The sequence below is a fragment of the Paenibacillus beijingensis genome, from assembly GCF_000961095.1.
GTDB classification, from domain to species: Bacteria; Bacillota; Bacilli; order Paenibacillales; family Paenibacillaceae; genus Paenibacillus_O; species Paenibacillus_O beijingensis.
Window position 1 is genome coordinate 2442501 of the sequence record NZ_CP011058.1, and the last position, 57292, is coordinate 2499792.

The following is a 57292-nucleotide window of genomic DNA, read 5'->3' on the forward strand; positions in this document are numbered from 1 at the left end:
GCAACGGAGACGTCATCGAATCAACCGGAAAGCTTATGCTTTCGAAGCGACGTTGCGTTGCAACGTTTTAGGTTAAGCTAGTAAGAGCGCACGGAGGATGCCTAGGCGCCAGGAGCCGAAGAAGGACGTGGCGAACGACGAAATGCCTCGGGGAGCCGTAAGCAGGCTTTGATCCGGGGATGTCCGAATGGGGAAACCCGGCTGCGGTAATGCGCAGTCACTCCTGACTGAATCCATAGGTCAGGTTGAGGCATACCAGGGGAACTGAAACATCTAAGTACCCTGAGGAAGAGAAAACAAAAGTGATTCCGTCAGTAGCGGCGAGCGAACGCGGATTAGCCCAAACCAAGGGGCTTGCCCCTTGGGGTTGTGGGACGTCTCACATGGAGTTACAAAGGTGTTGGTTAGGCGAAGAGGTCTGGAAAGGCCCGCTAGAAGAGGTAAAAGCCCTGTAACCAAAAGCCAGCACCCTCCGAGACGGATCCCGAGTACCGCGAGACACGTGAAACCTCGTGGGAATCCGGCAGGACCATCTGCCAAGGCTAAATACTCCCTGGCGACCGATAGTGAAGCAGTACCGTGAGGGAAAGGTGAAAAGCACCCCGGAAGGGGAGTGAAACAGATCCTGAAACCGTGCGCTTACAAGAAGTCAGAGCCCGTTATAGGGGTGATGGCGTGCCTTTTGTAGAATGAACCGGCGAGTTACGTTCACGTGCAAGGTTAAGGTGGGAAGCCGTAGCCGCAGCGAAAGCGAGTCTGAATAGGGCGAATGAGTACGTGGATGTAGACCCGAAACCGGGTGATCTACCCCTGTCCAGGGTGAAGGTGCGGTAACACGCACTGGAGGCCCGAACCCACGAATGTTGAAAAATTCGGGGATGAGGTGGGGGTAGCGGAGAAATTCCAATCGAACCCGGAGATAGCTGGTTCTCCCCGAAATAGCTTTAGGGCTAGCCTCGGTTGTAATGCGTCGTGGAGGTAGAGCACTGATTGGGTGCGGGGCCCGCCAAGGGTTACCAAGTCCAGTCAAACTCCGAATGCCATAGACGTAAGACCGGGAGTCAGACGGTGAGTGCTAAGATCCATCGTCAAGAGGGAAACAGCCCAGATCATCAGCTAAGGTCCCCAAGTGTGTGTTAAGTGGGAAAGGATGTGGAGTTGCCCAGACAACCAGGATGTTGGCTTAGAAGCAGCCACCATTGAAAGAGTGCGTAATAGCTCACTGGTCGAGTGACTCTGCGCCGAAAATGTAACGGGGCTAAACACACCACCGAAGCTATGGCAACGCGTATCCTTCGGGATACCGCTTGGGTAGGGGAGCGTCGTGTATAGGTTGAAGTCAGACCGTAAGGACTGGTGGACGGTACACGAGTGAGAATGCCGGTATGAGTAACGAAAAGATGGGTGAGAATCCCATCCGCCGAAAGCCTAAGGGTTCCTGAGGAAGGCTCGTCCTCTCAGGGTAAGTCGGGACCTAAGGCGAGGCCGAAAGGCGTAGTCGAAGGACAACAGGTTGATATTCCTGTACCACCGTAATCCGCTATGAGCGATGGGGTGACGCAGAAGGGTAGTGACGCGAGCTGATGGAATAGCTCGTCCAAGCAGTGAGGCTGGTTGATAGGTAAATCCGTCAACCGTTAAGGCTGGGCTGTGATGGGGAGGGAAAATTACAGTACCGAAGGTCATGTGCTCCGGCTGCCGAGAAAAGCCTCTAGCCAGGAGAAGGTGCCCGTACCGCAAACCGACACAGGTAGGCGAGCAGAGCATGCTAAGGCGCGCGGAGTAACTCTCGTTAAGGAACTCGGCAAAATGACCCCGTAACTTCGGGAGAAGGGGTGCCTCGGTAGGGTGAATAGCCCGAGGGGGCCGCAGTGAAAAGGCCCAAGCGACTGTTTAGCAAAAACACAGGTCTGTGCGAAGCCGTAAGGCGAAGTATACGGGCTGACGCCTGCCCGGTGCTGGAAGGTTAAGGGGAGCGGTTAGGAGCAATCCGAAGCTGTGAACCGAAGCCCCAGTAAACGGCGGCCGTAACTATAACGGTCCTAAGGTAGCGAAATTCCTTGTCAGGTAAATTCTGACCCGCACGAATGGCGTAACGACTTGGGCGCTGTCTCAACGAGAGATCCGGTGAAATTTTAATACCTGTGAAGATGCAGGTTACCCGCGACAAGACGGAAAGACCCCATGGAGCTTTACTGCAGCTTGATATTGGACTTGGGTACGATCTGTACAGGATAGGTGGGAGCCTAAGAAGCCGGAGCGCCAGCTTCGGTGGAGGCGCCGTTGGGATACCACCCTGATCGTACTTGAGTTCTAACCCGCTACCGTGAAACCGGTAGGGGGACCGTGTCAGGCGGGCAGTTTGACTGGGGCGGTCGCCTCCTAAAATGTAACGGAGGCGCCCCAAGGTTCCCTCAGAATGGTTGGAAATCATTCGCAGAGTGCAAAGGCATAAGGGAGCTTGACTGCGAGACCTACAAGTCGAGCAGGGACGAAAGTCGGGCTTAGTGATCCGGTGGTACCGAATGGAAGGGCCATCGCTCAACGGATAAAAGCTACCCTGGGGATAACAGGCTTATCTCCCCCAAGAGTCCACATCGACGGGGAGGTTTGGCACCTCGATGTCGGCTCATCGCATCCTGGGGCTGAAGTAGGTCCCAAGGGTTGGGCTGTTCGCCCATTAAAGCGGTACGCGAGCTGGGTTCAGAACGTCGTGAGACAGTTCGGTCCCTATCTGTCGTGGGCGTAGGAAATTTGAGAGGAGCTGTCCTTAGTACGAGAGGACCGGGATGGACGTACCGCTGGTGTACCAGTTGTTCCGCCAGGAGCACCGCTGGGTAGCCAAGTACGGACGGGATAAGCGCTGAAAGCATCTAAGCGTGAAGCCCCCCTCAAGATGAGATTTCCCAGTTAAGTAAGACCCCTGGAAGACGACCAGGTTGATAGGTTCGAGGTGGAAGCGCGGCAACGTGTGCAGCTGACGAATACTAATCGGTCGAGGGCTTATCCTAATGGGTTTTCCAAGTGAGGAAAACCGCAAGGCATATGATTCAGCTAAGGAAGCACAAGCAATCTTTCGCATCTAGTTTTCAGGGTGTAATCAAATGAACCGTCGGTAGCGAGTATACTCATCGTTCATTTGTTACAGATGACATTTGGCGATGTCATTTCCTGATTTTGCACAGTTCCTCCTGCTGGCAAAACTGCTATACTAATAGGGGACAAGCATGGCGGCGTAGCTCAGCTGGCTAGAGCGTACGGTTCATACCCGTGAGGTCGGGGGTTCGATCCCCTCCGCCGCTACCAATTTAATAAGGACGCTTAGCTCAGCTGGGAGAGCATCTGCCTTACAAGCAGAGGGTCGGCGGTTCGATCCCGTCAGCGTCCACCATGTTTTATACGGAGCTGTGGTGTAGAGGCCTAACATGCCTGCCTGTCACGCAGGAGACCGCGGGTTCGAATCCCGTCAGCTCCGCCATTTTTTTCATAGGTGTGGCTCGGTAGCTCAGTTGGTAGAGCAGAGGACTGAAAATCCTCGTGTCGGCGGTTCGATTCCGTCCCGAGCCACCATTTATTTTCTAAGAGCAAATGGCGCTGCTTAGAATCATATTGTGGAGGATTAGCGAAGTGGCCAAACGCAGCAGACTGTAAATCTGTTCTCTGACGAGTTCGGTGGTTCGAATCCATCATCCTCCACCATTTCATCTTCAAGAGCCATTAGCTCAGTTGGTAGAGCACCTGACTTTTAATCAGGGTGTCGAAGGTTCGAGTCCTTCATGGCTCACCATTTCATATGGAAACAATCGAAACTTGCAGAAATGCAAGTTTTTTTGTCGTTCACAGTAGAGAGAAAGTGTCTAAATGGAAACGACTCCGCCGCAGATGGTACAATAATGAAGAAAAGAACGCCATCATTTGGCTTAATAAGAATAGGGGACTGGCTATGAGCATGACAGATTGGATCGGTCAACTGCAGCAAGTACTGGATAGTCCCATTTATCTTCGCCGATATCCGCTGTCGGAATGGCGCGACAAGGTCGGATCGACGTTCGGCGCGCAGCATGTCAAGCCGGGAAGCGAGCTGGAAACGAGCAGTACGGTCAGGTTTGTCGTGCATGCGAACGAGAACAGCGTCGAAGTGCTCGAAGTGAGCCGCAAGGGCGGAATAACGGATAAAGAAAAATCGCTTGTCCGATTAATGGTACAGATGCTGCGCAATGACTACAGCTATGAAGGAAAGACGGTTTCGGGTTCGGAAGCCCAGGCACAGGAATTGGGACGGTGGATTGCGGACCAGCTGGAAGCCGAAAAACCGGAAATGCTGCCGGATCGGCTGACGATGGATGGCCGGCTGTTTACCGAAATGCTTCCGTTTCTGGTCGTTAACGATTATTCCGGTACCCAATCGGCTTCATACGCCGAGCTGGAAAAGCTGCTGCGGTCTTTTTTAACCGATGAAGTGCTGCTTATTCCGCTCAAAAAAAATGAATGGCTTATCCTCGGGCCTAAAACGCTGCTGCGCGAGACGCAAACGGAGGAGAGAGGCGGCGATGAAGAAGAGAGCGAAGAGGACAGTCTGCGGCTGATCGGCTTCGGCCTGCACGAAATGCTGGCCAGCGAATGGGTCGGCGACTGCCATCTTGCCGTCTCGCATCCGGTTTCGCCGGCCAAATCGCTCGTGGAAACGGTAGCGCTGCTGCGCGAAACGGTTTATTTGGGCCGGAAATTTCATGTCGGCACGAACATCCACCTGCCCTGGCTGCTGCACTTGGAGCGGCTGCTCAGCAGTATCCCGGAAGCGAGCAGAGTCCGGTTTGTCGAGCAGGCGCTGAACCGGACCGATTTTTTTGTCGAGCCGGAAACGGTAAGCACGCTGGAAACGTTTTTTTCGCTGGACTGCAACGTGAGCGAGACGGCGAAGAAGCTGTACATTCACCGGAATACGCTGCTCTACCGGCTTGACAAGCTGAAGCAGGAAAGCGGACTCGATGTAAGGTTATTCCGCGATGCAGTGCTCGTCAAATTGATTTTGCTTTTGTACAAAGTCACGAAAAGAAATTGAATTTTTTGTAGAGATTGTGCATAGTCGCCTGCATTGTTCTCCGGTACAATAAAACTATCAACCGGCAGTCAGATGCCGAACGAACTTATAACGTTTAGGGGGAAATGTACATGGCAGGCGTACGTTTAGAGCATGTTTTCAAAAAATATCCCGGTACCGATAAAGCTTCCGTTAAAGACATCAACCTCGATATTAAGGACAAAGAGTTTCTCGTGCTGGTCGGACCGTCCGGCTGCGGCAAATCGACGACGCTGCGGATGATTGCAGGACTCGAAGAAATTTCCGAAGGCAAGCTGTTCATCGGCGATCGCCTCGTAAATGACGTTGCTCCAAAAGACCGCGACATTGCGATGGTATTCCAATCGTACGCGCTCTACCCGCACATGAACGTATACCAAAACATGGCATTCGGTCTTAAACTGCGTAAGTTCAAAAAAGCCGATATCGACAAACGCGTGCGTGAAGCCGCGAAAATTCTCGATATCGAGCATCTGCTCGAACGGAAACCGAAAGCTCTCTCCGGCGGTCAGCGCCAGCGTGTTGCCCTGGGCCGCGCGATCGTCCGCGAACCGCAAGTGTTCCTGATGGACGAACCGCTTTCCAACCTTGACGCCAAGCTGCGCGGTCAAATGCGCGCTGAAATCAGCAAACTGGCCAAACGTCTGGAAACGACCGTTATTTACGTAACGCATGACCAGATCGAAGCGATGACGATGGGCGACCGTATCGTCGTTATGAAGGACGGCATCATTCAGCAAGCTGCTTCTCCTGACGAGCTGTACAACCATCCGGTGAACATTTTCGTTGCCGGCTTCATCGGAGCCCCTTCGATGAATTTTATTACAGGTACGCTGAGCGAGCTGGCCGGAGCGCTGCACTTCAAGGCGTCTAATGTCGACATCGTCGTTCCGGAAGGCAGAGCGAAAATTTTGCGCGCTGGCGGATATGTCGGCAAAGAAGTGGTACTGGGCATTCGTCCGGAAGACCTGCACGAAGAGCCGGTATTCATCGAAGCTTCGCCGAACACCGTCGTAAATGCAACCATTGAAGTGGCGGAGAACCTTGGTCACGAAATGTACCTGTACCTGAAAGGCATCGGCAGTGACACGGTTATTGCCCGCGTAGACGGACGTTCCGCGAATCGTGAAGGAAACAACATCAAAATGGGCTTCGATATGAATAAAGTCCATATTTTCGATAAAGAAACCGAAGAAAACATTTTTGAGAAATAATTCGAATATTCCATTATAGCTCGCCAGGCGGCGGTCCGATCTAAGCTCGGGCCGCCGTTTTCGTATTTCCTGCAGCAGTGACACACCGGGATTTCGGGCGCCGTCAGACCGCAAATGCGAGGAACAATGTTTCGACGGGCAAGGCAGGCCGGGAAAGCGCAGCGGCCTAACGTTGCGCTCGGCGTCTTTTTCCATTACGATGAAGACATTGATTGTTAGAAAAGCGACACCGATACCGGGCACCATGCACGGGATATACTTAGTTAGGGAGGCAGCGGCACACTATGCCCAAGAAGGTGAAAGTATCCGAAATCGTCCATCAGTTTCAGCTTGAAATTTTGACGGGCGAGGATGGATTGCGAAGAGAAATTACAACCGATGATTTGTACCGACCTGCGCTGGAGATGGCGGGTTATTTCCACTACCATCCGAAAGAACGGGCTCAAATATTGGGCAAAACGGAGCTGGCTTTCATTCAGACGCTCGACGCCAAGGAGCGCCGCGACCGGCTCGACCGGCTGTGCGACGATGAAACGCCGTGCATCTTAATTACCCGCGGGCTTGAACCGCCGCTCGAGCTGATCGAGCAGGCAACGAAGCATCGCATTCCCGTACTTCGCAGCCAAGTGGCGACGACGATTTTTACGAGCCGGCTGACGAACTTCCTGGAGCGGAAGCTGGCGCCGACCACGACCATCCACGGCGTGCTTGTGGATGTATACGGCATGGGCATGCTCATTACCGGAGGCAGCGGGATCGGTAAAAGCGAAACGGCGCTGGAGCTTGTGAAGCGGGGCCACCGTCTCGTCGCGGACGATGCGGTCGAAATCCGCCAAACGTCGGACAATCAGCTGCACGGCACGGCTCCGGAGCTCATTCGTCATTTGCTGGAAATCCGCGGCTTGGGCATTATTAACGTGATGACGCTGTTCGGGGCGGGCGCGGTCCGCAACAACAAGCGGATCAGCGTTGTCGTCAAGCTGGAAAACTGGCAGCAGGAGAAGCAGTACGACCGTCTCGGACTGGATGAAGAGACGACGTCCATCATCGATACCGAAATTCCGCTTATCACCGTTCCGGTCCGTCCGGGCCGTAACCTGGCAGTCATTATTGAGGTGGCGGCGATGAATTACCGTCTAAAGCGGATGGGCTACAACGCGGCGCTCCAGTTCACGAACAAGCTGACGGAGACGATTAGCGACGATATGGACGATTATGAATAATATTATTTTTTCGGTCAAAGGAGACTAATCTTATTATGGATGTGCTTCGTATCAATCCGATCGCTTTCTCTCTCGGTGCGCTGGAAGTGCACTGGTACGGTATTATTCTCGGAATGGGAGCGCTCGTCGGACTGCTTCTTGCTGTCCGGGAAGGGAAGCGGTTCGGGATATCGTCGGACTTCTTCATGGACCTGCTGCTGCTCGGCGTACCGTCGGCCATTATCGGCGCAAGGGCCTACTTTGTTTTGTTCAAATGGGACTATTATAAGGACCATCCGGGAGAAATCATCCAAATTTGGAACGGCGGCATTGCCATTTACGGTGCGCTTATCGGCGCCGTTGTATGCGGATTTTTCTATTCGAGATCTAAAGGGTTCCGGTTTTGGCGGATCGTGGACATTTGCGCGCCGTCGCTTATCGCCGGCCAGCTGATCGGACGCTGGGGTAACTTTGTGAACCAGGAAGCGTACGGAGGACCGGTGGAGGAGTCGTTCCTGCTTCATACGCTCCATCTTCCGGCCTGGATCGTCAACCAGATGAATGTGGAAGGCACGTTTCATCATCCGACATTCCTGTACGAATCGCTGTGGAACTTGGCCGGCATTATCATTTTGTTCATTTTGCGCCGTCAGCGCTTTATGCGGGCGGGAGAGCTCTTTTTTTCCTATTTAATCTGGTATTCTATCGGCCGATTCTTTATCGAAGGGCTGCGTACCGATAGTTTGGCGTTCAAAGGGCCGGATTCGCTCGCTTCGATCGTCGATTGGCTCTGGTCCCCGATGACGGTCGTCTTCCAGCCTGGCTTTCTCGATCCGGCATACGGCAATGTGCGGATTTCGCAGCTGCTCGCGATCGTACTTGTCATCGCCTGTGCGGCAGCGATCGCGGTCCGGCGCACGCTCGGATTGGCAACGGAGCGTTATGTGGACCCGATTATCAACTATAAAACAGGCCTTCCGGCCGGTGCGAAATCTGGCGGTCCAGCCGGTTCGGCTCAAGAAAAGGCTGCGGGCATCGAAGGACGGGACCTCAAAGAGGACAGCTAGGCCAATGCTTACGAAGTGTTTTTGCTAACGCAAAAACTTAAGGAGAATGACAATGAAAAACCAAATCACAACCCTTCTGTTTGATCTGGACGGTACGATTCTCGATACGAACGAGCTCATTATCCGTTCGTTCCTGCATGCATTGGACGGAATCGTGCCCGCAGGGTTCGGAGCGGAGCAAATGATTCCGATTATGGGGCAGCCGCTGGTGACGCAGCTGCAGAAGTTCTCCGGTCTTACGGAAGTATCCCATCTCGTTCCCGTTTACCGCGAATATAATTTGCGGATGCATGACGAGATGGTCAAAGCATTCCCTCATGTGGACGATGTGCTGGGCAATTTGAAACGCAGCGGCTTCAAGCTGGGCGTTGTCACGACCAAGATGCGGCTGACGACCGACAGGGGGCTTAATTTGACCGGTCTGGAGCGGTATATGGACTCCGTTGTAACGCTTGATGACGTGACGGAAGCGAAGCCGCATCCGGAGCCGGTGCTGAAGGCGATGGCGGAGCTTAAGGCCGATCCGGCTTCGACGCTGATGATCGGGGACAGCCCGGCCGATATCGGTGCCGCAAAGGCTGCGGGGGCAATTGCAGTCGGCGTCGCATGGTCGCTCAAGGGCGGTCAGGTGCTGCGGGAATACGGCGCCGATCATATTATTGATGATATGCGCGATTTGTACGCCCTTGTCGGATTGGAGCGGGAGGCCTTTGAGAAAGGTTGATCGTTTTCCCGTGGAAGGAGCGAATGCGCTGTGGCAGGTGTACCGCACGGTAAGCCGCATGAAGGCGGTGCGGAATTTTATCGCCATTCAGCTTGCCCGCTATTGTCCATCGCTGCCGGCGAAGAACTGGATTTACCGGCACGTGCTCGGGATGAAGGTGGGCAAAAATACAGCATTCGCGCTTATGGTCATGGTCGACGTTTTTTTCCCGGAACGGATCAAGGTGGGCGACAACAGCGTGATCGGTTACAATACGACGATTTTGACGCACGAGTATTTAATCAACGAATACCGGCTGGGCGACGTCGTCATCGGATCGGATGTGATGATCGGCGCGAACACGACCATTTTGCCGGGCGTTACGATCGGTGACGGGGCTGTTGTGGCCGCCGGTTCGGTCGTACATAAAGATGTGCAGCCGGGGACGTTCGTCGGGGGCAATCCGCTCCGCGAGCTGCAGCGGTAACAGGGTGTGACCGCAACTTTATTGACGTCCGAATCGTCTTAAAGGAGCCTATAAGCAGGATTTGCTTACAGGATTTCCCTATAAGAAAGGTCGTCAAGCAATGAAGCGCAAGTTTGCCAAAATAATGGTCGCCGCAATACTTATCGCTATTTTCGTCCAATTGGAACTGACATACATAACCGGCTCCAGCCAGGCATCGGCTTCGGGAATAAGCGGCGCCCAGACCGTCTCCGCAGCGGGGGCGGCCGGAAGTGTCTATTACCGGAACAAAGTTATTGTTCTGATGTACCACGATGTGTCCGATCATCACGATCCTAAATCGCTCTCTTTGGCCAAATTCAAAGAACAGCTGCGGTTGATGAAAGAAAACCACTTTCACTGGATTACGATGGAGCAGTACAAAGCGTTTATTTTGCGGGGGGCGGCCGTTCCGGATAATGCGGTGCTGCTGACTTTCGATGACGGTTACGAAACTTTCTATACCGATACATACCCGATACTTAAGCAGTTTCACGCGCCCGCGACCAACTTTCTCATCGTGAGCACGATCGGCAATCCCGCCCATAAAGGAGTTGCGAAGCTGAACTGGAACCAGGTGCGGGAGATGCGGCGCAGCGGATACGACTTTTATAGCCATACGTTCGATTCCCACGCTTACATGGCTGCAGACCTCTCCGGCAAAAAGCAGGTGCCGATGCTGATGAAGCGGATCTATTTGAAAGAGAAGCACCGCAGGGAGACGGAACATGAGTACGAACGGCGGATTACAAACGATCTGCGTCGTGCGAACGAGGTGCTCTATCGGGAGCTCGGCATCCGCAGCGACGTGCTCGCTTTCCCTTACGGCGCTTATTCCAAGCCGCTGCTCAAAGTATGCGACCGGCTCGGCATTACCGTCACACTGACGGTAAAGAGCGGGATCGACGAGGCGGGACAGCGGAACGGATTCCGGGTTAATGCCGGCGGAATGGACAACGATCCGAAAGCGCTGATCGCGGTAATGAAAAAGGGACCGGAAGCGCTGGGCAACAGCCGCTTCGGAATCGCCGCCAACCGGATGTTCTATTTGCAGCTGACGATGCTTGCATTTACGATCGCCCTGCTGCTGTTTGTTCGTTTCCGATTCTCTCTTGCTGCTCAGCGAGGAAAGCTCGGATGGATGAAGTGGAAACGTTGGAGTTCGGCATCGTAGGCGAAGGCGCTTGCCGGCGGCGCGGATGTGCGGCAGATGCGTTTAAAATGTAACATTGGAACCTCCGAGGCCGCCTGTAAAGCGGCTTCGGAGGTTTTTTGCATAAGCGCATCGGGTTAAGAAACGATAACGTTAGAAGCGGCGTTGAAAGCGGGTAAATAGTTGACGCACGGCGGGATTTCATGGTAACATTACGTCTGATCCTTTATTTTGGCAGTATGGTAACATGGTAACACATTAACACACTAAAGTGTCTGCGGGTGAAAATAGATGTCTAAACCGAAAGTGTTCGAAAAACCGACCGGCGTCAAAGATTACCTTCCCCACGCGGTGGCGAAGCTGCGCCATATCGAGCGGGAAGTGCTGCAGTGCATGAACCGCTGGGGCTACGAGCAAATCATGACGCCTACGATGGAATATTACGATACGGTTGGGGCGGCAAGCTCCACCTCCGACCAGAAGCTGTTCAAGCTGCTGAACAACCGCGGCACGACGCTCGTGCTGCGCTCGGAGATGACGTCTCCGATTGCGCGCGTCGTGTCTTCGCTGCTGAAGGAGCAGCCGTTTCCGCTGCGCCTCTCCTACCACGCCAATGTGTTCCGCGCGATCGAGGAAGAAGCGGGACGGGATGCGGAGTTTTTCCAAACCGGCGTGGAGCTGGTGGGCGACGCTTCGGCGGCAGCCGACGCTGAAGTGGTGGCGCTGGCGATTGCGTCGCTCAAGGCGGCAGGGGTGGAACGGTTTAAAATCGCCATGGGCCATGTCGGGTTCCTGAACGGCCTGTTCGAAGAGACGCTCAAAGGGCGGCAGGACGAGCAGGAGGATCTGAAAAAGTGTCTGCTCGGACGCGATTATGTCGGCTACCGCGAACGGCTGCGCGAGCTGGCGCTTGAGGAGCCGCTGCAGCGGGAGCTGGAAGGCATTCTGCGGCTGCGCGGCGGGTCGGAGATCTGCGAGCAGGCGCTGCAGCTGAGCGGCGATGCGACCGCCCAGGCGTCGATCCGGCATCTGTGCGAAATATGGGATGTGCTGAAGGCGTACGGCGTGTGCGAGCATGTGCTGATCGATTTGACGATGATCGGCGACTTTTCCTATTATACCGGCATGACGTTCGAAGGGTACGCCGCCGATTTGGGCTTCCCGGTCGTCAGCGGCGGACGGTACGACAATTTGCTGACCCAGTTCGGACGTCCGGCGCCGGCGACGGGCTTCGCGTTGAAAACGAACCGCATTCTGGAGCTGGTCGGGGGCGAAGCGGAAGGCGACGGGCGCCGGCTGCTGATCGGCTATGACCGGGCCGGCCGTGACCATGCGCTGGCGGAAGCGCAGCGGCTAAGAGAAAGCGGCGCTGTTGTCGTAACGGAGCCGATGGAGTCGGAGAGCGGGATCGAGCGGCTTCCGGACGGGGGAGCGGTCCGTTACGGAGGACGGACGTACGGCGTGTTTATGCCATTTTTCAAAACGGAAGGAGGCAGCGGCGCATGAGCGGCAATCGGGATATACTGAAGGTAGCGATGCCTAAAGGGCGTATATATAAGCAGGCTTCGCGCTTGTTCCGTGAAGCGGGCCTGCCGATTCCGAGCGATTTCGACGATACGCGCAAGCTTATTATCGAGGTGCCGGAGGCGGGCATGGAATTCATTATGGCTAAACCCGTCGATGTGCCGACCTATGTCGAATACGGCGTGGCCGACATCGGCGTCGTCGGCAAAGACGTGCTGATGGAAGAGAACAAGGATGTGTACGAGCTGCTCGATCTGGGCATCGCCAAATGCCGGATGTCGGTCATCGGACTGCCGGACTGGAAGCCGGTCATCAATCCGCGCGTGGCGACGAAGTATCCGAACGTGGCGTCGCAATATTTTCGCGAGCAGGGGCAGCAGGTGGAAGTGATCAAGCTGAACGGTTCCATCGAGCTGGCGCCGCTGATCGGCCTTGCCGACCGGATCGTCGATATGGTGGAAACGGGGCAGACGCTGCGCGAGAACGGCCTCGTCGAAATGGAATCGATCTTCGGCATTACGAGCCGGCTCATTGCGAACCGCGTAAGCTACCGGATGAAAAATGAAGCGATACAGAGCCTCTGCGACCGTTTGCAGGCATCGATATCGGCCCGCGTGTAAGGTGTGCGGTTAGGGAAAGGGGAGTATGAAGCATGAGAATCATGCGTGCGGAGCAGTTTGACCTCTCTCGCGAAGTGGAGTACGGAACGCCGGAGCAAAATGAAACGGTCAAAGCGGTTGTGGATGCCGTCCGCTCTGAAGGCGACGCGGCGCTGCTTGCGTATACGGAACGGTTCGACGGCGTGCGCCTGGATGCGGCGTCGCTGCGGGTAACGGACGCGGAAATCGCGGCTGCGTACGAGCGTGTCGAGGAGGATTTTCTGGAGGCGATCCGCGCCGCGGCCGCCAACATCCGCTCGTTCCACGAGAAGCAGATGCGCTCCTCGTGGATGGATTTGCAGCCGGACGGCACGGTGCTGGGCCAAATATTGCGGCCGCTGAAACGCGTCGGCGTTTATGTACCCGGCGGCAAGGCGGCTTATCCGTCGTCCGTGCTCATGAACGTCATCCCGGCGCAGGTGGCCGGCGTGCCGGAAATTGTGATGGTGACGCCGCCCGCAACCGGCGGCACGGAAGGCATCGACCCGTATATTCTCGTTGCCGCCGCGGAAGCGGGCGTCAAGGAGATGTACCGGGTCGGCGGGGCGCAGGCGGTGGCCGCGCTGGCATACGGCACGGCGAGCATTCCGCCGGTGGACAAAATTTGCGGCCCCGGCAACATCTATGTGGCGCTGGCGAAGCGCGCCGTGTTCGGCGTCGTCGACATCGACAGCATCGCCGGACCGAGCGAGATTGCAGTGCTGGCCGACGAGACGGCCGATCCAGCTTATGTCGCGGCCGATCTGCTGTCGCAGGCGGAGCATGACGAGATGGCGTCGGCCATTCTCGTCACGCCGTCGGCGGCGCTCGCCGAAGCGGTAGCGGCCGAGGTCGATCGGCAGCTGGCGGACCTGCCGCGCCGCGAGATTGCGCGCGCCTCGATCGACAGCTACGGCGCGGCGCTGCTCGTCGATTCGCTGGAAGCGGGCATCGACGTCATTAACGCGCTGGCGCCGGAACATCTGGAGGTGCTGACCGCCGACCCGATGAGCCTGCTCGGGCGGATCGAGAACGCGGGGGCTATTTTTCTCGGGCCGTACAGCTCGGAGCCGGTCGGGGATTACTTCGCAGGACCGAATCATATTCTGCCGACGAACGGCACGGCGCGGTTCTCGTCGCCGGTTAATGTGGACGACTTCCTGAAGAAGTCGAGCCTGATCTATTACAGCCGCGAGGCTCTGCTTGCAGGCGGCGACAAAATTATGACGCTCGCCCGCTACGAAGGGCTGGAAGGGCACGCCAGGGCCGTCGAGCTGCGGCTGCGGCGGGAACGCGGCGAAGGCTAGACCGAGGTGCTGGCGCGCTTGTTGAAATCAAGGCGACAATATCTGCGCGGACCGTGCTTGCCGTCGCATCAGCGGATGGGGGCTTTAGGCCGCGCTTAAAACCGATAGAACGATGCGAAAAGAGGGATTATTATGGCGGATAACGTCAACCGCTCGGCCGAGGTGGCCCGCAAGACGAACGAAACCGACATCAAGCTGGCTTTTGCCGTCGATGGCAGCGGCACGGCAAAGATTGAAACGGACGTTCCGTTTCTGAACCATATGCTGGACTTGTTCACGAAGCACGGCCAATTCGACCTTGAGGTGGAAGCGCGCGGCGATGTGGACATCGACGACCACCACACGGTGGAAGATATCGGCATCTGCCTCGGGCAGACGCTGCGCGAAGCGCTCGGCGACAAGCGCGGCATCAAGCGTTACGCGAGCGTATTCGTGCCGATGGACGAGGCGCTTGCCCAGGTCGTGATCGACCTGAGCAACCGGCCGCACTTCGAATACCGCGCGGAGTATCCTTCGCAGCAGGTCGGAAGCTTCTCAACGGAGCTGGTGCATGAATTTCTGTGGAAGCTGGCGCTCGAAGCGCGCATGACGCTGCACGTCATCGTCCATTACGGCGTCAACACGCATCACATGATCGAAGCGGTGTTCAAGGCGCTGGGCCGCGCTCTCGACGAGGCGACCAGCATTGATCCCCGCGTGCAAGGAGTGCCTTCGACGAAAGGGGTGCTCTAACATGATCGCGATTATCGATTACGGCATGGGCAATTTGCACAGCGTCAGCAAGGCGGTCGAGCGGCTCGGCTACGAAGCGGTCGTAACGGCCGATCCGGCCGTGATTATGGCTGCGGACGGCGCGATTTTGCCGGGCGTCGGCGCTTTTGGCGACGCGATGGAAAACTTGCGCGAAACCGGGCTGGACGCCGTGACGAAAGCGTACGCCGCCTCCGGCAAGCCGCTGCTCGGCATCTGTCTCGGCATGCAGCTGCTGTTTACCGAAGGGGAGGAGCACGGCGACCACAAGGGGCTCGATCTGCTGCCCGGCCGTGTCGTCCGGTTCCAAGGCGATTACAAAATTCCGCATATGGGCTGGAACAAGCTGCAATTCGGTCAGGAAAGCCCGCTGCTGCGCGGACTGGAGGAAGGGCACGTATACTTTGTCCATTCCTATCATGCGCTGCCTGAGGAAGCAAGCGATCTGCTGGCGACAACCGATTATTATCAGCAGGTTACAGCCGTCGTCGGACGCGGCAGCGTGTACGGCATGCAGTTCCATCCGGAAAAAAGCGGCGAGCTCGGCATGAGCCTGCTCGGCAACTTCCTGGCGCTCAGCGGCAGCCCCAAAGCGACGGGCGTTTAAGGTTCATCGGCGAGTGCGCTCACCGCATGATGGTCGTGCAGAAGCTGCGTAACGAACGGCATTGTTATATAGATTGGGATTACGATAAGCGGAGGAATTTTTGATGTCTACCTTTACGATATATCCGGCGATCGACATTCGCGGGGGCAAAGCCGTCCGTCTCGTGCAGGGCGATTACAACCAGGAGACGGTCTACAACGACAGCCCCGTCAGCGCGGCCACGGAATGGGAGGCGCAGGGCGCTTCTTGGATTCACCTGGTCGACTTGGACGGCGCCAAAGCCGGTAAACCCGTCAACGACGCCCTGATCGGCGACATTGCGCGCAGCGTGCAGGTGCCGGTGCAGATCGGCGGCGGCCTGCGCACGTTCGAAGATGTGGAGCGCCTGCTCGGTCTCGGCGTATCGCGCGTCATTCTCGGCACGGCTGCGATCGAAGACCGCGCGTTTGTCGAGCGCGTGCTCGGCACGTACGGCGATAAAGTTGCGATCGGCATCGACGCGCGCGGCGGCTTGGTGGCGACCCGCGGCTGGCTGGAAACGTCGGAGGTGAAAGCCGAGGATTTGGCCAAGGAGCTCGCGGCGAAGGGCGCTTCGACGTTCATCTTTACCGACATTTCGCGCGACGGCATGATGAAGGGCCCGAATGTGGAGGCGATTGTGTCGCTGGCGAAAGTTTCCGGCGCGAGCGTCATCGCTTCCGGCGGCGTCAGCGTTCTGGACGATTTGAAGCGGCTTGCGGCCCACACCGCAGAAGGCGTATCCGGCGCCATCGTCGGCAAAGCGCTCTATACGGGCAGCATCTCGCTGGCCGAAGCGGTCCGCGAAATCGGCTGAGGAAAAAGGGCTTCACTTACTTACTGCTTTGGAAAGGGGTCACCGATATGTTGGCCAAACGCATTATTCCCTGCCTGGACGTGAAGGACGGGCGGGTCGTGAAAGGCGTCAACTTCGTCAATCTGCGCGATGCGGGCGATCCGGTCGAGCTGGCGGCGACGTATGACCGCGAAGGCGCCGACGAGCTTGTATTTCTGGACATCTCGGCTTCGGTCGAAGGACGGGCGACGATGGTCGAGGTCGTAAAGCGGACCGCGGGTGAAATTACGATTCCGTTCACGGTCGGCGGCGGCATTTCCCATGTAGACGATATGAAGCGGCTGCTGCGCGCGGGCGCGGACAAGATCGGCATTAACACGGCAGCGGTGCGCAATCCCGCGCTCGTATCGGACGGGGCCCGCAAATTCGGCTCCCAGTGCATCGTCGTGGCGATCGACGCCAAGTTCAACCCGGAGTGGGGCGAGTGGGAGGTTTACACCCACGGCGGACGGAGCGCGACCGGCATCCGCACCCTTGAATGGGCCAAACGCGTGGAATCGCTCGGCGCGGGCGAAATTTTGCTGACGAGCATGGACGCCGACGGGACGAAGGACGGTTTCGACGTGAAGCTGACGCGCGCGGTTTCCGATTCGCTCGGCATCCCCGTAATCGCTTCGGGCGGCGCAGGCCGCGTGGAGCATTTCAGTGAAGTGTTTGAGGACGGCCATGCCGACGCCGGCCTGGCGGCAACGATTTTTCACTACAAGGAAATGACGATCGAGGACGTGAAGAGCGATTTGCGCAGGAAAGGAGTCGAGGTGCGATGAGCGGTATTGACAACGGAACGCAGCTAAAGCTTGAAGATATTTACGGCCAAATCAAATGGAATGAGGCGGGGCTCGTGCCTGCGGTCGTGCAGGATGCGGTGAGCAAGGAAGTGCTCATGCTGGCTTACATGAACCGCGAATCACTTGCCCGCTCCCTCGAAACCGGCGAGACGGTGTTCTGGAGCCGCTCTCGCGGCGAGCTGTGGCACAAAGGCGCGACGAGCGGCCATACGCAGCGCATTCGTTCGCTGCATTACGATTGCGACGGCGATACGCTGCTCGTGCGGGTGGAGCAGAACGGGGCAGCATGCCATACGGGGAAATACAGCTGCTTCTTCAATGAGATTCCCGTAGAAGGCGCGGCGGCGGCTTCTCACGGCAAGGACGGCGCGGCGGACCGGTTCGCGGCGCTCGGCAAGTTGGAGGCGACGATCGCGCAGCGCTACGCCGAACGTCCCGAGGGCACGTACACGACGTATTTGTTCGAGAAAGGCGTCGACAAGATTTTGAAGAAGGTTGGCGAAGAAACGTCGGAAGTTATTATCGCCGCCAAAAACAAAGACAACGATGAGCTGCGCAGCGAAGCGAGCGACCTTATTTTTCACCTGATGGTGCTGCTGCGCGAACGCGGCCTGTCGCTGGACGAGCTGCTGCGCGAGCTGTCGGAACGTCACGGAAAGCCGACCACGAACAAAATGCGCTAAGGCAGGCGGGCTGAGGATCGAACCCCGGGAACGGCGCGAGGAAAGCGGCCCGCAGACTTGGCCGAGAGCGGCGGTTCGGACAAAAGCCGGGCGGAAGACTCGGCTGAAGGCGGCGGGGCGGGTAAAGGGTGCTTCAATACTCAGCTGACGGCCGGCAGCGTTAATCCGGAGCTGCCGGTGCTTTTTGCCACCGCTGCCGGCAATCGGCCGGGTTGCCGCCTCAGCATGAACGTTGCGGTGAACAATGCGGGATTTTCAGAGGTACAGGTGTTAAAGCGGCTTAAGGGATTATGTGCTAAAGAGGATAGAGATCCGGCTCATGCAGAGCACTGTTTGACGATCCTATGCCCCTTCGGCACGTAATCCTCTGTTTTTGGGCCTCATCGGCCGATATCCGCCGGCTTAAGATCGGGCCAATATTTGCCTGCAGACGCGCCAATTGCCGAAAAAAGCCGGATTCATGCAGTTAGCGGCGTCATGCAGGCGAAAAACCATTAGGATTCATTTTTGAAAAATCAGGTTTTACATGTATAATGAAGATTGTTGAACAAGCTGGCGAAAGTTCGTTCAGGATAAATTATTGGTTCCAAGGCTTAGGAGGGTATCATGTTTAGCGATAAGGTGCGAATTTTTTCGGGTTCTTCCAACCCGGAATTGGCGGAGAAGATCAGTCATGAATTGGGGTTGCCGCTCGGCAGCGTGAAGCTGTCGCGTTTCAAGGGCGGAGAAATTTACGTTCACTACGAGGAGACGATCCGGAACTGTCACGTCTTTATCGTGCAGTCGTTCTCACATCCGATCAATGAGCATTTCGTCGAACTGCTCGTCATGATCGACGCGGCGAAACGGGCTTCCGCCAAGACGGTCAACATCATTATGCCGTACTACGGTTATGCGCGCCAGGAACGGAAAGCGGCGCCGCGCGAACCGATTTCGGCAAAAATGCTGGCCGATGTACTGACGACCGTCGGTGCAACCCGGGTGATGACAATCGATCTTCACGCTCCCGCAATTCAAGGGTTCTTCAATATTCCGGTGGATCACCTGACGGCGCTGGATTTGATCAGCGATTATCTGAAGGAGAAGAACATCAAAAATCCGGTTATCGTTTCCCCGGACGCCGGCCGTGCGACTACGGCGGAGAAGCTCGCGAACCAACTGGATTCGCCATTCGCAATCATGATCAAGAAGCGGCCCGCGCACAACGAATCGGTGATTACACACGTTATCGGCGACGTCGAAGGACAGACCCCGATCATTATCGAGGATCTGATCGATACGGGATCGACGATCGTTAACGTTGTGGAAAGCTTGAAGGAACGCGGCGCGGAAGACGTGTACGTCTGCGCGACGCACCCGCTTTTCTCCGGCAACGCCCTGCAGCGCTTGGACCATGAGTGTATTAAAGAAGTTGTCGTAACGGACTCGATTATGCTGCCAGCTAATCGCTCGGATCGTTTCAAAGTATTGTCGGTTGCACCGATGCTGGCCGACGCAACCAAAATCATTATTCAAGGCGGCTCGATCAGCACGCTGTTCAAGGACGCCGGCATTTAATTGAATCCGCCCGGGCAAGGCGGCTATAACAGGATGGGGAAATCGCGGATGTTCACGGAGCGTCCGCGATTTTTGCCACATTTTCTAGCGTGTGTGGATAGGCTTGAATATGGTATAATCGGGAAAAATCGTGCGCACGGAGGTGCTTTGGAGATGAAAGAGAAGAGAATAGCGGCCGCAGAACAGACCTCGAAAGTAATACCGATCCATTGGGATGCCACGTTCTTCTTCGAAAGAGCGGTCCGCTCGATGGATCGCTATCACTATGCCAAGGCACTGAAGTATTTCCGGCGCGCCGTCGAATATGAGCCGGATAACCCGGTGAACCACTGCAACATGGCCGGCATTTTATCGGAAATGGGAAATTACGCGGAGTCAAACGATATTTTGCGCTTTATTATCGACGATCTGGATCCGGACATGACGGAATGTCATTTTTATATGGCCAACAACTTCGCCAACCTGGAAATGTACGAGGAAGCCGAGCGCGCGCTCGTGCGTTACCTGGAAGAGGATGAGGAAGGCCAGTTTCTGACCGAAGCCGAAGAAATGATGGACCTGCTCCAGTTTGAGCTGGAGCGCCCGGCACCGGTGACGCGGATCAAGGCCAGAGAAGGCATGGTGGAGCACGATCAGGCGCGGACGCTGCTGGAAGAAGGGAAGTTCAACCAGGCGGTCCGGCTGCTGGAATCGATTGTGGAACAAAACCCCGATTTTCTTGCCGCCCGCAACAATCTGGCGCTTGCGTATTATTATATGGGATTATTCCCTAAGGCGATGGATACGATTCGCGACGTGCTGGAGCTGGATTCCGGCAACCTGCATGCGCTGTGCAATTTGGCTATTTTTTATCAGCATCTGGAGGATGAAGAGAACCTCGCTCCCATCGTCGGCCTGCTTAAAAAAACGGTTCCGTTTCATCAGGAGCATGTGTTTAAACTGGCTACCACAATGGGTATTCTAGGGGAGCACGAGTGCGCTTACTTTCATTTTGCGCGCCTGCTGCGCGATGCGTCGCTCAGTCAGGATCCATGTCTGTATCACTATGCCGCAGTGGCCGCCAGCAATATCGGGCGCTTGGACGAAGCGGAAAGGCTGTGGCGCCTGACGAGCAAGCGCGATCCCGGCTCGGATATTCCGCGGTATTACTTGAGCCAGCTTGCGCAGGTCAAAGCGGGGGAAGAGATGCCGCCGGCAAGCTACCACTATCATCTGCCCTTTGAAGAGCAGTTCAAGCTGTGGGAGAAAACGACCGAAGGCATTCCGGATCATATGAAAAGCGATCCGCTCGTCCGCTCGTCCTTCTTCTGGGCGCTCCGTCACGGCGACCGGCATACGAAGCTGCAGGTCATTCAGGCGCTCGGCATGATTGCCGACAACGAGGTGAAAGACGCGCTGCGCTCGTTCCTGCTGGAGTCCGGAGAAGACGACTATTTGAAACGGATTGCCATCTTCGTGCTGCGCACAATGGGTGTAGGCGAGCCGCTGCAGGTTTACTTGGAAGGCAAAAAAATAACCGTCGGCTCCGGGCGCATGCCGTCGCAGCTTCCGATCTGGGACGCCCAGTGGCAGGAAGTGCTGAATGCGGCGCTGAAGCGGATGAACAAGCAGTATGATCTGGTGCAGCAGCACGATCTGCTCACGTTGTGGGTGGAATTCCTCTCCCGCGTTTATCCGGACGTGCCGAAGCTGACCAAGGTCGAAGGATGGGCGGCCGCGCTGGAATATTTAACCGCCAAAATGCACCGCCGCGCCATCTCGTACCATGAAGTGGCGAAGCGTTACGGCACCTCCATCGCCACCGTCAGCAAAATCGTGAAACGGATCGATGAGGTGTGCGGTATTAAAGAAAAAATGAAGTCGGTCAATTCCGTCTTTAATATTTGAGGAGGGATATGTCATGTACAAATCGATCATTATCGGCACCGGCCCTTCCGGCTTGACCGCTGCAATCTATTTGGCCCGCGCCAATCTGAATCCGCTTGTTATTGAAGGTCCCGAGCCGGGCGGACAATTGACGACGACGACCGAGGTGGAAAATTTCCCCGGATTTCCGGAAGGGATTATGGGGCCGGAACTGATGGCCAACATGCGCAAGCAGGCCGAACGCTTCGGCGCCGAATTCAAAACGGGCTGGGTGAACAGCGTCGATTTGTCGCAGCGGCCGTTCAAAATCCAGGTTGAAGGCCAAGGAGAGCTCGTGTCCGAGACGCTCATTATCTCGACCGGCGCATCGGCCAAATATTTGGGCATTCCCGGGGAAAAAGAAAATGTCGGACGCGGCGTGAGCACGTGCGCGACTTGCGACGGTTTCTTCTTCCGCGGCAAAAAGATCGTTGTCGTCGGCGGCGGCGACTCCGCGATGGAGGAGGCGAACTTCCTCACCCGCTTTGCGACGAACGTCGATCTGGTTCACCGCCGCGAAGAGCTGCGCGCCTCCAAAATTATGCAGGACCGCGCCCGCGGTAATGAAAAAGTAACGTTCGCACTCAATAAAACGCCGCTTGAAGTGCTGGCCAATAATATGGGCGTTACCGGTCTAAAACTGCGCAACAACGCGACCGGCGATGAAGAAGTGATCGAAGCGCAAGGCATCTTCGTTGCGATCGGCCACACGCCGAACACGAAGTTTCTGGGCGGACAGATCGACACGGACGAAGCCGGCTATATTAAAGTGAAGCCCGGTACGACGGAAACGAACGTGCCCGGCGTATTTGCCTGCGGCGACGTGCAGGATTTGAAATACCGGCAGGCGATTACGGCGGCGGGTAGCGGCTGTATGGCGGCACTGGATTGCGAGAAATACCTTGAAGGCCATATGGTGCACGACTGGAGCCAAACGCTGTAGAATCGGCAATCGCTTCGCAGGCGAGCCGGTCGGACTTTCGAAGTCCGGCTGTACTTCATTAACGTCCCCGGGAGGAAGGGGCGGCTTATGCCGCTCTCATCCCGGGGACGTTTTTTTATAGCCTGGAAAATCGGAATGTTCTCAATCGCTTGGGGTACGCTACTGGTGGAGGTGTAAACAAGCAAAATGAGAAAAATCTTGGTACTTCTCTTGTTGTTCCCCCTGCTTTTTGGAATTTCAACGGGAGAAATTTACGGCGAATCTTATGAAAAGCCGGATCAAGCGGAACAAAAGGGGACGATTAAGCCTTATAAACGCGGCGCAATCCGTTCACCCAGACGAAGCTACAATCCCGGAATCGGCACCCCCGGCCGTACGACTCCGGCCAGAGGGGATAATGCGGTTCGAAATCCGGCTGCTCCGAGAACGACGCCGGCGCCGCGAACGGGGTTCGGCGGGTTTTTCGGCGGACTGTTCGGGGGGTTGGCATTGGGGACGATCCTGGGCTCGCTGTTCAATCCGTTCGCCGGTTTTACGCTCGGCTATCCGTTGCTGTCGCTGCTTAGTGCCGCTTTATGGATCGTCGGTATTTTCGTGGTCGTGCGAATGATTCGCAGGCGTAAAGGATATTAAGCGAAATCCTGTATTACACCGAATATCCTCCTCGAAATGCCGGTACATCGGCAGTCCGGTTAAACCCCCCTGAAATTCTAGTTGACCTTAACATTAGTGTCCTATTCTAGAATGGGTTTGACTCCTTTTCGAAGGGGGATATTTCTTATCCTCAATATCGCTTCACGGGCCTATTGATAAAACGGTCTCCCCTCCTCCCACCACTGTCGGTGAACGGTTTACGTTCCATTAATTTCTTCCCGGAACATGTTCACAAATGAAATCCGCTTTCTGCACGATTGAAAAGTTTGACAAAAGAGTCGCTCTGCTTTAGAATACCAATCGTTAATAACCGGTGGTTAATAAATCTGGAGGACTATTTTTCATGAAGTTAAGCCGATCCGAAGAAACGAAGAAAAACATTTTGGATGCCGCCGCTTCGCTGTTCAGCCAGCGCGGCTACAATGCGGTGACGATGCGCGAGATCGCCAAGGAAGCGGGATGCTCGCACACCTCCGTCCATGTTTACTTCACCGATAAAGAAACGCTGCTGCATACGCTCGCGCTTCCGCCGCTGGAGAGACTGGAAGCGGAGCTCTCCGCGCTGCTGGACAGCAAAGAGCTCCCGCAGGAAGACAAGCTGTTTGAATGGTCGTTACGGTTTGTAACCTTCAGTCTCGAGAATCGAAGTATGATCGGCATTATATTCGAAGCCGATCCGGAGCGCGTAGACGAAGAGAAACCGAAGCATCGTTTAACGGAAGTGCGCAATCGGCTGTTCCGGCAGCTGCGGACTGCTTTGACCCGATGCTTGAAGATCGGCCTTACCGAGGAGCAGCAGCTGGAGGGAGCCCGGATTTACTTTTTTGCCCTCTATGGGGTTGTCAATTCGTACCGTTACAGCAATGAAGACAAGGATCAGCTGCTGCAAAGGCTTGCGCCGACCTTCCGCAATACGTTCCGGGCGGTTCTGTTCGGATTAAAGGAAATCTATTAGACGCGCGGCGGCTTTCCGGCTTGCACGGCAACAGGACAGCGCTTCCTTTATCGGCGAGCGGCTTCTTGACCTGAGAGTTGCCTTCGCTTATAGTGGGAACAGTGGCAGTTAATTTTGCGATTGAGGTGGCTAAACAGATGTCTGAAACAATCTACGTTGGAGCAGATATAGGCGGTACAACCATTAAGATTGGTATTTGTAACGAGCAGGGCGAACTGCTCCATACGTTAGAGGGACCGACGGAAAGCGAGAAGGGCGCTGACGCCATAGTAAACAACCTTGTGAAATATGCGCGCGAGGTTGTCGAAGCATCTTCCTACGAGTGGGGACAGGTTGGCGGTGTCGGAGTCGGCACGGCCGGTTTTTTAGATATACCGAACGGTATCATTAAATTTTCGAACAATTTGAACGTGCGCGACGTTCCGCTCAAAAAGCTGCTGGAAGAGAAGCTTCAGACGATAGTCAAAGTCAATAACGACGCCAATGTGGCGGCGCTCGGCGAAGCATGGGCAGGGGCCGGACGCGGCATCGATAACTGCGTTTGCTACACGCTCGGAACGGGCGTCGGCGGAGGCATTATTATAAACGGTAAAATTTACGAAGGTTTCAGCGGCATGGCGGGAGAGCTCGGTCATATGGCCATCGTGCCGGATCTGGAAGCGATTCAGTGCTCCTGCGGCATGACCGGCTGCCTGGAGACCGTCTCGTCGGCAACCGGCATCATCCGGATGGCTAAGGACGCCGTGGAGCGCGGAGACCGGACGTCGCTGTCGCTTGTGCCGAACATTATGGCCAAGGAAGTCATCGACGCGGCGAAAGCCGGAGACGAGGTTGCGGTGCGCATCGTGAACCGTGCCGCCTTCTACCTCGGCAAATCGATGGCGGCCGTAGCGATCGTCGTGAATCCGCAGCGGTTCATTATCGGCGGCGGCGTGGCCAAGGCAGGCGATTTTCTGTTTGACCAAATTCGCGAAGTGTTCAAGAAATATACGCCGGAGCAAGCGAAGCAAGGCGTTGAGATCGTCGCTGCGACGCTCGGCAACAATGCCGGAGTCGTTGGCGCGGCGGGCCTGATTTTGCGTTCCAACTAGCAAAATAAGAGCGCCCTGATCGCATGCGCGCAAACAGGGAGGCGATAATCAATGGAAACAGCCGCGACAGCAAAGCTGGTTATTATTACCGGCATGTCCGGAGCGGGGAAAACGATCGCGGTGCAAAGTCTGGAAGACCTCGGATTTTTCTGCGTCGATAATTTGCCGCCGGTACTGATTCCGAAATTCGCGGAGCTGATCGTTCAGTCAAACGGAAAGATCGGCAAAGTTGCGCTTGTAATCGACTTGCGCGGACGCGAGTTTTTCACCGCTTTGTCGGAATCGCTCACGTACGTGAAAGAACATTATACGATTCATAATGAAATTTTGTTTCTTGATGCGACGGATGGGGTGCTGGTGCAGCGGTATAAGGAAAGCCGCCGCCGGCATCCGCTTGCTCCTGAAGGATTGCCGCTTGAAGGCATCCGTTTGGAGCGGCGGCTGCTGGAAGACCTGAAGGGCTGGGCGACGCAAATTATCGACACGAGCAATTTGAAGCCGGTTCAGCTCAAGGAGCGGATCGTTTCCCGCTTTACGAATTTGTCCCATAACAGCATCTCGGTTAATGTAACGTCATTCGGATTCAAATACGGAATTCCGATCGACGCGGACTTGATTTACGATGTGCGCTTTCTTCCCAATCCCCATTATGTGGAGGGGCTCCGGCCCCGCACCGGCCAAGATGCCGATGTGTACGACTACGTCATGAAATGGCCGGAAACGCAAGCGTTTCTGACAAAGCTTCTGGATATGCTGCAATTTCTTATTCCGTTATACCGCAAGGAAGGCAAAAGCCAGGTGGTCATCGGTATTGGCTGCACGGGCGGCAAGCACCGCTCGGTGGCCATAGCCGAATATTTGGGCCGCATGCTCGGCAGCAGCGACACGGAGACCGTGCGCGTCAGTCACCGCGACGCCGAGCGTGACCGGCCTTAGGCGAGGTGTACAGATGGCCAGGGGGCAACGAAACATTCATAATCCTAAGATCGTCGTCATCGGCGGCGGAACCGGATTGTCTGTCATGCTGCGGGGACTCAAAGAGAAGCCGCTCGATATTACCGCCATTGTGACAGTGGCCGATGACGGCGGAAGCTCCGGCGTTCTGCGCAGCGAACTGCAAATTCCTCCTCCGGGCGACATCCGCAACGTGCTTATGGCACTTGCGGATGTCGAACCGCTTTTGTCGGATATGCTTCAATACCGTTTCAGCAGCGGAACCGGACTCGCCGGTCACAGTCTCGGCAATTTGATGCTCGCTGCGATGACCGACATCTCGGGCGACTTTGTAACCGGAGTGAAGCAGTTAAGCCGAGTGCTCGCCGTGCGCGGTACGGTGCTGCCTGCATCCGGGCAGGCGATCGTACTCAAGGCGGAGATGGCCGACGGCTCGATCGTGGAAGGCGAATCCGCCATTCCGCTTGCCGGACAGCCGATCAAGCGGGTATTTATCGAGCCGAGGGACGTGCAGCCGCTGGAGGATGCCTGCAGGGCGATTCAGGAGGCCGATGCGATTCTGATCGGACCCGGAAGTTTATATACAAGCATTATGCCGAATTTGCTTGTGCCGAAGCTGGCCGAGTATATTGTGCAGTCGAATGCGGTCAAAATATTCGTATGCAATGTGATGACCCAACCCGGTGAAACCGACGACTATGCGGTAAGCGACCATTTGGCCGCGGTCGAGGCGCATATCGGGCATCCGTTGTTCGATTATGTCATCGTTAATAATGGCGAGATCCCGGAACAGGTTCAGCTTAAATATGCCGAGCTTGGCGCGAGGCCCGTCCGTCTTGATCTGGATGAAGTGAGAAGCCAGGGGTATCAGGTCATCGCCGACCGGCTCGTCATGTTCCGCACCTATTTGAGGCATGACGCCGCAAGGCTCAGTCATCATATTTATCAGTTGGTGGAAAGCTGGAAAGATCGAAAGGGTGAGTAGAGGTGTCTTTTGCGGCGCAAACGAAAAAAGAGCTGACGTTGATCGAATCCGATCCCTGCTGCGAGCGGGCGGAACTGTCCGCGCTGATCCGGATGAACGGGTCCGTACATCTTTCCAGCCGGAAGGTCATTCTCGACATCTCGACGGAAAATGCCGCAATCGCCCGACGGATCTACACCTTGATCAAGAAGCTTTTTGCTGTGCATACCGAGCTGCTCGTGCGCAAAAAAATGCGTTTGAAAAAAAATAACGTTTATATTGTGCGTATTCCCGCCAAAGTTCAGGAAATACTAAGCGACCTGAGCATTGTTTCCGAAGGATTCATGTTCAAGCAGGGAATCGACAAGGAAATTATCCGCAAATCGTGCTGCAAGCGGTCATATTTGCGCGGCGCGTTTCTGGCGGGGGGATCGGTGAACAATCCGGAAGGATCGTCTTACCACCTGGAAATTGCCTGCATGTACGAGGAGCACTGCGGGGCGCTCGTCGACCTGGCCAACAAGTTCGATTTGAACGCACGTTGTATCGAACGGAAGAAAGGTTTCATTTTTTATATCAAGGAAGGCGAGAAAATTATTGAGCTGCTGAACATTATCGGCGCTCATCAGGCGCTGTTCAAGTTTGAGGACGTGCGGATCATGCGCGATATGCGCAACTCCGTCAACCGGATCGTCAACTGCGAGACGGCGAACTTGAACAAGACGATCGGGGCGGCGGTCCGGCAGATCGATAACATCAAGCTGCTGCAGAAAGAAATCGGCCTCGAGAATTTGCCGGATAAGCTCCGTGAAGTGGCGGAAATCAGATTGATGCATCCGGATATCAATTTGAAGGAAGTCGGCGAGCTGCTTAAAGGAACCGTCAGCAAGTCCGGCGTCAACCACCGGCTGCGGAAAATTGATGAAATGGCGGAAAAATTACGGGGCGGATAACGCTTTTACGCTAGTGTATCGAATGTTATAATGCTATAATAAGGATTAAAAAGGTTTATAACTTTTATTTATTAATGAAGGTCTTGGGATAATGACATCAATATCCGCAGATCGAATTTCGTAATAGGGGGTATGGATTCCATGACGAGGCTTCCCGTTGTCGTGAAATTAAAGACGGGTCTGCATGCAAGACCGGCAGCTCTTTTCGTTCAAGAGGCGAACAAGTTTTCATCCGAAATTTTTGTGGAAAAGGACGATAAGAAAGTAAACGCCAAATCCATTATGGGTATTATGAGTCTGGCGATCAGCTCGGGTACCGAGGTATACATTAGTGCGGACGGTTCGGACGCTGAACAGGCTGTAACCGCTTTAGTCAATCTGGTCAGCAAGGAAGAATTGGAGAACCAATAAGTTCCCGATCCAGGCCGGCTTCAAAAGCTCCCATAGGGGGCTTTTTTCATTTTTTCGGACAAAACTTTTTTGGCGAACGCCGAGATTAGCTGCAACATCATCCCTGTTTGACTCGTTGAAAGGGCATACGAATGGAAAGGGGATACGAATCATGAGAGGGCACGATGTTCGGGCAGGTTTCGGTTTGAACAAAAAAGCGCTGCTGCTGGCGGCGGCAATTATGGCGGCTTCCGCGTTGTTATGGGCGGGAATCGGAGGCGGCAGTCCGAAGGAGGCTTACGCATTGGGAGCGGACACCGGGACGATGCAAAATACGATTACGGTTACGGGGCAAGGAAAGGTGAAGGTCGAGCCCGACGTGGCTTACGTGCGCGCGGCCGTGAGCGTTACCGCCAAAACGGCGAAAGAGGCGCAAGCCGGTAATGCGGCGCGTTTTGCGGCGGTAAAGAAAGTGCTGTCGGGAACGTACAAGGTGAGCGACAAAGATGTCAAGACGATCGGCTTCTATGTGCACCCGCAGTATAATTATACGGAAAAAGACGGACAGGTGCTCACAGGCTACACGTCCGTCCATGAAATTGAAATTACGTACCGGAACTTATCCGGTATCGGCAATCTGCTGGATGACCTGGCGACGGCAGGCGTCAATCAAATGAACGGCGTCACGTTCGATACGGAAAAGTCGGATCTATACGGGAACCAGGCACTCGAGAAGGCGGTAGCGAATGCGCGCAGCAAAGCCGAAACGATTGCGAAGGCTTCCGGGCGCCAGTTGAAAGAAACGGTGAGCATTTCCGAGAACGGGGCGGTCAGCACGCCGATTCCGGGGCGGATGTACAGCGAAGCGGCTGCGGACAGCGCCATGAGTAAAGCGGCAACGACGGTTGAAGCCGGAGAAATTTCGGTTGAAGCGCAGCTTACGGTTGTTTACTCCATGCAGTAACAGAGAAGAAGTCGGGTCTGGCATTCCAAACGGAAAGCCGGACCCGATTATTCGTTATGGGCGGTTGCCCGCTGCATATAAGCGCTTCTCAGGTTGCGCTGCTCCAGCGTTTGCTCGATGAGCTCAATGAACTCTTCGGACAGGCGGAGCTGCTTGGCCTCTTCATATACTTCTAGCAAATGCTCGTCGTTAAGCGGCTGCAGCAGCATCGTTTTGTCAGGCATAGGCGGCAGGTCAAAGGTGACGCTGCTCTTATCGACCGGCAATTCTTTCCGGAAGGAAGCTGATCTTCTGCGGGGACGGAGCAGTCTGAAGAGATGAACGACAGACAGGATCGGATTGTACAGTCTCGGCATAAAACAGCTCAATTCCTTTCAAAATCGGGAAGGTTATCCCGTGACATTATAAGTACTATACTACCATGATATGGATGGAAGGTAAGGGGTAATTCAAACGGTTGAATTTCTCTTGACAAATGCGGGGGGGTTATGATAATGAAAGAGCGCCGCTTCCTTGGCTAGGAAGCGGCGCTCTTTATTGAAGGCAATGAAGCCGGACGGCTTCTATATGAAATCATTTGCTGCGCTGCCGGAGCAGAGAACACAATTACAGCTTTTCGATGACTTTGTCTACCAAACCGTATGCGGTTGCTTCTTCCGCGCTCATGAAATAGTCGCGGTCGGTATCCTTTTCGATCCGGCTGAGCGGCTGTCCGGTACGTTCGGACAAAATGCCGTTCAGTTTGTCGCGCATTTTCAAAATGCGGCGGGCTCTGATCTCGATGTCGGTTGCTTGACCTTCCGCACCGCCGAGCGGCTGATGAATCATCACTTCGCTGTTTGGCAGCGCGTAACGCTTGCCTTTCGCCCCTGCGGCGAGAAGGAAGGCGCCCATAGAAGCCGCCATGCCGACGCAGATGGTGGATACGTCCGGTTTAATGAACTGCATCGTGTCGAAGATGGCCATGCCTGCCGTAATGGAGCCGCCAGGACTGTTAATATAAATGGAAATGTCCTTCTCGGGATCGTCGGCAGCCAGGAACAGCAGCTGAGCAATAATCGAGTTGGCGACGACATCGTTCACTCCGGTTCCGAGGAAAATAATCCGGTCTTTAAGCAGCCGGGAGTAAATATCATAGGCACGTTCACCCCGGTTGTTCTGTTCGATAACCATAGGTACAAAATTCATGTCCAAGTGAGTCCCTCCTTCAAACATTCATAAGTTCTAAACCGCTTATTAATCATACCCCATTGCCAATCAAAAGTCAAAGATAGTCAAACATCCGGTTTTCGTTCTCTTTTCCGGCTGATGAACGACCAAGTCCGGCGGTTCCAAATGCCTGCGGAAGCAGCGCCTTCCGTTGCAGCCGCGCTTGCGGGTAAAGAGCGAAGCAAATGCCCGTTAGAGGCGGCGCTCCCCCATATGGACGCAAAAAAAGCCGGCTGGGCAGCCGGCTGTTGATGTAGATGTTATATGAAAATCATAATTGAAAATAATGGCGCGCCCGCGAGGGATCGAACCTCGATCTCAGGCTCCGGAGGCCTACGTCATATCCATTGGACCACGGGCGCATGAAAAGCGTAACGAAATATATCTTATAACAATTGAGCGCGAAAAGCAAGAGACGATGCTAAAATAATTTTTCTTCTTTTTGGCATCCTAAACAACTGGCGAAAGCAACTCCGATTCGCTTTGGGCAACTGTGCATGCAAAGCGGCCGCAGGGCTGAACGTCCTGAAGATCCGGTAAATGGAAAGCGGAAACTAGGTCCTACGTACGACTTGAAACCGGTTTCATTCGGGCTTCTCACATTTTATTGTAAAAAGTGTTTGAAAAAAGAAGATTGGGGTAAAACCTTACTTGCGATGTTGTTTCCTTTGAGATACAATAGACGTGGGACTTAAATTGAATGGCCGGGACGTAAAGTGTCCAGTTAACTCAAAGCGGCATGCGGCCCATCGAATTGGCACCCATGTACGCACGGTCATTTGGAGTGAATATGGAAAGATGCGCGACATCATCGAACTGCAAAGGCAGCTAGTGCCGGATGTGCTGGATGTGATGAAGACGCGGTATAAGATCCTTCATCAGGTGATGCTATCCGACCGGATCGGACGGCGTACGCTGGCGGCATCGCTCTCGATGACGGAGCGGGTGCTCCGGGCCGAGACCGACTATTTAAAGAGCCAAGGCTTTCTGAGCATGAACGTTTCGGGCATGAGCCTCAGCGAAAGCGGACGGCGCCTGCTTGAAGAGCTGGAGCCGGTGTTCCACCATTTGTTCGGTCTGTCGGAGCTTGAAGAAAAGATTCGCCGGCGTTACGGATTGCAGAAAGTGATGATCGTTCCGGGTGATTCCGATTCTTCTCCCCGCACGAAGCGCGAGCTGGGAAGAATGGGCGCGAGCGCTCTGCTGCAGGCGATGGGAACGGACGACGTCGTTGCCGTAACAGGCGGAACGACGCTGGCGGAAGTCGCCTCTGCGATGTCAAGTCCGGTGCCGCTCAAAGGGAACTTGTTTGTGCCGGCAAGAGGGGGTCTCGGGGAGAGCCTGGATTATCAAGCCAGCACGATTGCTTCCACGATGGCGAAACGGACAGGCGCCCAGTACCGGATGCTGCATGTGCCGGATCACTTGAGCCGAGAAGCATATGAGAGCCTGATGCAGGAGCCGAATGTGAAAGAAATTGTCGAGGTTGTCCGCAGCGCCCGAATCGTGCTGCACGGCATCGGGGATGCGATGACGATGGCGCGCCGCCGCAAAGTCGAAAGCAGCGTCGTCGGGGAGTTGCTTGAGGAAGGGGCTCTTGCGGAAGCGTTCGGTTATTATTTCGACCGTAACGGGGCGGTTGTTCACAAGATGCAGACGGCGGGACTGCGGCTCGAGGATATTATGCAGACCGAGATGGTGATCGCCATTGCAGGCGGACAAAGCAAGGGCGAAGCGATCGCTGCGGTCATGCGCTTCGGACATGACGACGTGCTCGTCACCGACGAGGCGGCAGCGCTGGAAATCGCGGCGATCTCGGAATAAGCGGGCTTCATTAAGGCGATAATGAAGCTGGCTGCAACTTGGGTCTTAACGGTTCTAGGCCGGCTTATGCCGCGCCGACGAAACGTTTTGAAATAAATAGTTTTGTATAATTCAAATTTAGGAGGCAGATCAACAATGGTTAAAGTAGGTATTAACGGTTTTGGACGTATCGGCCGCAACGTATTCCGTGCAGCTCTGAACAACCCGAATGTGCAAGTGGTAGCGGTAAACGACCTGACGGACACGAAAACGCTGGCACATCTGCTTAAATATGACACGACTCACGGCAAACTCGACGCTACCGTCGAAGCTCAAGAAGGCGCGCTGATCGTAAACGGCCGCGAAATCAAAGTTTTTGCAGAACGCAACCCGGAGAACCTGCCTTGGGGCGCAAACGGCGTTGAAATCGTCGTTGAGTCTACAGGTATCTTCACGGCGAAAGAAAAAGCCGAGCTTCACCTGAAAGGCGGCGCGAAAAAAGTTATCATCTCCGCACCGGCTACGAACGAAGACATCACGATCGTAATGGGCGTTAACGAAGACAAATACGATGCTGCTTCCCACACCGTTATCTCCAATGCATCTTGTACGACGAACTGTCTGGCTCCTTTTGCAAAAGTTATCAACGACAAATTCGGCATCGTTAAAGGCATGATGACGACGATCCACTCGTACACGAACGACCAATCCGTTCTTGACCTGCCTCACAAAGATCTGCGCCGCGCACGCGCTGCTGCAGAAAACATCATTCCTTCTTCGACGGGCGCAGCGAAAGCCGTTTCCCTCGTTCTGCCTGAGCTGAAAGGCAAACTGAACGGTATGGCAATGCGCGTTCCGACGAAAAACGTATCCGTAACCGACCTCGTTGCCGAACTGAAAGTAAACGTAACGGTTGACGAAGTGAACGCAGCTTTGAAAGAAGCCGCTAACGGACCGCTGAAAGGCATCCTGAACTTCTCCGAAGAGCCGCTCGTATCGAGCGACTACAACGGCGACCCGGCTTCCTCCACGATCGACGCCCTCTCCACGATGGTTGTCGAAGGCAACATGGTGAAAGTCGTTTCCTGGTACGACAACGAGTGGGGCTACTCCAACCGCGTTGTTGACCTTGCCGCTTACATCGCAAGCAAAGGTCTGTAAGAATCGAGTGCCGGCAATGGCCGGCGCAATAGCATAGCATGACACAGTTAAAGAGGAGAGGCTCATATACCGTCTCCTCTTTAACTCCTTTTTGACCAAATTATGCTGCGTTTGCGGTCTTGTTTAAGAGCTTGAAGCTTCGTAACTCTTAAACAATATCGCAACCGTGAGGAGAGCGAGGCAGATCATGAACAAGAAAAGTGTGCGTGACGTAGAAGTAGCCGGCAAACGCGTATTCGTGCGCGTCGATTTCAACGTGCCGCTGGAAAATGGCAGCATTACCGACGATACCCGTATCCGCGAGACGCTTCCGACCATCAAGTATCTGATCGATAACGGCGCGAAAGTCATTCTCGCCAGCCATCTCGGACGTCCGAAAGGTGAGGTTGTCGAGGAGCTGCGCCTGACTCCGGTAGCGGCGCGCCTGTCCGAGCTGCTCGGCAAGCAAGTCGCGAAAGCCGACGCCGCAGTTGGCGACGAAGTCAAAGCGCAGGCTGAAGCGCTGCAAAACGGCGACGTGCTGCTGCTTGAGAATGTCCGTTTCTACCCGGGCGAAGAAAGCAACGATGCCGAGCTTGCCAAATCGTTCGCTTCGCTGGCCGATCTGTACGTCAACGACGCTTTCGGCGCTGCGCACCGCGCGCACGCTTCGACCGAAGGGATCGCCCACTACCTGCCGGCCGTATCCGGCCTGTTGATGGAGAAAGAGCTGGACGTGCTCGGCAAAGCGCTGAACAACCCGGAACGTCCGTTCACCGCCATCGTCGGCGGCTCCAAAGTAAAAGACAAAATCGACGTCATCAACAAAATGATCGAAATCGCCGACAACATCCTGATCGGCGGAGGTCTTTCCTATACGTTCTACAAAGCGCAGGGCTATGAAATCGGCCAATCGCTCGTCGACAATTCCAAGCTTGATCTTGCGCTGGAATTTATCGAGAAAGCGAAGAAGCTCGGCAAAAACTTCCTGATCCCGGTTGACGTTGTTATCTCCGACGACTTCAGCGCCAGCGCCAACACGAAAATCGTTGATGTTGACGGCATTCCGGCCGACTGGGAAGGCATCGATATCGGACCGAAAACGCGCGAGCTGTACGCCAACGTCATCAAGGATTCCAAGCTGGTCGTTTGGAACGGACCGATGGGCGTATTTGAAATCGAACCGTTCTCGCACGGTACCCGCGCGGTCGCGCAAGCTTGTGCGGAAACGTCCGCTTACACCGTTATCGGCGGCGGCGACTCCGCTGCAGCGGCTGAGAAATTCGGACTCGCGGACAAAATGAATCACATTTCTACCGGCGGCGGCGCGTCGCTTGAATTTATGGAAGGCAAAGCGCTCCCGGGCGTCGTTGCTCTGAACGATAAATAATGAATTCCCAGGGCCCTTGGCGAAGGCGGACAGATCGTGCATCTTGCCGCTTTCGCTTACACGGTCGCGGGATGAGGAGGAACCATGAGAAAACCGATTATCGCAGGGAACTGGAAAATGTTCAAAACGGTCTCCGAAGCCGTATCGTTCTTCTCCGAAGTGAAAGGTGCTGCGGAGGTTGACGGCGTAGAGAGCGTTATTTGCGCGCCTTACACGACGCTGCCGGCGCTTGTGGAAGCGGCCAAAGGCACGAGCATCGCGATCGGCGCCCAGAACCTTCACTTCGAAGACAACGGCGCGTTCACAGGCGAAATTTCCGGCGTTATGCTGAGCGATCTTGGCGTGAAGTATGTCATCGTCGGCCACTCCGAGCGCCGCGCTTATTTTGCGGAAACCGACGAAATCGTCGGAAAGAAAGTCCATGCGGCATTCAAGCACGGCCTGACGCCGATCCTTTGCGTCGGCGAGAAGCTGGAAGAGCGCGAAGCGGGCGAAACGAAGAACGTATGCAAGGTGCAGACCGAAGCGGCGTTCCAAGGGCTGTCCGCCGAGCAGGCTGCCCAGGTTGTCATCGCGTATGAGCCGATCTGGGCGATCGGAACGGGCAAATCTTCCACATCCGAAGATGCGGAAGACGTGATCGCCTACATCCGCGAAGTTGTTAAAGGTTTGTACGATGCTTCGGTGGCCGATGCGGTCCGCATTCAATACGGCGGCAGCGTGAAGCCGAACAACGTGCGCGAATATTTGAGCCAAAGCAACATCGACGGCGCGCTTGTAGGAGGAGCGAGCCTCGAGCCGGCGTCCTACATTTCGTTGGTCGAGGGGGCAAAGTAAGATGACGGCACCTAAACCGGTTGCTCTGATCATAATGGACGGTTTCGGTCTGCGCAAAGACGTGGTGGGCAACGCGGTTGCCCAAGCGAATAAGCCGAATTACGACCGTTATCTGGCACAATATCCGAATACGACGCTTACCGCCTGCGGTGAAGCGGTCGGACTCCCGGAAGGGCAAATGGGCAACTCCGAAGTCGGCCATCTGAACATCGGCGCCGGCCGGATCGTGTACCAGGACCTGACCCGGATTACGAAATCGATTCGCGAAGGCGATTTTTTCGACAATGAAACGCTGCTTGGCGCCGTCCGTCACGCGAAGGTAAACGGCAAGAAGCTTCACTTGTACGGTCTGCTGTCCGACGGGGGCGTTCACAGCCATATCGGGCATCTGTTCGCGCTGCTGGAGCTGGCGAAGAAGGAAGAGCTGAGCGACGTTTATATTCACGCATTCCTCGACGGCCGCGACGTTGCGCCCGACAGCGCAGTCGGCTACCTGGAGCAGCTGCTGGCGAAGATCGAAGAAGTCGGCGTCGGCCAAATCGCGACCGTTCAAGGCCGCTACTATGCGATGGACCGCGACAAGCGCTGGGAGCGCGTCGAGAAATCGTACCGGGCTATGGTGTACGGCGAAGGACCGCAGTATACCGACCCGATTCTGGCTGTGAAGGAATCGTACGAGAAGTCGGTCATGGACGAATTCGTTATGCCGACGGTCATCGTGGGCGCTGACGGCAAGCCGGTATCGCTGGTGGAATCGGAAGACGCGGTTATTTTCTTCAACTTCCGTCCCGACCGTGCGATCCAGCTGTCGCAGGTGTTCACGAACGAGGACTTCCGCGGCTTCGACCGCGGACCGAAAGTTCCGAAAAATCTCTATTTTGTCTGCCTGACGCTGTTCAGCGAGACGGTAGGCGGATTTGTCGCTTACTCGCCGAAGAACCTCGACAACACGCTCGGCGAGGTGCTCGTGCAGAACGGCAAAAAGCAGCTGCGCATCGCCGAGACGGAGAAATACCCGCACGTGACGTTTTTCTTCAGCGGCGGCCGCGATAAGGAGCTTCCGGGCGAAACGCGCGTACTGATCAACTCGCCGAAGGTTGCCACGTACGACCTGAAGCCGGAAATGAGCGCTTACGAGGTTGCGGAGGCTGCCGTGCGCGAGATCGAATCCGATAAGCATGACGCCATCATTCTCAACTTCGCGAACCCTGATATGGTCGGCCACTCCGGCATGCTGGAGCCGACGATCAAAGCGGTGGAAGCGACCGACGAATGCGTGGGCAAAGTCGTGGAAGCGGTGCTGGCCAAAGGCGGCGTCTGCCTCATTACGGCCGACCACGGCAACGCGGATATGGTATTCGACGAGCAGGGCCGTCCGCATACGGCGCATACGACGAACCCGGTTCCGTTCATCGTGACGAAAGAAGGCTTGACGCTGCGCGAAGGCGGCATTCTGGCCGACATCGCACCGACCATTCTCGACCTGATGGGCCTTGCGAAGCCGGCTGAGATGACGGGGACTTCGATCATCAAGCGGTAAGATGAGCTGAGAAATGTGGCCGCTGCGCGAAGTAGTGAAAAAGATGCCGCTGCGCGGCTGGTTTGGGTCTCATGTTAAGGAAGCGTGAATGGCTCGTCCCGGGCTCCGGGATTTGCTATACTGATGAAGAAACAAGAATGAACGACTAAATATAACTGACAGGAGTGTTTGAGAATTATGTCTATTATTGTTGACGTTTACGCACGCGAAGTACTTGACTCCCGCGGTAACCCGACTGTTGAGGTGGAAGTAACGCTGGAATCCGGCGGCAAAGGCCGTGCAATCGTTCCTTCCGGCGCATCGACCGGCGCTTACGAAGCCGTTGAGCTTCGCGACGGCGACAAAAGCCGTTACCTCGGCAAAGGCGTTCTGAAAGCAGTTGACAACGTCAACACGCTGATCGCACCGGAAATTATCGGCCTGGACGCGCTGGATCAAGTGCTGATCGACCGCAAAATGATCGAAATCGACGGAACGCCGAACAAAGGCAAGCTGGGCGCAAACGCGATTTTGGCTGTATCGATGGCGGTTGCCCGCGCTGCTGCAGACGCGCTGGACGTATCCCTTTACACATACCTGGGCGGCTTCAACGCCAAAACGCTGCCGGTTCCGATGATGAACATCGTCAATGGCGGCGAGCATGCCGACAACAACATCGACGTGCAGGAGTTCATGGTTCTGCCGGTTGGCGCAGAAAGCTTCAAAGAAGCGCTCCGCATCGGCGCTGAAATTTTCCACAACCTGAAATCCGTTCTGAAGGACAAAGGCCTGAACACCGCTGTCGGCGACGAAGGCGGATTTGCTCCGAACCTGTCCTCCAACGAAGAAGCGATCACGACGATCATCTCCGCTATCGAGCGTGCAGGCTTCAAGCCGGGCGTTGACGTATTCCTCGGCATGGACGTTGCGTCCACCGAGTTCTACAAAGACGGCAAATATACGCTTGCAGGCGAAGGCAAATCGTTCACGTCCGCTGAATTCGTTGACCTGCTCGCTTCCTGGGTAGAAAAATACCCGATCATCACGATCGAAGACGGCTGCTCCGAAGACGACTGGGAAGGTTGGAAGCTGCTGACCGACCGTCTGGGCGGTAAAGTTCAGCTCGTAGGCGACGACCTGTTCGTAACGAACACCGAGCGTCTGTCCGACGGTATCGAGAAAGGCGTAGGCAACTCGATCCTCGTTAAAGTTAACCAAATCGGTTCGCTCACCGAAACGTTCGACGCGATCGAAATGGCGAAACGCGCCGGCTACACGGCTGTTATCTCCCACCGTTCCGGCGAGAGCGAAGACAGCACGATTGCCGACATCGCCGTTGCAACGAACGCCGGCCAAATCAAAACCGGTGCTCCGTCCCGTACCGACCGCGTTGCGAAATACAACCAGCTGCTCCGCATCGAAGACCAGCTCGGTTCGACGGCTCAATATGCCGGCAAATCGGCGTTCTACAACCTCAAAAATTTCAAGTAAGCAGCGTCTGCGCGCTATAGGCGCAGCCTGCCGAATCGGTAAAACCGGCGTTCCCTTGTCAGGGGGGCGCCGGTTTTTTGCGTGCAAGTTACCATTATGGGTCAGCCAAAGCTCTGACACAACTCAGCTGAAGCGCTGACAAACAATGACAACATACTGCCAAAATTACAAACAAACGGCGCAAAAATCGGCATAGGCACTTTATTTTTTACAGCGTTATACTAAGAAGGCAATGCAACTGTATGTATACATACCCGATAACGGGTAGATGATGCCATGCACGATGCAGGCGACAAAAACGAACAGGTGGTGTTTCATTTGGCTAAACCTCAAGTGGGCATACAATTGTACACGCTCCGCGATCAAACGGAAAAAGATTTCCTCGGTACAATCCGCAACTTGGCGGAGATGGGATATTCGCTCGTCGAGTTCGCCGGTTATTTTGACACGAGCTCCAAGGTGCTGAAGCAGACGCTGGAAGATTGCGGTTTGAAAGCGCCTTCGGCTCATGTCGGACTTAATTTCGACGAACCGGATAAACTCGAATCGGATTTGAAGCGGCAGATCGAATACGCTCTGGAAATCGGGCTGGAATACATCATTACGCCTTGGGCGCCGCTGCCGGAAGCGCCTGCGCTGGAAGACGTGCAGAAGCTGGCATCGATTTTGGAAAGCAGCGGGAAGCTGGTTACGGAATCGGGCTTGAAATACGGCTATCATAATCATGATTTCGAATTTAAGCTTGTGGATGGAAAGCCGGTCATCGACCACCTGCTGGAGCTCGTTCCGGCGGAGCTGATGATCGCCGAATTTGACCTCGGCTGGGTTCACATGGGCGGACAGCGCCCGGTCGACTATGTGAAGCGTTACGCGGGCCGCGTTCCGCTCGCGCACTGCAAAGATTTCGGCAACGGCCGCCGCGATACGGAAGTCGGCAGCGGAGTCGTCGATTTCAAGAGCGTGTTTGAAGTCGCCGAAGAGGCGGGCATCCAATATTTTATTGTGGAGCAGGAAGAGTTTCAGTCGTCCTCGCTGGAGAGCGCGAAACAAAGTCTGGCTTACTTGCGCAGCCAAGGGTATTAGGTGATAAAGAAGGTTGGTCCGGCTTCGGGCCAGCCTTTTTTCCGCTATTGTGTTCGCCATAGGCGTATGATACAATAATATTGCTGTTTCCAGCTCTCTTGCTGTTTTACGGCGGTTTTGCTGATGCAAAACTTCTTCGCTCGCAAGAATGAATGGTTTTGCATACGCAAAACTTTAGAGGACGGATTGAGCCGGCTTAAGCCGGATGGAATGCCCGAATAATTACAATGCTGGTTTTGCCGGACTTCGGTAAAACTTTAGGAGGATGCATCGATGGTTGTCGCATTTAAGATTTTGCTCGTTATTTTTTCAATCGGACTGATTGCGGTCGTTCTGCTGCAAAAAGGCAAAAGCGCGGGGCTGGCCGGAGCGATCTCCGGAGGCGCGGAGCATTTGTTCGGCAAGCAGAAAGCACGCGGTCTGGACTTGTTCCTGCAGCGTTTGACGATCGGGCTGGCAGTCGGATTTTTCGTGCTGGCGCTTGTGGTGGCATATCTGGTAAAAGGTTAATTCGTTATAGGTGCGCGAAAGCGGGGGCTGGCCCCCGCTTTTTATTTTAGCCTCATAAGGTGGAAAATGTTTCTTGCGCCGCTTCATACGCCGGCTTTTACGAACGGATTTTGCATTGCGGCGATTGGATGGATAGAAATTCGTGTATACTACATGGTAGATGAGAGCCGTTTGCCGTAAGGCCCGGAAGGAAAGCTGCAAATCAGCTGAAAGGGCGCGGCAGAAGCGGCGCAAGAGGTGAGAGGGATCATGATAACAGAGCAAAATTTGCTTGATTTTATGCGGGAAACCGCTTATAAACCGATGACGTACCAGGAGCTGGAGCAGCATTTTACGTTTGAGGACGCTTCGGAATTCAAGACGTTTCTGCAGATGCTGAACCAGCTGGAGGAAGAGGGAAAAATTTTGCGCTCCCGCACGGAGCGCTACGGGGTGCCGGAGCGGATGAATCTGCTGCGCGGCCGCATTCAGGCACATGCGAAAGGGTTCGCCTTTTTGCTGCCGGATGAGAAGGACCACCCCGACGTCTATATCCATGCCAACGATTTGAAAAGCGCGATGAACGGCGATACGGTGCTCGTGCGCGTCACGTCGCAAAGCGAAGGCGGCGGCCGGATGGAGGGCGAAGTGGTGCGCGTCGTCCAGCGTGCCGTCACGCAGGTGGTGGGCACGTTCGAGAACCATGAAGCGTTCGGTTTTGTGATGCCGGATGACAAACGGATCAACCGCGATCTTTTTATCCCGAAGGAAGGATTTATGGGGGCGGTGACGGGGCAGAAGGTTGTCGCCCGCATCGTTGCATACCCGGAAGGCCGTTCAGCCGCGCAGGGCGAAATCATTGAAATTATCGGTCATAAGGATGACCCGGGCGTCGATATTTTGTCCATTATCCGCAAGCATCAGCTGCCGGAAGGATTTCCGGATGACGTGATGGCCGAGGCGGAGGCGGCGCCGGATTCCATTTCCGAAGAGGAAATCGTGCAGCAGGGACGGCGCGATCTGCGCGGCAAGACGATCGTCACAATCGACGGCGAAGATGCGAAGGACCTTGACGACGCGGTTAACGTGGAGCGTCTGGAGAACGGCAACTATTTGCTCGGCGTCCACATCGCCGATGTCGGTTATTACGTGCGCGAAAATTCGGCTCTCGATCAAGAGGCGTTCCGGCGCGGAACGAGCGTTTACCTCGTAGACCGCGTCATTCCGATGCTGCCGCACCGGCTGTCCAACGGCATCTGCTCGCTCAATCCGCAGGTGGACCGGCTGACGCTGTCGTGCGAAATGGAGTTTGACCCGAATACGCTGAAGCGCGTCCGGCATGACGTGTTTACGAGCGTTATTAAGACGGCGGAGCGGATGACGTACGCCAATGTGCGCAAAATATTGGAGGAGGACGAGCCGGAAGCGCCAGTATCCTCCGAAAGTGCCGCCCCGGTCGGTGAAGAGGGGGCAGGCTCCCGCGCAGCGGGTGTGAAGCTTCGTACGAGCGAAGAGGACCTTGATAATCTGATCGCCTGGGACGAACAGTGGCAGAGCGGCTATGACCCGGAAGCGGAGCGCGAGCGTGAGCTGGAGAAGCAGCGGCAGCGCCAGGAAAGACGGGAAGAGAAAGCGCGCCTGCTCGAGCGTTACGCCACGCTCGTTCCGACGTTCAAGCTGATGGAAGAGCTGGCGATGAAGCTGCGGCGTAACCGGATGAAACGCGGCGCGATCGATTTTGACTTCCAGGAATCCAAAATCGTCGTCGACGAGCAGGGCAAAGCGGTCGGGATCGTGAAGCGCGAGCGCTCGATCGCCGAGCAGATTATTGAGGAGTTCATGCTGGCGGCGAACGAAACGGTGGCGGAGCATTTTCACTGGCTAAGGGTTCCGTTCCTGTACCGGATTCACGAAAACCCGGATTCCGAGAAGCTGCTTCATTTCCTGCAGTTTGCGGCCAACTTCGGCTATGTCGTGAAAGGGAAAGGCAACTCCGTCCATCCGCGCGCGCTGCAGACGCTGCTGGAGGAAATTCGCGGCACGAAGGAAGAGACGGTTATTTCGACGATGATGCTGCGGTCGATGAAGCAGGCGAAATACGATGCGGAAAGCCTGGGCCACTTCGGGCTGGCTGCGGAGTTTTACAGCCACTTTACGTCACCGATCCGCCGTTATCCCGACCTTGTGATCCACCGCGTCATCCGCGAGGTGCTTGAGGGCGGCGGGGCGCTGTCGGAACGGCGGCAGGAAGCGCTGCAGGCGCGGATGCCGGACATCGCGCAGCACTCCTCGGAGCGCGAGCGGGTGGCGGTGGACGCCGAGCGCGATACGGAGCAGCTTAAGAAGTGCGAGTACATGCTGGATAAGGTCGGCGAGGAATTCAGCGGCATGATCAGCAGCGTCACCAGCTTCGGCATCTTCGTGGAGCTGGAAAATACGGTCGAAGGCTTGATCCGCTTAAGCGATCTGAACGACGACTATTACCATTTCAGCGAGCAGCATATGGTGCTGATCGGCGAGCGGACGTCGAAGGTGTACCGGATCGGCGACGAGGTAAAAATCCGCGTCGCGCGGGTGAACATGGACGACCATACGATCGATTTCGAGATGGTCGATACGAAGCCGCGCAGCGGCTACAAGGGCGTCGCGGACGCCGGCTTCGGCGGCGCGCGCAGCAAGAGCGGGCGCGGCGGCTACGGCCGCGCCGGACGCGAAGGCGCCGGGCGCAGCGGCGCCGGCGCAGCGGTGGGCCGCCGCGGCGCAGCCGGCGGCCGCGCTGCGGGAGCTCCCGCTGGCGCAGGCGGGCGCGGCGCGAAGCGCAAGGGCGGCGCCGCCGGAAGCGCGGCGGCGCAGCCGCAGCGCGAGGGCCGCGGGCCCGGCCGCGCGGGCGCAGGCGGGCGCGGCGGCAACGACCAGCGCGGCGGGCAAACCGCCGGCGGCGAAGCGAAGGGCCGGCGCGGCGAAGGCGTGCGCACGGACATGTGGGGACTGCCCGTCCGCCAAAGCCGCAGCGGCGGCGGTTCGTGGAGCAGCGCCGATGAGGGCCACGAGGGCGGAAATGCGGGAGGAGAAGGGCCGAACCGTGAAAATCCGTGGTATTCCGTCCCGGCCCGAAGCGCGCGCAAAAAAACGTCCGACTCCGGCATTTTCAACGGCGAAGGCGGCTCCAGGCGCGGTGGTGGTGGCGGCAAAAAGAAAAAAGGCGGCAATTCAACCGCCGCATTCGTCCGCAAGAAGCGGAAGTAACAGGGCTGGCCGCCCAATAAAGCAAAGGCTTTAAGCAAACGAACCGGTCACAAGGGGCTGTCCTTGACCGGTTCGTTTGCTTTTTGGACAACCTGCTGCTTCTTCTTAAGCAATTAATTATGGGCAAGGGAAAGCACCTGACTTCAGGCCTCGCCTGCGGTATGCCTTGAAAATAGGAAACGAAGGAATCCCCTGAATCCCTACATCCCGGAAGACCGAAAACTCGCAACCCCGCAACCCCGCAACCCCGCAACCCCGCAACCCCGCAACCCCGCAACCCCCCGGAACCCTGGTTATTGAATTTCTTACGGACCTGACAGACGCTATTTGTAGGAAATGAAACATTCTAAAAATGTAACGAAACCCAGGATCGCTATTCACTCAAAGAGACCGTATTTTGTCATTATATTTTCGGAATAAGGACTCTGGGGTTCGTTACTTCAGAGATATGCACATTTTACGGCTTATAACGACGCTGAGGTTCGTAAGCATTAGACGGATCTGCTTAAAAGAAGCTTAAAGGGTAACTATATTTCATGATATTCTATCCATATGAAATCAATTTTTATGGATCGGAGGAGAATGATGATGGGCGAAACGTATAACGAAGAGTGGGAACGGCGGGTATCGGAATTGTGGGACTCGTTCGATAATTACAGTGAGAAACAGTTTTTGGCCAAGATGGAGGAGCTTGCAGCTGAACTTCCAGCAGACAGCGCGGTGGCGGCGTTCGAACGTGCGTCATCGTTTGACTCGACCGGCCATTCCGACCTGGCGGTGCCGTTGTATCGGCAGGCACTTGAGCTGGGGCTTAATGAGGACCGCCGACGTCAGGCCGTAATCCAGCTGGCCAGCTCGCTAAGAAACATCGGCCAGGCATTAGAGAGCGTCGCGCTACTTACGGCTGAGCAAAATGCAGGTTCAGATGATCTGGATGACGCGGTGAGTGCTTTTCTCGCGCTTGCTCTCGTTGATACGGGGCGTGAACGCGAAGCGGTATCGCTCGCTTTGACGGCGTTATCTCGCCATTTGACCCGATATCAGCGGTCGCTGGCTAACTACGCCCAAGAGCTCATAGACGGCCCTTCCTCTTGAGCCGGCTTGTGAATCAATAAGCGGCGTTTCTGACCAAAAAGGTCGACTGCCGACATGCAACGCCACAGCATGCTGCTAGGAGTTGCATCTCTATCCGTTAAGCGGGCAGTCAATGAATAGATCTTAAAGAGACATTAATGGTTGACAGAATCTTTTTCACGTATCAGTATTTAAGTAGTGAAGTATTGTTGTGCGTTTAGCAATTATTCCTGAAAGAAAGCTGGATGAAAAGCATGACTGTCGCAAGACCGCTTCGTATTCTGATGACGTGCCTCATTTCGCTGGCCGGAGGCTTGCTGTTCACCTCGATTCATATACCGGTCCCGTGGCTGCTTGGGCCGATGATCGCCGTTTTGATCGCGTCCAGGTTTTTGAACGTCGCCAAGGTGCCGCTTTATTGGCCCTCGTATATCCGCAATGCGGGCATTATGATCGTCGGGTATTCGATCGGTCTTGCCTTCACCCGGCAGGCGCTCGTCCAGATCGTTCACCAGCTGCCATCCATGCTCCTGATGGCGCTGCTGCTGATGCTTCTGTGCGTCCTGATCGCCTATATCGCTTCCCGGTTATCGGGGATCGATTTTCCGACGATGATGACCGGCTGCGTGCCGGGCGGTCTCTCCCAGATGATTACGCTCGCCGAAGAGATAAGGGGCGTTAATATGACGGTCGTGACGTTTATGCAGGTGACGCGGCTGATGATGATCGTTATCATCGTGCCGCTGCTCGTATTCAGTCCGATGTTTGCAAGCAGTCCGCCCGGCTTGAGCGCGTCGGAAGCGCTGGAAACGATTCAGGCTAACGTGACGCCGCTTTTCCCGAACATTGTTCCGTTTGCCGTCGTTTGCATGCTTTTTACCTTCTTAGGTCATAAAATCAAGTTTCCGACCGTCTTCCTGCTCGGTCCGCTGCTCGGCACGGCGCTTTTGGGCCAGTCGGGCCTTCAGGGACCTGCCATGCCGTCCTTTGTGCTGAATGCCGCCCAGTTTATGGTCGGCAGCTATGTCGGTCTGCTGCTCAGGCCCGAGAAGCTGCAGCGCAAAACGCTCACGATCACGGTGGCGCTTGCCAGCAGCCTCGTGCTGCTTGTGGGCGCATACGGCTTAAGCGTGCTGCTGACCCGCATCCATGCGCTCACGCCGATCACCGGTTTTCTCAGCATGGCGCCCGGAGGGATGGACCAGATGGGCATTATTGCGCATGAAGTGAACGCCGATCTGTCGATTGTGTCCGCGTATCAGCTGTTCCGCACGTTCTTTATTTTTTTCCTGGTGCCGTCTCTGCTCCGAATGTTGTTCCGCTTCCTTGCCGGCCGGGCTGCAGCCGCTGCGCATCGAAGTTGAACCCTCGCCATCTGGGGATTGCTCTAAACGATTGCGTTCGCTGGACGCACAAAACGGTTAAAACAATTATATACAAGTCTCGGCAGCGAAAGCCGCTTGTTTCATACCGCCGGATTTGCTACAATAAAAACCTGGCCGTCATGGCTGCAAACCTCGTTAAACTGCCGAAGGAGTGATTGAGATGGGCAAGAAAAGCCAGTTTGACAAGCCGCTCGCCCAGAACAAAAAAGCTTCTCACGACTATTTTATCGAGGAAACGTACGAAGCGGGCATTGTTCTGATGGGAACGGAAATTAAGTCAATCCGGAGAGGAAAAGCGAACCTGAGCGATTCGTTCGCGACGATCCGGAACGGTGAGATGTTTCTGCACAACATGCACGTCAGCCCGTTCGAGCAGGGCAACCGCCATAACCCGACCGATCCGACGCGCGCGCGCAAGCTGCTGCTTCACAAGTCGCAGATCAACAAGCTGCTCGGGCAATCGAAGCAGGAAGGTTATTCGATCGTACCGCTTAAAGTATACGTGAAGAACGGCTATGCGAAAGTATTGATCGGGCTCGGCAAAGGGAAAAAGCAATACGACAAACGCGATACGGCGGCGAAACGCGACGCTCAGCGCGATATCCAGCGTGCTTTGCGCGAGAAGCAGAAGGTGGCGCGGTAACTGCGGCGGTCATCGCCATTTTTGCCAAAGCGGACTAATCGTACCAGCAATCGACAGCGCATTTTCGGCTCGAAAATGGTATACTGTTAGTACAGTCGTCGTTATGACAGCGGCTGACAGCAAGGTTTAAGCAGCGAGGTTTAAGCAGCGAGGTTCAACCAGCCTTGTTTCAAGGTAAGTTTTTTGCAACTGTGTTTGAATGACCCGGTTTTTTCCCGAACCGGCCGCCGCAAGGCAGGACGTTTCCCGATCAAGCGCGACATTCAGGCGCTACCTTTTAGACGGACAGTTCCGGCTTTATGATGTGATGCCGGAAGCCTTTTTATACAAAAGGATTGCTGTTTACGTCGCATACACGGGGGCGTTTATGGATTCGACGGGGGTAGTTCGAGCATGGGTTGCGGGTAGTGGGGACGCGTCCGCTTCATCAACGCTAAAGCCTATTAAATGGCAAACAACAACCAACCTACGCTGTAGCAGCTTAATAACCTGTTCGCGTGCTCTCGCTCTGTATCGCCCATGTACCGGGATGAGGGCCCAACTTTAGTGGGATACGCTGTCACATCTCCGCCTGGGGTGTGCTGAAGAAGACAATCAGGCTGACCTAGATCGAAGCCGGTTACGGGGCGTCGGCCTAGGTGACATCAAAACTGTGACTACACCCGTAGAAGCCTGTGTGCCGTTATCTTCGGACAGGGGTTCAACTCCCCTCGCCTCCACCATCATGAAAGCCGACCGCATGAGGTCGGCTTTTTTGCATATTGTTTTATGGCTAATTTATGCTGATACAATGATTTTGAATAACAGAAGCGAGTTCCCGAAAGTTATATTTATGATTAACCATATCTACCGTAAAATTCTCGGCTTTCTTTGTATCCATCTTAAAGTGCAAGCCATTGTAACGTAGAAATATGACAAGTGCTGTAAAAGCAGTGCGTTTATTTGCGTTATGAAAAGGATGATTTTGCCCCAATGATTCAAACAAGGCTGCAGCTTTCTCGAATATGGTCGGGTAAGCATCTTCTCCAAAAGCGGAGGATCGTGGTCGAAGCATTGCTGATTCAAGTAACCCAGGATCTTTAACTCCGATATGTTCACCTTGGCTATAGCGTTGAATCATAGCAACATTAATGGCTATGACTTCTTGTACGGATAAATAACGAGTTGATGTCATCTGTCTTTAAGGCCTTGTAATGTTTGATCGTATTCATTAATGACGTCCGACAAAGAATCCATAAAGTCCTTACTAATCCCACTAGGCAATGATACTTTCGTAGATTTCCTAATAATGATTTCTCCAGTGGACTGGTTTACTTCAATGCTGACTATATCTCCTTGATCTAGTCCAATTTGTTTTAAAGCATCAGTCATTGTTAATCCTAAACTGTTACCGAACTTTGTCACTTTTCGTTCCATATCAACCATCCTATTCATCATAAGTCCTCCTTTTCATTTTATTCAACTGTTATAACAATTATACATCTTCTGGTTTTGTATTCAATGAAAATAAGGATTGAACTTATCAGCAATGACTATTTACCGGCAGTGGCTTCTTTTGATAATGATTGCAATGAGGTTCCTTTTTACAAAGAAAACAAAGAAAACAAACAAATTAAACTCTGTTTTAGAAGAGCATACATCGGCCTAGGTGACATCAAAACTGTGACTACACCCGTAGAAGCCTGTGTGCCGTTATCTTCGGACAGGGGTTCAACTCCCCTCGCCTCCACCTTGAAAAACCCGACCGCATGAGGTCGGGTTTTTGCTATGTCTTTTTACCGATGCAGGATGCTCGCCAGACTATTCAATCCATTTTTGAATCCATTGTGCCGTTATTTCCGGGTGTGAAATGGGAAATTGATGCCCAAACGGCAACAAAGTTATGTGATCGCGCTCCAATAAATTCGGAATGGAATAATCACGATCTTGATCTCCCCAAAGTACGTGTAACTGATTCGGATCTAACCGGTCAAGATTCAATTGAAACGAATTTGGTTTAGAAAGAGCGGACATGACCTCGGCAGTTGATGCCCGAACCCGGGGAGAACGCAAATCCTCCATAACATAGTCTAAATAATGATCGGGGACTTCATGCTCGTTAATAAAACTCCCGGTTGACAACAGCTTTTTTTTGAACATGGATTTATTCATTAGCGATAAAAAGGCCTTTGTTAAGAAGGAAGATCGATAGGAGAAACGTGCCGGATGCAAGACGGGCTGCAATAAAATTAACTGTTGAATCCGCTCTTGTATTTTCTCCATTGCTTGTGAAGCGATCAAACCGCCAAAAGAATGTCCGACTAATATAACGGGTGATTGAAAGCTTAGAATGAAATCAACAACGGAATTTATGTATCCGTCAATCGTGTCAGGACTGTGGTGATAAGGAGACCGGCCAAACCCAGGCAGATCGACAAGCCAAATAGGAAAGGGCTGCAAGGAGTTTGCGAGTGGGATCAAGCAATCCGACCCGCTAAATGTACCGTGGAGAATAATGATCGGAATTCCGCGGCCTTCCCTTTCCAGTGCAGTTAAGTTTCCAACCCTACGGTAACTGAAATGATCGTAAGCAGCCCGCCCCCTATGAGACAAGCGATAGTCCAAGTCCGATATTACAAAAGGTAAGGTGGATTTTCGCAGCGATAAATTCAGATTATTTTTATTTGCGATATCTTCTTTAGACATCGTGGGGAATTCATTCTTTACGATAAATTCCATGGATTCGCTCGGTATTTTCATTAATTTTCCAAATCCCGATCGAAGCAAGCTTTTAATAGATTTAGAGGAACCGAGCCGGTGGGCGCTTTAACGCGGACTTCTTTTGCGATCATGGCAACCAGATCTTTCATGTTAGGGCTGCTGATCTTCTCGTCCAGTAAAAAATAAGATTTGCTCTCCGGCTGCTCCTCCTCGACTAAGGCAGAAACCAAAGAAGCTACATGATCCACGTGAACCATTGGAAGCCAATATTTTTTCCCCCCGGGGACCGAGGGCATTAAATGTCTTCTCACTGAATCCACCAAAATACTTAGACCCCCGAGCTGCTCGGTACTCCCCGTTAAGGAATCTCCTATTACGACCGCCGGGTTGACGACAGACAGAGGTATTCCTAGAGAATGCAGGGTATGGCGAATGTACATATCCGCTTTAAATTTCATTTTTTCGTAGGGCGGAGACTTTTCAAGAAGAACTTCAATCTTTTTATCCGAAAAATTGTGCTCGTTATAAGGGCTCATAAACCCGACAATGTGTATGAAATGCTTCAAGCCTTTTGTCTGTTGGATGGTTTGGGCAACCGCAGCGATTTCCTTGGAAGCTTGAAGAAATACTTGCTCCGCCGTTTGTTGATCCAGTTCGATATTCATGGGGCCTCCGGCATGAATGATGATATCTGCATCCAAAACTTGCTGCAGGCTATTACCGTCTAATCCCAAGTTCGGTTTGGCAAGATCGCCCAAAACGGGGATTATATTTTGATGTTCACAGGGCTCTAACTGTTTCATCAAATTGTGAAATTTGTTCATGGAACGCACAAGAACCATGATACGATGACGTTTATTGACAGCACTTACGATGTTTTTTCCGATAAAACCGGTTCCGCCAGTCAAGAAAATATTCATGATCAAAATCGCTCCTCCACTTTACTACTAACTAGTACTAATTTAGGGTAAAAAAATTACTTTAGCAAAAATGCTAAAGAAGTAAAGACGTCATTCAACAATTGAGGCTTGTTTGTGGCTTTGGCCAGGAAAAGTCCGCCTTCGATCGAAGAGATGATCAAGCTTGCTGTCTGTTTAACAGGCGTTTGTTCCGGTATTTGTTTTTTTTGAATGGCGTCGGCTAACAACTTTTCAAGTGAGTCGGTTTGATGCTCGAAGAAGAGCCTTACCTTCTTTTGAACTTCGATCGAGTCATTTGAAACTTGCGTATAGAAGGTAAGAAAAGGACATCCTCCAAGATAATCTTTCTGCATATTATCTGCTACAAAGATCTGCAAGAGACTTCCCAGTTTGTCGATCACGGATAAGTCCGCTCGGGAAAGGACGGAATCAATTTGTTCCTGGTAATGAAGGATGAACTGATCGATAATATGAAGCAACAGTTCCTCCTTGCTTTTGAAGTGGTAGTAAATGTTTGTTTTTGAAACTTTAGAATTGTCGACGACATCGTCCATACTTGTGAGCTGATAACCTTTTGTTAAAAATAAATGTGCGGCAGCTTGAAGTACGGTATCACGGTTTGATTTTCGATTTCTTTGTTTTTCCATATTAGTACTATACAGTACTAGTTTGTTGGCTGTCAAGTAAGGAGCGAAATCCCAACAGGTGACATCAAAACCGTGACTACACCCGTAGAAGCCTGTCTGCCGTTGTCTTCGGACGTCAATTGCGTCTTAATGGCGCTTTTGACGGTTCTTTCGTTTTTGAGTGAATTTTACAGGGCGGCATATGATTCTCCCGAACGAACTCGACATACGTAGATGTCCTTGACGTGGCATTTTCCATATAACTGATCCAATCCCTCCAGCTGTCCTATTGGCAGGAACACTCCCTATTAGGCGGTGTTCAGTTTTTGATGTAAACAATACTTGACATTATGAATAGAATTGATTACATTATGTACATCAAACTTAACTTAGGTAAAAAATGTAAAGGTGGTGTAGTGCATGACCTATCAAGAAAAGAAGAGCATCGTATCGTTGATCAGCGCAATCATCATTTTCGGATCTTATTGTGCGTACATGTACCCGCAGTATCCAAAGGGGGGCTGGAGTCGACGGAAACCTTTCGTTATTGGGGTTCCTTCGTTCTCATCTTGACTTTGGTTTCAATCGTCGCGCATATCATTATCAGCATTATTTTTAACATCGTCTTTAGGATAACGACCGGAGAAAAGGAACCGACATTTGCGGATGAACTGGATAAACTCATTGACTTGAAAGCGTTCCGAAACTCATTTTTTGTATTTATCCTCGGATTTCTTTTTGCCATGGGTTCGCTGGTCATCGATCAGCCGTCACAGGTGATGTTCGTGATCCTGATCGCTTCAGGATTCATTTCCGATGTGACCGGCTCCATAACGAAGCTTTATCATTACAGGAAAGGAGTCTAATATGGGCAAAAATCTTGTCGGCAATCACATCCGGAAATTACGCTTCAACCATAATGAGATGACCCAACAGCAATTGGCTGACAAGGTGGGCGTAACAAGACAAACCATTGTGGCCCTGGAAAAGGGGAACTACTCCCCGTCTCTGGAACTGGCTTTTCGCATTGCTCACGCCTTCAACTTATCTTTGGAGGAGGTATTCTTTTACGGGGATAATACAAAGGAGTAAGAACTGCGATTATCATTACTTGTACTGACTATGAATTTATGAAATGAGGGGGACAAAAAAATGAATTTTTCTACCAAAAAGAGCGCATTCATTGTGGGAGTACTGTTTATACTAGCTGCTGTCACGTCGATAATAGGCGGTTTTATTTTATACAAACCGATCCTTGGCCCCGATTACTTGATTAACGGTTCCGAACACGCCAACCAGGTGATACTGGGAGCGCTAATGGAGTTAATACTTGTCGTTTCAGCGGTTGGTACTGCAACAACAATGTTTCCAATTTTAAGAAAGTATAATGAAACTATGGCTCTTTGGCATGTTTGCTTTAGGTTTCTTGAAGCGATTATTATCACAATTGGTGTAATCAGCGTACTATCCCTAGTGACCTTAAGCCGGGAATTTGTAGCAACAGGAGCCACGGATACCGCTTCTTTTCAAGCTTCAGGCACTTCATTGAAAGCACTGCATAACTGGACATTTTTACTTGGCCCCAATTTCATGCTGGGAATAAATACGATGATGTACAGTATCATATTTTATAAATCCAAACTCGTCCCCAGGTTTATACCCATCTTGGGTATAACAGGGTCAGTACTTATTTTTCTCTGTTCCTTGTTAGTAATGTTCGGTGTAATTGAACAAGTTTCTGTTTGGGGTGCTATTTTGGCGCTGCCAATATTCGCAAATGAAATGATCCTTGCAATATGGCTCATAATTAAAGGCTTCAACTTATCTGCATTCAATTACAACATATATCAGGAAGCTCCAAAGTCGGATTTCAACAAGTCCCTTTAGTTTTTCGATCGGCAATGCCGCTAGTAAAGGAGCATCCAATTTTTTTTCTTCAAAAGTACAAATCTTTGTTCCTGCCGGAATAGGATTGAAATAGGTACATTTTTGAGGAGGAGAATCATGTATTCAGCAGAAATCAGCCGTTCCAATCCGTCTTGTTTTCTGTTTATGATTGACCAGTCCGGATCGATGTCCGACCCTTTCGGAGCTAGCACAAAAGCCGAAAGTGTTGCGGATGCAATCAATCGTTTATTGCAAAATCTGATTATCAAGTGTGCGAAGTCGGAAGGGATACGCGACTATTATCACGTTGGTGTGATCGGCTATGGCGCCAGTGTTGGGCCGGCATTCGGCGGTGTATTAGCCGGTAAGGAATTAGTGCCGATTAGTGAAATAGCGGATCATCCGTCAAGACTGGAAAAACGTCTGAAGAAAATTCCTGACGGGGCAGGCGGAGTTGTCGATCAACTTGTAAAGTTTCCTGTCTGGCTTGATCCGGTCGCAAGCGGCGGAACTCCAATTTGCCAGGCGATGGATACAGCCCATACGATTTTGAGTCAATGGGTCAGCGAGTACGCGCATTGTTTCCCGCCGGTAGTCATTCATATAACGGACGGAGAATCCACCGATGGCGATCCGACTCCGGCAATGGAACAAATAAGAGCGCTAGCTACGGATGATGGAAATATATTACTGTTCAACCTGCATATATCAAGCAATCCGAATGCGGTTAATTTGAGTTTTCCTGAAACGTCGGATGAACTGCCTGACCGCTATTCGAGAATGCTCTACGAAAGCTCAAGTATCCTGACTCCATTTATGATTTGGGTGGCCAATCAGGAACATCAATTGAATCTTTCGGATCGGGCAAGGGGATTTGTATTAAATGCTGATCTAACCCTCGTGGTTCAGGCGCTTGATATCGGTACGCGTCCTGCCAATCTTAGGTAGGGGTGGCAAGTGGCTATGCAAATTGAAAGTGAATATTTTTCATTGCCAAAGGCTGGAAACCGCAAAGATGAATATGAAGATGCCTTCAACAGCAGCATTTTTGTCCATAAGGATACGGCGTATTATAAATTCGCCATAGCTGATGGGGCCAGCGAATCGTCGTTTGCTGACATATGGGCGGATTTGCTCGCAAGCGGTTATTGCAACGGCAAATTTGACAGTAAACATATCCATAAATTCATTTCTAAATTGTCGAAAGCCTGGAAGAGAAAATTGAACGCCGGAGACCTTCCCTGGTACGCGCAAGAGAAGCTGAACAGCGGGGCGTTTTCTACGTTAGCCGGAATCACTTTTCGTTTGACGGATGCCTCATCTGCAGCGTTTGATGCCGTCGCGATCGGTGACAGCTGTATATTTCAAATTCGGGGTGATAACATTATCGCCTTTTTTCCTTTGGGCTCCGTCGAGGATTTTCATCATCGGCCTGTACTCATATCGAGTAACGCAGCAAATAACATTCATCTCCAAGCGTTCGTTAAAAAATGGAGCGGTACCGCCCAAGCGGGAGACTCGTTTTGGTTAATGACCGATGCCCTGGCATGCTGGCTATTGACCCGTTACGAGGAAGACATAAGCGTAATCAAGAAAATATACGGGTTAGCCCGTGAACATGATTTTATCTATTTCGTGCAGGCGGAAAGGAAGTTAATGTGCCCGGGCGGCAGCTTTTATCTAAGAAATGATGACGTTACCTTAATTCGCGTAAATCTTGTTTAAGGGGATGTGAGGCGATGTTTTGGCCCACACCACAGGATTACAGGGAAGCGATCCAACATCCGCAAATTTGTTTCCAGGACCTGGAGCTTCAGTCCGGCCTCCCTGAATTGGATAAGCTTGGGCTGCCTCGCCCCATTTCGGGCGGTTATGCCAGTGTTTACAGAATAAAGTGCGGAAAGACGGAATGGGCGGTCAGGTGCTTTACCAATAACGTGAAGGATCAAAAGGTCCGTTACGATGCCATTAGCTTGCATTTAAGCTCCGTTAATCTCCCTTATATCGTCCCTTTTGAGTACCTCGCTGAAGGCATAAAAATTAACGGCACTTGGTTTCCTGTCGTAAAAATGCTGTGGGTTGAGGGAGAAACGCTGCTTCATTATATTCAAAGAAATTTGCATAACGCTGAAATGTTAAAAAGTCTGGCAGATAAATGGCTAAAAATGATTCATGAGCTGCACATGGTCAATATTGCGCATGGTGACCTGCAGCATGGCAACATATTGATTCACCGTGAAGAAATTATTCTGATCGATTATGACGGTATGTATGTACCCGGCTTAAACGGCATGCAAAGCAACGAGCTCGGTCATAGAAATTATCAGCACCCCGGAAGAAACGAAGAGCATTTTGGGCCGTACATCGATAACTTTTCAGCGTGGGTCATTTTGGTTTCAATATGGGCCGTTTGTGCGGATGCTTCAGTATGGAATTCGCTTGGCGCGGGGGAGGCTGAAGAAAGTCTCCTCTTTCGGCAGAAAGACTTTGTCTCGCCGGGCACATCGCGCGCTTTTGAATTTCTGGATCTTGTTACGGATGAAAAGTTGCGTTCTCTGGTAAACTCCTTTCGTGATGTCATGGCAATCGAAGTACCGAAGGTGCCTCGGCCCCCTAATCCCGAATCGCAGGTTGATGCCGTCCATCCGCAAACCGCATCGGTCTCTGCCGTCTTCGCAACGAAATTTATGACTTGTCTAAGAGCCTTCTCGGATTGGCAAGCGAATAAGAAGCGCTCAGCCGCTGTCCAATCGCAACCCGAAACATCGTATCCTGTTGGTTCGTCGTGGGTACTGGATTATCTCGCAACGGAAGCAGTACCTTGCAAGCCTCTGCGAACCTATGGGTTTGTGTTGGAAAGAACCGTTTCATTCGTGGGTCTAACCGCTATGGCATTGGCTGTAACGGTTATGTACGGAAATGCTCCGGTTACCGTTTTCGTATCCTGCACTGCGTTGGGTCTAGGGGCCCAGATGGCCTTTTTAAGCTGGTGTTATAGGAGGCTTCCCACGGTTAAGAAAAAAAGAACCGCATCTGGAAAAATAAAGGAACTGCAAGATGCAGCTTCCGAACTGACAAGCGAACTGAATAAAATCAACGATAGAAAGCAAAGGTTTAGGCAAATGGAGGAAAACAAGATCAATGATCTATTACGAAGGCAGAGGGAAGTATCGGAACGAGAAAAGAATGAAACGGAAGAGGTAGAGAAGGAACTCCGGATTCATGTAAGCGAAATCGCTCGTGAAAAACAAACCATAGATCAGGAGGAAAAAACGGAGCTTGCCGGCGCATTGGCCTCGTTCCAAAAAATTTGGCTGGAAGATCAATTAATGAAGCATAAGATCAGCAATGAAAAAATACCGGATGTTGACGATGACATCAAACGGCGTTTAAGATCGAGCGGAATTCGTACGCCGGCTGATTTTTTGGACATCAATATATTTCAGTCCTATGGCCGCAAAAAAATTGAAAAGGTATATATGATCTTAAAAAACGGGGGCTCGGTTCATGTAGGAATGAGTCCAACCCAAGCGAAAGCGCTAATCAAGTGGAAAAAAAAGATGGAGCGCAAGTATAGAACCAATCTCCCCCAATCCATTCATCGTAATGAACTCATGGTCATAAAAACAAAATTCAACGACAGGAAATCAATATTGAATAACGCAGAACAAACTTATAAAACCAGAGCACAGCACATGATAGCCAACATAAGGCAAACCTATCGTCCGGAGCATGATCTCTTAAAGAGGGAACAAGATACCGCCAGAATCAACCTGGATAACGAACTCACCCAATTCGATAAGGAGATCGCTGACATAAATCAGCACCTTGTAGGGAAACAATGGGAGCTTCATCATCTGAGCAAGCAGCTCCATTCTTTTAAGGACGTTAATTTCTTGAGATTCTTAAGGAAGGTATTCTTTTTCAAAATCTAAGAATTTATAAGTTTTTTCGCTTATACTTATACTTTCTTAGATTTCACCGCGAAACGTACTGCCGCCCAATAAGACGGCGTTAGCCGTTTCTGCTTGATTGAGGAGCATGACTAAAGCCAGCCGCAAGAGGCTGGCTTTTTACGACGCTAACGCTTCCTTCGTAATCTGCTCAATATCGATAGGAGATCTGGATCCTTCACTCACGATATCAGGTAAAATGTTTTGCAGAAAATAGTTAACGCAATGAAGCTTGATTCCTTTAATTTTGATAAGGGCACTTCGATACATCATGATGAACTCTTTTTCTGTATTCCCTCGCTGCAGCTCTGCAAAGGCCTCGTAGATCTGATCGAGTTTATCGGCAACTTCCAATATTTTTCCTTCCACGGAATCGTCTTTGCCTTCCCGCAGTTGTCTGCGAAAGATGTGCTGAAACTCTTCCGGAATATGCTCGTCAATGAAATGAGCGACCATTCCTTCTTCTACTTGT

General features: G+C 53.3%; 55 protein-coding genes, 7 tRNA genes, 1 rRNA gene and 1 other RNA gene (1 of these 64 running past the window's edge). 55 read left to right on the forward strand and 9 right to left on the reverse strand.

All coding sequences use genetic code 11. The features are described from left to right. Positions 1-70 precede the first annotated feature (70 nt). From VN24_RS11005 to VN24_RS11170, 34 genes are all read left to right on the forward strand, one after another. A 23S ribosomal RNA gene (locus VN24_RS11005) occupies positions 71-3011 on the forward strand. A gap of 218 nt (positions 3012-3229) precedes the next feature. Beyond that, positions 3230-3306, forward strand: a tRNA-Met gene (locus VN24_RS11010). 9 nt (positions 3307-3315) lie between these two features. Further along, a tRNA-Val gene (locus VN24_RS11015) sits at positions 3316-3391 on the forward strand. Between the two features lie 10 nt (positions 3392-3401). Then, positions 3402-3478 (forward strand) — tRNA-Asp (locus VN24_RS11020). A 16-nt stretch (positions 3479-3494) separates the two neighbouring features. Continuing rightward, positions 3495-3570, forward strand: a tRNA-Phe gene (locus VN24_RS11025). 43 nt (positions 3571-3613) lie between these two features. Next, positions 3614-3699, forward strand: a tRNA-Tyr gene (locus tag VN24_RS11030). A 12-nt stretch (positions 3700-3711) separates the two neighbouring features. Continuing rightward, positions 3712-3787: transfer RNA gene (locus VN24_RS11035), tRNA-Lys, on the forward strand. Positions 3788-3943: 156 nt separating this feature from the next. Then, positions 3944-5062, forward strand: coding sequence for a PucR family transcriptional regulator (locus VN24_RS11040; protein ID WP_045670446.1), 1119 nt, complete (start codon positions 3944-3946; stop codon positions 5060-5062). A 110-nt stretch (positions 5063-5172) separates the two neighbouring features. Beyond that, positions 5173-6294, forward strand: coding sequence for an ABC transporter ATP-binding protein (locus tag VN24_RS11045; RefSeq protein WP_045670447.1), 1122 nt, complete (start codon positions 5173-5175; stop codon positions 6292-6294). 284 nt (positions 6295-6578) lie between these two features. Continuing rightward, the gene (hprK, locus tag VN24_RS11050) at positions 6579-7517 is read left to right on the forward strand and encodes an HPr(Ser) kinase/phosphatase (RefSeq protein ID WP_045670448.1); all 939 of its coding nucleotides are present in this window, start codon (positions 6579-6581) and stop codon (positions 7515-7517) included. Between the two features lie 35 nt (positions 7518-7552). Next, positions 7553-8563 (forward strand): prolipoprotein diacylglyceryl transferase, encoded by a 1011-nt coding sequence (gene lgt, locus VN24_RS11055; RefSeq protein ID WP_045670449.1) that lies wholly within the window; start codon positions 7553-7555, stop codon positions 8561-8563. Between the two features lie 52 nt (positions 8564-8615). Next, the gene (gene ppaX, locus VN24_RS11060) at positions 8616-9287 is read left to right on the forward strand and encodes a pyrophosphatase PpaX (RefSeq protein WP_045670450.1); all 672 of its coding nucleotides are present in this window, start codon (positions 8616-8618) and stop codon (positions 9285-9287) included. After that, the gene (locus VN24_RS11065; protein ID WP_158453668.1) at positions 9274-9753 is read left to right on the forward strand and encodes an acyltransferase; all 480 of its coding nucleotides are present in this window, start codon (positions 9274-9276) and stop codon (positions 9751-9753) included. The genes ppaX and VN24_RS11065 overlap by 14 nt, the downstream gene beginning before the upstream one ends. A 100-nt stretch (positions 9754-9853) precedes the next feature. Next, a complete protein-coding gene (locus tag VN24_RS11070; protein WP_148505223.1) occupies positions 9854-10945 on the forward strand; it encodes a polysaccharide deacetylase family protein in 1092 nt (363 codons plus the stop codon). Positions 10946-11215: 270 nt separating this feature from the next. Beyond that, positions 11216-12430 carry an ATP phosphoribosyltransferase regulatory subunit gene (locus tag VN24_RS11075; protein ID WP_045670452.1) on the forward strand — a complete coding sequence of 405 codons (1215 nt, stop codon included), beginning with the start codon at positions 11216-11218 and terminating at the stop codon, positions 12428-12430. Beyond that, positions 12427-13068: an ATP phosphoribosyltransferase gene (gene hisG / locus VN24_RS11080; protein ID WP_045670453.1), complete on the forward strand. Its 642-nt coding sequence runs from the start codon at positions 12427-12429 to the stop codon at positions 13066-13068. The genes VN24_RS11075 and hisG overlap by 4 nt, the downstream gene beginning before the upstream one ends. Positions 13069-13100: 32 nt before the next feature. Beyond that, the gene (gene hisD, locus VN24_RS11085) at positions 13101-14393 is read left to right on the forward strand and encodes a histidinol dehydrogenase (RefSeq protein WP_045670454.1); all 1293 of its coding nucleotides are present in this window, start codon (positions 13101-13103) and stop codon (positions 14391-14393) included. A 132-nt stretch (positions 14394-14525) separates the two neighbouring features. Further along, positions 14526-15125, forward strand: a complete 600-nt coding sequence (gene hisB, locus VN24_RS11090; protein WP_045670455.1) for an imidazoleglycerol-phosphate dehydratase HisB — start codon at positions 14526-14528, stop codon at positions 15123-15125. A gap of 1 nt (position 15126) precedes the next feature. Continuing rightward, positions 15127-15750 carry an imidazole glycerol phosphate synthase subunit HisH gene (hisH, locus tag VN24_RS11095; protein WP_045670456.1) on the forward strand — a complete coding sequence of 208 codons (624 nt, stop codon included), beginning with the start codon at positions 15127-15129 and terminating at the stop codon, positions 15748-15750. A gap of 103 nt (positions 15751-15853) precedes the next feature. Continuing rightward, positions 15854-16585: a 1-(5-phosphoribosyl)-5-[(5-phosphoribosylamino)methylideneamino]imidazole-4-carboxamide isomerase gene (hisA, locus tag VN24_RS11100; protein ID WP_045670457.1), complete on the forward strand. Its 732-nt coding sequence runs from the start codon at positions 15854-15856 to the stop codon at positions 16583-16585. A 47-nt stretch (positions 16586-16632) separates the two neighbouring features. Continuing rightward, positions 16633-17391, forward strand: a complete 759-nt coding sequence (gene hisF / locus VN24_RS11105) for an imidazole glycerol phosphate synthase subunit HisF (protein ID WP_045670458.1) — start codon at positions 16633-16635, stop codon at positions 17389-17391. Continuing rightward, positions 17388-18095, forward strand: coding sequence for a bifunctional phosphoribosyl-AMP cyclohydrolase/phosphoribosyl-ATP diphosphatase HisIE (gene hisIE / locus VN24_RS11110; protein WP_045670459.1), 708 nt, complete (start codon positions 17388-17390; stop codon positions 18093-18095). Before hisF ends, hisIE begins: the two co-directional genes overlap by 4 nt. A gap of 57 nt (positions 18096-18152) precedes the next feature. After that, complete coding sequence (locus tag VN24_RS11115) at positions 18153-18458, forward strand: hypothetical protein (RefSeq protein WP_045670460.1); 306 nt, start codon at positions 18153-18155, stop codon at positions 18456-18458. Between the two features lie 243 nt (positions 18459-18701). Further along, the gene (locus VN24_RS11120) at positions 18702-19652 is read left to right on the forward strand and encodes a ribose-phosphate diphosphokinase (protein WP_045670461.1); all 951 of its coding nucleotides are present in this window, start codon (positions 18702-18704) and stop codon (positions 19650-19652) included. 153 nt (positions 19653-19805) lie between these two features. Then, entirely contained in the window at positions 19806-21539 is a 1734-nt protein-coding gene (locus VN24_RS11125) for a tetratricopeptide repeat protein (protein ID WP_045670462.1), read from the forward strand. Between the two features lie 13 nt (positions 21540-21552). Continuing rightward, entirely contained in the window at positions 21553-22500 is a 948-nt protein-coding gene (gene trxB / locus VN24_RS11130) for a thioredoxin-disulfide reductase (protein WP_045670463.1), read from the forward strand. A gap of 186 nt (positions 22501-22686) precedes the next feature. Next, positions 22687-23133: a hypothetical protein gene (locus VN24_RS11135; protein ID WP_045670464.1), complete on the forward strand. Its 447-nt coding sequence runs from the start codon at positions 22687-22689 to the stop codon at positions 23131-23133. A gap of 364 nt (positions 23134-23497) precedes the next feature. Beyond that, positions 23498-24109 carry a TetR/AcrR family transcriptional regulator gene (locus tag VN24_RS11140; RefSeq protein WP_045670465.1) on the forward strand — a complete coding sequence of 204 codons (612 nt, stop codon included), beginning with the start codon at positions 23498-23500 and terminating at the stop codon, positions 24107-24109. Positions 24110-24246: 137 nt separating this feature from the next. Continuing rightward, a complete protein-coding gene (locus tag VN24_RS11145; RefSeq protein ID WP_045670466.1) occupies positions 24247-25200 on the forward strand; it encodes an ROK family glucokinase in 954 nt (317 codons plus the stop codon). Positions 25201-25251: 51 nt separating this feature from the next. Then, the gene (rapZ, locus tag VN24_RS11150; protein WP_045670467.1) at positions 25252-26136 is read left to right on the forward strand and encodes an RNase adapter RapZ; all 885 of its coding nucleotides are present in this window, start codon (positions 25252-25254) and stop codon (positions 26134-26136) included. 13 nt (positions 26137-26149) lie between these two features. Next, positions 26150-27139, forward strand: coding sequence for a gluconeogenesis factor YvcK family protein (locus VN24_RS11155; RefSeq protein WP_045670468.1), 990 nt, complete (start codon positions 26150-26152; stop codon positions 27137-27139). A gap of 2 nt (positions 27140-27141) precedes the next feature. Then, positions 27142-28071: a DNA-binding protein WhiA gene (gene whiA, locus VN24_RS11160; RefSeq protein WP_045670469.1), complete on the forward strand. Its 930-nt coding sequence runs from the start codon at positions 27142-27144 to the stop codon at positions 28069-28071. Between the two features lie 141 nt (positions 28072-28212). Further along, the gene (locus VN24_RS11165; RefSeq protein WP_045670470.1) at positions 28213-28482 is read left to right on the forward strand and encodes an HPr family phosphocarrier protein; all 270 of its coding nucleotides are present in this window, start codon (positions 28213-28215) and stop codon (positions 28480-28482) included. A 151-nt stretch (positions 28483-28633) separates the two neighbouring features. Then, a complete protein-coding gene (locus VN24_RS11170; protein WP_052702896.1) occupies positions 28634-29425 on the forward strand; it encodes an SIMPL domain-containing protein in 792 nt (263 codons plus the stop codon). 47 nt (positions 29426-29472) lie between these two features. On the opposite strand, the gene sda is transcribed toward VN24_RS11170, so the two are convergent. Further along, positions 29473-29781 (reverse strand): sporulation histidine kinase inhibitor Sda, encoded by a 309-nt coding sequence (sda, locus tag VN24_RS28150; RefSeq protein WP_045670471.1) that lies wholly within the window; start codon positions 29779-29781, stop codon positions 29473-29475. Positions 29782-30031: 250 nt separating this feature from the next. After that, a complete protein-coding gene (clpP, locus tag VN24_RS11180) occupies positions 30032-30613 on the reverse strand; it encodes an ATP-dependent Clp endopeptidase proteolytic subunit ClpP (RefSeq protein ID WP_045673196.1) in 582 nt (193 codons plus the stop codon). Positions 30614-30760: 147 nt separating this feature from the next. On the opposite strand from clpP, the gene VN24_RS28435 reads away from it, so the two are divergent. Next, positions 30761-30886: a hypothetical protein gene (locus VN24_RS28435; RefSeq protein WP_274520431.1), complete on the forward strand. Its 126-nt coding sequence runs from the start codon at positions 30761-30763 to the stop codon at positions 30884-30886. A 35-nt stretch (positions 30887-30921) separates the two neighbouring features. Here the strand turns inward: VN24_RS28435 and VN24_RS11185 are convergent. Beyond that, a tRNA-Arg gene (locus tag VN24_RS11185) sits at positions 30922-30996 on the reverse strand. 436 nt (positions 30997-31432) lie between these two features. Here VN24_RS11185 and VN24_RS11190 point away from each other — a divergent pair. From VN24_RS11190 to ssrA, 13 genes are all read left to right on the forward strand, one after another. Then, the gene (locus VN24_RS11190; RefSeq protein WP_045670472.1) at positions 31433-32458 is read left to right on the forward strand and encodes a sugar-binding transcriptional regulator; all 1026 of its coding nucleotides are present in this window, start codon (positions 31433-31435) and stop codon (positions 32456-32458) included. Between the two features lie 135 nt (positions 32459-32593). Next, positions 32594-33598, forward strand: coding sequence for a type I glyceraldehyde-3-phosphate dehydrogenase (gap, locus tag VN24_RS11195; protein ID WP_045670473.1), 1005 nt, complete (start codon positions 32594-32596; stop codon positions 33596-33598). Between the two features lie 187 nt (positions 33599-33785). Continuing rightward, positions 33786-34967, forward strand: coding sequence for a phosphoglycerate kinase (locus VN24_RS11200; RefSeq protein WP_045670474.1), 1182 nt, complete (start codon positions 33786-33788; stop codon positions 34965-34967). Between the two features lie 84 nt (positions 34968-35051). Continuing rightward, positions 35052-35804, forward strand: a complete 753-nt coding sequence (gene tpiA, locus VN24_RS11205; protein WP_045670475.1) for a triose-phosphate isomerase — start codon at positions 35052-35054, stop codon at positions 35802-35804. Between the two features lies 1 nt (position 35805). Beyond that, positions 35806-37344 (forward strand): 2,3-bisphosphoglycerate-independent phosphoglycerate mutase, encoded by a 1539-nt coding sequence (gene gpmI / locus VN24_RS11210; RefSeq protein ID WP_045670476.1) that lies wholly within the window; start codon positions 35806-35808, stop codon positions 37342-37344. 177 nt (positions 37345-37521) lie between these two features. Then, entirely contained in the window at positions 37522-38814 is a 1293-nt protein-coding gene (eno, locus tag VN24_RS11215; RefSeq protein ID WP_045670477.1) for a phosphopyruvate hydratase, read from the forward strand. A gap of 318 nt (positions 38815-39132) precedes the next feature. After that, complete coding sequence (locus VN24_RS11220) at positions 39133-39897, forward strand: sugar phosphate isomerase/epimerase family protein (protein WP_082084215.1); 765 nt, start codon at positions 39133-39135, stop codon at positions 39895-39897. A gap of 273 nt (positions 39898-40170) precedes the next feature. Beyond that, positions 40171-40407, forward strand: coding sequence for a preprotein translocase subunit SecG (gene secG, locus VN24_RS11225; protein ID WP_045670479.1), 237 nt, complete (start codon positions 40171-40173; stop codon positions 40405-40407). A gap of 249 nt (positions 40408-40656) precedes the next feature. Beyond that, positions 40657-43632, forward strand: a complete 2976-nt coding sequence (locus VN24_RS26890) for a ribonuclease R family protein (protein ID WP_045670480.1) — start codon at positions 40657-40659, stop codon at positions 43630-43632. A 567-nt stretch (positions 43633-44199) separates the two neighbouring features. Next, positions 44200-44727 (forward strand): tetratricopeptide repeat protein, encoded by a 528-nt coding sequence (locus VN24_RS11235; RefSeq protein WP_202967418.1) that lies wholly within the window; start codon positions 44200-44202, stop codon positions 44725-44727. A 233-nt stretch (positions 44728-44960) separates the two neighbouring features. Next, positions 44961-46070 carry an AbrB family transcriptional regulator gene (locus tag VN24_RS11240; protein WP_238590885.1) on the forward strand — a complete coding sequence of 370 codons (1110 nt, stop codon included), beginning with the start codon at positions 44961-44963 and terminating at the stop codon, positions 46068-46070. 181 nt (positions 46071-46251) lie between these two features. Next, positions 46252-46734: an SsrA-binding protein SmpB gene (smpB, locus tag VN24_RS11245; protein WP_045670483.1), complete on the forward strand. Its 483-nt coding sequence runs from the start codon at positions 46252-46254 to the stop codon at positions 46732-46734. 357 nt (positions 46735-47091) lie between these two features. Next, positions 47092-47456, forward strand: a transfer-messenger RNA (tmRNA) gene (gene ssrA / locus VN24_RS26895). Between the two features lie 50 nt (positions 47457-47506). On the opposite strand, the gene VN24_RS26900 is transcribed toward ssrA, so the two are convergent. Then, positions 47507-47908, reverse strand: coding sequence for a type II toxin-antitoxin system death-on-curing family toxin (locus tag VN24_RS26900; protein ID WP_082083719.1), 402 nt, complete (start codon positions 47906-47908; stop codon positions 47507-47509). Continuing rightward, positions 47905-48168, reverse strand: a complete 264-nt coding sequence (locus tag VN24_RS11255; RefSeq protein ID WP_045670485.1) for an AbrB/MazE/SpoVT family DNA-binding domain-containing protein — start codon at positions 48166-48168, stop codon at positions 47905-47907. The genes VN24_RS26900 and VN24_RS11255 overlap by 4 nt, the downstream gene beginning before the upstream one ends. Positions 48169-48234: 66 nt before the next feature. Between VN24_RS11255 and VN24_RS27350 the strand changes: the two genes are divergently transcribed. Beyond that, positions 48235-48486, forward strand: coding sequence for a hypothetical protein (locus VN24_RS27350; RefSeq protein WP_148505224.1), 252 nt, complete (start codon positions 48235-48237; stop codon positions 48484-48486). 48 nt (positions 48487-48534) lie between these two features. Here VN24_RS27350 and VN24_RS28155 read toward each other — a convergent pair whose 3' ends face one another. The 3 genes from VN24_RS28155 to VN24_RS11265 are packed head-to-tail and all read right to left on the reverse strand — an operon-like array spanning position 48535 to position 51037. Beyond that, the gene (locus VN24_RS28155) at positions 48535-49473 is read right to left on the reverse strand and encodes an alpha/beta fold hydrolase (RefSeq protein WP_238590886.1); all 939 of its coding nucleotides are present in this window, start codon (positions 49471-49473) and stop codon (positions 48535-48537) included. Then, on the reverse strand, positions 49473-50354 hold the full coding sequence (locus VN24_RS28160) for an SDR family oxidoreductase (protein ID WP_238590887.1): 882 nt from the start codon (positions 50352-50354) through the stop codon (positions 49473-49475). Before VN24_RS28160 ends, VN24_RS28155 begins: the two co-directional genes overlap by 1 nt. Positions 50355-50410: 56 nt before the next feature. Beyond that, a complete protein-coding gene (locus VN24_RS11265; protein ID WP_238590888.1) occupies positions 50411-51037 on the reverse strand; it encodes a TetR/AcrR family transcriptional regulator in 627 nt (208 codons plus the stop codon). 314 nt (positions 51038-51351) lie between these two features. Here VN24_RS11265 and VN24_RS11270 point away from each other — a divergent pair, with 314 nt between their 5' ends. The 6 genes from VN24_RS11270 (at position 51352) to VN24_RS26295 (ending at position 56802) form a co-directional block, all read left to right on the forward strand. Further along, positions 51352-51846, forward strand: coding sequence for a hypothetical protein (locus VN24_RS11270; RefSeq protein WP_238590889.1), 495 nt, complete (start codon positions 51352-51354; stop codon positions 51844-51846). 1 nt (position 51847) lies between these two features. Further along, positions 51848-52072, forward strand: a complete 225-nt coding sequence (locus VN24_RS11275; protein WP_045670486.1) for a helix-turn-helix transcriptional regulator — start codon at positions 51848-51850, stop codon at positions 52070-52072. 60 nt (positions 52073-52132) lie between these two features. After that, positions 52133-52867, forward strand: a complete 735-nt coding sequence (locus tag VN24_RS11280) for a DUF4386 domain-containing protein (RefSeq protein ID WP_045670487.1) — start codon at positions 52133-52135, stop codon at positions 52865-52867. Positions 52868-52984: 117 nt separating this feature from the next. Then, on the forward strand, positions 52985-53815 hold the full coding sequence (locus VN24_RS11285) for a vWA domain-containing protein (protein ID WP_202967419.1): 831 nt from the start codon (positions 52985-52987) through the stop codon (positions 53813-53815). A gap of 9 nt (positions 53816-53824) precedes the next feature. Next, positions 53825-54592 (forward strand): hypothetical protein, encoded by a 768-nt coding sequence (locus VN24_RS11290; RefSeq protein ID WP_148505225.1) that lies wholly within the window; start codon positions 53825-53827, stop codon positions 54590-54592. Between the two features lie 14 nt (positions 54593-54606). Continuing rightward, positions 54607-56802, forward strand: coding sequence for a protein kinase family protein (locus tag VN24_RS26295; RefSeq protein ID WP_052702897.1), 2196 nt, complete (start codon positions 54607-54609; stop codon positions 56800-56802). Positions 56803-56940: 138 nt separating this feature from the next. Here VN24_RS26295 and VN24_RS11300 read toward each other — a convergent pair whose 3' ends face one another. After that, positions 56941-57292 carry the 3' portion of a YfbR-like 5'-deoxynucleotidase gene (locus VN24_RS11300; protein WP_045670489.1) on the reverse strand. Its footprint extends 278 nt past the window's final position, so only the last 352 of its 630 coding nucleotides appear in the window; the start codon falls outside the window, past its right edge; its stop codon occupies positions 56941-56943.

What these genes read in the sequence shown, in the direction of transcription:
- VN24_RS11040 (WP_045670446.1), top strand. Translation starts at nt 3,944, where the DNA reads ATGAGCATGACAGATTGGATCGGTCAACTGCAGCAAGTACTGGATAGT.
- VN24_RS11045 (WP_045670447.1), top strand. Translation starts at nt 5,173, where the DNA reads ATGGCAGGCGTACGTTTAGAGCATGTTTTCAAAAAATATCCCGGTACC.
- hprK (WP_045670448.1), top strand. Translation starts at nt 6,579, where the DNA reads ATGCCCAAGAAGGTGAAAGTATCCGAAATCGTCCATCAGTTTCAGCTT.
- lgt (WP_045670449.1), top strand. Translation starts at nt 7,553, where the DNA reads ATGGATGTGCTTCGTATCAATCCGATCGCTTTCTCTCTCGGTGCGCTG.
- ppaX (WP_045670450.1), top strand. Translation starts at nt 8,616, where the DNA reads ATGAAAAACCAAATCACAACCCTTCTGTTTGATCTGGACGGTACGATT.
- VN24_RS11070 (WP_148505223.1), top strand. Translation starts at nt 9,854, where the DNA reads ATGAAGCGCAAGTTTGCCAAAATAATGGTCGCCGCAATACTTATCGCT.
- VN24_RS11075 (WP_045670452.1), top strand. Translation starts at nt 11,216, where the DNA reads ATGTCTAAACCGAAAGTGTTCGAAAAACCGACCGGCGTCAAAGATTAC.
- hisG (WP_045670453.1), top strand. Translation starts at nt 12,427, where the DNA reads ATGAGCGGCAATCGGGATATACTGAAGGTAGCGATGCCTAAAGGGCGT.
- hisD (WP_045670454.1), top strand. Translation starts at nt 13,101, where the DNA reads ATGAGAATCATGCGTGCGGAGCAGTTTGACCTCTCTCGCGAAGTGGAG.
- hisB (WP_045670455.1), top strand. Translation starts at nt 14,526, where the DNA reads ATGGCGGATAACGTCAACCGCTCGGCCGAGGTGGCCCGCAAGACGAAC.
- hisH (WP_045670456.1), top strand. Translation starts at nt 15,127, where the DNA reads ATGATCGCGATTATCGATTACGGCATGGGCAATTTGCACAGCGTCAGC.
- hisA (WP_045670457.1), top strand. Translation starts at nt 15,854, where the DNA reads ATGTCTACCTTTACGATATATCCGGCGATCGACATTCGCGGGGGCAAA.
- hisF (WP_045670458.1), top strand. Translation starts at nt 16,633, where the DNA reads ATGTTGGCCAAACGCATTATTCCCTGCCTGGACGTGAAGGACGGGCGG.
- hisIE (WP_045670459.1), top strand. Translation starts at nt 17,388, where the DNA reads ATGAGCGGTATTGACAACGGAACGCAGCTAAAGCTTGAAGATATTTAC.
- VN24_RS11120 (WP_045670461.1), top strand. Translation starts at nt 18,702, where the DNA reads ATGTTTAGCGATAAGGTGCGAATTTTTTCGGGTTCTTCCAACCCGGAA.
- VN24_RS11125 (WP_045670462.1), top strand. Translation starts at nt 19,806, where the DNA reads ATGAAAGAGAAGAGAATAGCGGCCGCAGAACAGACCTCGAAAGTAATA.
- trxB (WP_045670463.1), top strand. Translation starts at nt 21,553, where the DNA reads ATGTACAAATCGATCATTATCGGCACCGGCCCTTCCGGCTTGACCGCT.
- VN24_RS11135 (WP_045670464.1), top strand. Translation starts at nt 22,687, where the DNA reads ATGAGAAAAATCTTGGTACTTCTCTTGTTGTTCCCCCTGCTTTTTGGA.
- VN24_RS11140 (WP_045670465.1), top strand. Translation starts at nt 23,498, where the DNA reads ATGAAGTTAAGCCGATCCGAAGAAACGAAGAAAAACATTTTGGATGCC.
- VN24_RS11145 (WP_045670466.1), top strand. Translation starts at nt 24,247, where the DNA reads ATGTCTGAAACAATCTACGTTGGAGCAGATATAGGCGGTACAACCATT.
- rapZ (WP_045670467.1), top strand. Translation starts at nt 25,252, where the DNA reads ATGGAAACAGCCGCGACAGCAAAGCTGGTTATTATTACCGGCATGTCC.
- VN24_RS11155 (WP_045670468.1), top strand. Translation starts at nt 26,150, where the DNA reads ATGGCCAGGGGGCAACGAAACATTCATAATCCTAAGATCGTCGTCATC.
- VN24_RS11165 (WP_045670470.1), top strand. Translation starts at nt 28,213, where the DNA reads ATGACGAGGCTTCCCGTTGTCGTGAAATTAAAGACGGGTCTGCATGCA.
- VN24_RS11170 (WP_052702896.1), top strand. Translation starts at nt 28,634, where the DNA reads ATGAGAGGGCACGATGTTCGGGCAGGTTTCGGTTTGAACAAAAAAGCG.
- sda (WP_045670471.1), bottom strand. Translation starts at nt 29,781, where the DNA reads ATGCCGAGACTGTACAATCCGATCCTGTCTGTCGTTCATCTCTTCAGA.
- clpP (WP_045673196.1), bottom strand. Translation starts at nt 30,613, where the DNA reads ATGAATTTTGTACCTATGGTTATCGAACAGAACAACCGGGGTGAACGT.
- VN24_RS28435 (WP_274520431.1), top strand. Translation starts at nt 30,761, where the DNA reads ATGCCTGCGGAAGCAGCGCCTTCCGTTGCAGCCGCGCTTGCGGGTAAA.
- VN24_RS11190 (WP_045670472.1), top strand. Translation starts at nt 31,433, where the DNA reads ATGCGCGACATCATCGAACTGCAAAGGCAGCTAGTGCCGGATGTGCTG.
- gap (WP_045670473.1), top strand. Translation starts at nt 32,594, where the DNA reads ATGGTTAAAGTAGGTATTAACGGTTTTGGACGTATCGGCCGCAACGTA.
- VN24_RS11200 (WP_045670474.1), top strand. Translation starts at nt 33,786, where the DNA reads ATGAACAAGAAAAGTGTGCGTGACGTAGAAGTAGCCGGCAAACGCGTA.
- tpiA (WP_045670475.1), top strand. Translation starts at nt 35,052, where the DNA reads ATGAGAAAACCGATTATCGCAGGGAACTGGAAAATGTTCAAAACGGTC.
- gpmI (WP_045670476.1), top strand. Translation starts at nt 35,806, where the DNA reads ATGACGGCACCTAAACCGGTTGCTCTGATCATAATGGACGGTTTCGGT.
- eno (WP_045670477.1), top strand. Translation starts at nt 37,522, where the DNA reads ATGTCTATTATTGTTGACGTTTACGCACGCGAAGTACTTGACTCCCGC.
- secG (WP_045670479.1), top strand. Translation starts at nt 40,171, where the DNA reads ATGGTTGTCGCATTTAAGATTTTGCTCGTTATTTTTTCAATCGGACTG.
- VN24_RS26890 (WP_045670480.1), top strand. Translation starts at nt 40,657, where the DNA reads ATGATAACAGAGCAAAATTTGCTTGATTTTATGCGGGAAACCGCTTAT.
- VN24_RS11235 (WP_202967418.1), top strand. Translation starts at nt 44,200, where the DNA reads ATGGATCGGAGGAGAATGATGATGGGCGAAACGTATAACGAAGAGTGG.
- VN24_RS11240 (WP_238590885.1), top strand. Translation starts at nt 44,961, where the DNA reads ATGACTGTCGCAAGACCGCTTCGTATTCTGATGACGTGCCTCATTTCG.
- smpB (WP_045670483.1), top strand. Translation starts at nt 46,252, where the DNA reads ATGGGCAAGAAAAGCCAGTTTGACAAGCCGCTCGCCCAGAACAAAAAA.
- VN24_RS26900 (WP_082083719.1), bottom strand. Translation starts at nt 47,908, where the DNA reads ATGACATCAACTCGTTATTTATCCGTACAAGAAGTCATAGCCATTAAT.
- VN24_RS11255 (WP_045670485.1), bottom strand. Translation starts at nt 48,168, where the DNA reads ATGAATAGGATGGTTGATATGGAACGAAAAGTGACAAAGTTCGGTAAC.
- VN24_RS27350 (WP_148505224.1), top strand. Translation starts at nt 48,235, where the DNA reads ATGAAAATAAGGATTGAACTTATCAGCAATGACTATTTACCGGCAGTG.
- VN24_RS28155 (WP_238590886.1), bottom strand. Translation starts at nt 49,473, where the DNA reads ATGAAAATACCGAGCGAATCCATGGAATTTATCGTAAAGAATGAATTC.
- VN24_RS28160 (WP_238590887.1), bottom strand. Translation starts at nt 50,354, where the DNA reads ATGAATATTTTCTTGACTGGCGGAACCGGTTTTATCGGAAAAAACATC.
- VN24_RS11270 (WP_238590889.1), top strand. Translation starts at nt 51,352, where the DNA reads ATGTACATCAAACTTAACTTAGGTAAAAAATGTAAAGGTGGTGTAGTG.
- VN24_RS11275 (WP_045670486.1), top strand. Translation starts at nt 51,848, where the DNA reads ATGGGCAAAAATCTTGTCGGCAATCACATCCGGAAATTACGCTTCAAC.
- VN24_RS11280 (WP_045670487.1), top strand. Translation starts at nt 52,133, where the DNA reads ATGAATTTTTCTACCAAAAAGAGCGCATTCATTGTGGGAGTACTGTTT.
- VN24_RS11285 (WP_202967419.1), top strand. Translation starts at nt 52,985, where the DNA reads ATGTATTCAGCAGAAATCAGCCGTTCCAATCCGTCTTGTTTTCTGTTT.
- VN24_RS26295 (WP_052702897.1), top strand. Translation starts at nt 54,607, where the DNA reads ATGTTTTGGCCCACACCACAGGATTACAGGGAAGCGATCCAACATCCG.